The sequence below is a fragment of the Streptomyces monomycini genome, from assembly GCF_022271435.1.
Lineage (GTDB): Bacteria > Actinomycetota > Actinomycetes > Streptomycetales > Streptomycetaceae > Streptomyces > Streptomyces monomycini.
Genome location: NZ_JAFIQY010000002.1, coordinates 57,087 through 114,757, shown reverse-complemented (window position 1 = coordinate 114,757; position 57,671 = coordinate 57,087). Strand labels below are relative to the sequence as shown.

General features: G+C 70.5%; 46 protein-coding genes and 4 pseudogenes (1 of these 50 only partly in view). 37 read left to right on the top strand and 13 right to left on the bottom strand.

Translation table 11 applies throughout. The annotated features are described in order from the left end of the window. The 6 genes from JXZ78_RS03155 to JXZ78_RS03130 form a co-directional block, all read left to right on the top strand. Nucleotides 1–143, top strand: partial view of a YceD family protein gene (locus tag JXZ78_RS03155; protein ID WP_030018380.1) — the end only. It extends 487 nt beyond the left edge of the window; the window shows 143 of its 630 coding nt (coding positions 488–630); the start codon falls outside the window, past its left edge; its stop codon occupies nt 141–143. Nucleotides 144–145: 2 nt separating this feature from the next. Next, on the top strand, nt 146–319 hold the full coding sequence (gene rpmF, locus JXZ78_RS03150) for a 50S ribosomal protein L32 (RefSeq protein WP_003951102.1): 174 nt from the start codon (nt 146–148) through the stop codon (nt 317–319). A gap of 19 nt (nt 320–338) precedes the next feature. After that, entirely contained in the window at nt 339–1,166 is an 828-nt protein-coding gene (rnc, locus tag JXZ78_RS03145; RefSeq protein ID WP_033037175.1) for a ribonuclease III, read from the top strand. A gap of 149 nt (nt 1,167–1,315) precedes the next feature. Beyond that, complete coding sequence (gene mutM / locus JXZ78_RS03140; protein WP_030018382.1) at nt 1,316–2,176, top strand: bifunctional DNA-formamidopyrimidine glycosylase/DNA-(apurinic or apyrimidinic site) lyase; 861 nt, start codon at nt 1,316–1,318, stop codon at nt 2,174–2,176. A 261-nt stretch (nt 2,177–2,437) separates the two neighbouring features. Next, nucleotides 2,438–2,668 carry a hypothetical protein gene (locus JXZ78_RS03135; protein WP_030018383.1) on the top strand — a complete coding sequence of 77 codons (231 nt, stop codon included), beginning with the start codon at nt 2,438–2,440 and terminating at the stop codon, nt 2,666–2,668. A 454-nt stretch (nt 2,669–3,122) separates the two neighbouring features. Then, nucleotides 3,123–3,401: a hypothetical protein gene (locus JXZ78_RS03130; RefSeq protein WP_157851480.1), complete on the top strand. Its 279-nt coding sequence runs from the start codon at nt 3,123–3,125 to the stop codon at nt 3,399–3,401. Between the two features lie 101 nt (nt 3,402–3,502). Here the strand turns inward: JXZ78_RS03130 and JXZ78_RS03125 are convergent, their stop codons facing one another. Next, nucleotides 3,503–4,456, bottom strand: coding sequence for a CAP domain-containing protein (locus JXZ78_RS03125; protein ID WP_030018385.1), 954 nt, complete (start codon nt 4,454–4,456; stop codon nt 3,503–3,505). A 136-nt stretch (nt 4,457–4,592) separates the two neighbouring features. Between JXZ78_RS03125 and JXZ78_RS03120 the strand changes: the two genes are divergently transcribed. The 4 genes from JXZ78_RS03120 (at nt 4,593) to JXZ78_RS03105 (ending at nt 10,974) form a co-directional block, all read left to right on the top strand. Continuing rightward, on the top strand, nt 4,593–4,874 hold the full coding sequence (locus tag JXZ78_RS03120; protein WP_030018386.1) for an acylphosphatase: 282 nt from the start codon (nt 4,593–4,595) through the stop codon (nt 4,872–4,874). Between the two features lie 381 nt (nt 4,875–5,255). Then, on the top strand, nt 5,256–5,462 hold the full coding sequence (locus JXZ78_RS03115; protein ID WP_030018387.1) for a hypothetical protein: 207 nt from the start codon (nt 5,256–5,258) through the stop codon (nt 5,460–5,462). 296 nt (nt 5,463–5,758) lie between these two features. Then, nucleotides 5,759–9,310, top strand: coding sequence for a chromosome segregation protein SMC (gene smc, locus JXZ78_RS03110; protein ID WP_238782642.1), 3,552 nt, complete (start codon nt 5,759–5,761; stop codon nt 9,308–9,310). Between the two features lie 245 nt (nt 9,311–9,555). After that, a complete protein-coding gene (locus JXZ78_RS03105; RefSeq protein WP_030018388.1) occupies nt 9,556–10,974 on the top strand; it encodes a sugar porter family MFS transporter in 1,419 nt (472 codons plus the stop codon). 154 nt (nt 10,975–11,128) lie between these two features. Here the strand turns inward: JXZ78_RS03105 and JXZ78_RS03100 are convergent, their stop codons facing one another. Both JXZ78_RS03100 and JXZ78_RS03095 read right to left on the bottom strand, forming a co-directional pair. Beyond that, entirely contained in the window at nt 11,129–12,118 is a 990-nt protein-coding gene (locus JXZ78_RS03100; RefSeq protein ID WP_030018389.1) for an LLM class flavin-dependent oxidoreductase, read from the bottom strand. Nucleotides 12,119–12,210: 92 nt separating this feature from the next. Next, nucleotides 12,211–13,692 (bottom strand): purine-cytosine permease family protein, encoded by a 1,482-nt coding sequence (locus JXZ78_RS03095; RefSeq protein WP_030018390.1) that lies wholly within the window; start codon nt 13,690–13,692, stop codon nt 12,211–12,213. A 492-nt stretch (nt 13,693–14,184) separates the two neighbouring features. Between JXZ78_RS03095 and ftsY the strand changes: the two genes are divergently transcribed. Then, nucleotides 14,185–15,417: a signal recognition particle-docking protein FtsY gene (gene ftsY / locus JXZ78_RS03090; RefSeq protein WP_030018391.1), complete on the top strand. Its 1,233-nt coding sequence runs from the start codon at nt 14,185–14,187 to the stop codon at nt 15,415–15,417. A 302-nt stretch (nt 15,418–15,719) separates the two neighbouring features. Here the strand turns inward: ftsY and JXZ78_RS03085 are convergent, their stop codons facing one another. Continuing rightward, the gene (locus JXZ78_RS03085; protein WP_030018392.1) at nt 15,720–16,388 is read right to left on the bottom strand and encodes a bifunctional DNA primase/polymerase; all 669 of its coding nucleotides are present in this window, start codon (nt 16,386–16,388) and stop codon (nt 15,720–15,722) included. A gap of 1,206 nt (nt 16,389–17,594) precedes the next feature. On the opposite strand from JXZ78_RS03085, the gene nsdA reads away from it, so the two are divergent. From nsdA to ffh, 5 genes and pseudogenes are all read left to right on the top strand, one after another. Then, the gene (gene nsdA, locus JXZ78_RS03080; RefSeq protein WP_030018393.1) at nt 17,595–19,070 is read left to right on the top strand and encodes a transcriptional repressor NsdA; all 1,476 of its coding nucleotides are present in this window, start codon (nt 17,595–17,597) and stop codon (nt 19,068–19,070) included. 650 nt (nt 19,071–19,720) lie between these two features. Further along, nucleotides 19,721–21,043: pseudogene (locus JXZ78_RS03075) on the top strand (ammonium transporter); the annotation flags it as partial. Between the two features lie 245 nt (nt 21,044–21,288). Continuing rightward, a complete protein-coding gene (locus JXZ78_RS03070) occupies nt 21,289–21,627 on the top strand; it encodes a P-II family nitrogen regulator (RefSeq protein ID WP_030018395.1) in 339 nt (112 codons plus the stop codon). 332 nt (nt 21,628–21,959) lie between these two features. Next, nucleotides 21,960–24,614: a [protein-PII] uridylyltransferase gene (locus JXZ78_RS03065; protein WP_208870110.1), complete on the top strand. Its 2,655-nt coding sequence runs from the start codon at nt 21,960–21,962 to the stop codon at nt 24,612–24,614. A 327-nt stretch (nt 24,615–24,941) separates the two neighbouring features. Further along, a complete protein-coding gene (ffh, locus tag JXZ78_RS03060) occupies nt 24,942–26,498 on the top strand; it encodes a signal recognition particle protein (RefSeq protein WP_030018398.1) in 1,557 nt (518 codons plus the stop codon). Between the two features lie 110 nt (nt 26,499–26,608). On the opposite strand, the gene JXZ78_RS03055 is transcribed toward ffh, so the two are convergent. The 9 genes and pseudogenes from JXZ78_RS03055 to JXZ78_RS03015 all read right to left on the bottom strand — a co-directional run bounded on the left by JXZ78_RS03055 (nt 26,609) and on the right by JXZ78_RS03015 (nt 35,981). After that, nucleotides 26,609–27,859: a phosphopentomutase gene (locus JXZ78_RS03055; protein ID WP_030018399.1), complete on the bottom strand. Its 1,251-nt coding sequence runs from the start codon at nt 27,857–27,859 to the stop codon at nt 26,609–26,611. Next, nucleotides 27,856–29,043, bottom strand: a complete 1,188-nt coding sequence (locus JXZ78_RS03050; RefSeq protein ID WP_030018400.1) for an alanine racemase — start codon at nt 29,041–29,043, stop codon at nt 27,856–27,858. The genes JXZ78_RS03055 and JXZ78_RS03050 overlap by 4 nt, the downstream gene beginning before the upstream one ends. 5 nt (nt 29,044–29,048) lie before the next feature. Continuing rightward, on the bottom strand, nt 29,049–30,194 hold the full coding sequence (locus JXZ78_RS03045) for an aminotransferase class V-fold PLP-dependent enzyme (RefSeq protein ID WP_030018401.1): 1,146 nt from the start codon (nt 30,192–30,194) through the stop codon (nt 29,049–29,051). A 220-nt stretch (nt 30,195–30,414) separates the two neighbouring features. After that, nucleotides 30,415–31,335: pseudogene (locus JXZ78_RS03040) on the bottom strand (phosphotriesterase family protein); the annotation flags it as partial. Between the two features lie 36 nt (nt 31,336–31,371). Further along, nucleotides 31,372–32,754 carry a YhfT family protein gene (locus tag JXZ78_RS03035; RefSeq protein WP_030018403.1) on the bottom strand — a complete coding sequence of 461 codons (1,383 nt, stop codon included), beginning with the start codon at nt 32,752–32,754 and terminating at the stop codon, nt 31,372–31,374. Nucleotides 32,755–32,845: 91 nt separating this feature from the next. Then, complete coding sequence (locus tag JXZ78_RS03030; protein ID WP_030018404.1) at nt 32,846–33,202, bottom strand: DUF2620 family protein; 357 nt, start codon at nt 33,200–33,202, stop codon at nt 32,846–32,848. After that, complete coding sequence (locus tag JXZ78_RS03025; protein ID WP_030018405.1) at nt 33,199–33,570, bottom strand: PRD domain-containing protein; 372 nt, start codon at nt 33,568–33,570, stop codon at nt 33,199–33,201. Before JXZ78_RS03025 ends, JXZ78_RS03030 begins: the two co-directional genes overlap by 4 nt. 149 nt (nt 33,571–33,719) lie before the next feature. Next, complete coding sequence (gene yhfZ, locus JXZ78_RS03020; protein WP_030018406.1) at nt 33,720–34,667, bottom strand: GntR family transcriptional regulator YhfZ; 948 nt, start codon at nt 34,665–34,667, stop codon at nt 33,720–33,722. A 438-nt stretch (nt 34,668–35,105) separates the two neighbouring features. Further along, the gene (locus JXZ78_RS03015; protein ID WP_030018407.1) at nt 35,106–35,981 is read right to left on the bottom strand and encodes a methyltransferase domain-containing protein; all 876 of its coding nucleotides are present in this window, start codon (nt 35,979–35,981) and stop codon (nt 35,106–35,108) included. 219 nt (nt 35,982–36,200) lie between these two features. Here JXZ78_RS03015 and proS point away from each other — a divergent pair, with 219 nt between their 5' ends. From proS to JXZ78_RS02910, 21 genes and pseudogenes are all read left to right on the top strand, one after another. After that, nucleotides 36,201–37,616, top strand: a complete 1,416-nt coding sequence (gene proS, locus JXZ78_RS03010) for a proline--tRNA ligase (RefSeq protein ID WP_030018408.1) — start codon at nt 36,201–36,203, stop codon at nt 37,614–37,616. A gap of 248 nt (nt 37,617–37,864) precedes the next feature. Next, nucleotides 37,865–38,455, top strand: a complete 591-nt coding sequence (locus tag JXZ78_RS03005; protein WP_030018409.1) for a hypothetical protein — start codon at nt 37,865–37,867, stop codon at nt 38,453–38,455. 155 nt (nt 38,456–38,610) lie between these two features. Beyond that, complete coding sequence (gene rpsP, locus JXZ78_RS03000) at nt 38,611–39,048, top strand: 30S ribosomal protein S16 (RefSeq protein ID WP_030018410.1); 438 nt, start codon at nt 38,611–38,613, stop codon at nt 39,046–39,048. Between the two features lie 2 nt (nt 39,049–39,050). Further along, entirely contained in the window at nt 39,051–39,290 is a 240-nt protein-coding gene (locus tag JXZ78_RS02995; RefSeq protein ID WP_003980229.1) for an RNA-binding protein, read from the top strand. Between the two features lie 196 nt (nt 39,291–39,486). Continuing rightward, the gene (gene rimM / locus JXZ78_RS02990; protein ID WP_030018411.1) at nt 39,487–40,095 is read left to right on the top strand and encodes a ribosome maturation factor RimM; all 609 of its coding nucleotides are present in this window, start codon (nt 39,487–39,489) and stop codon (nt 40,093–40,095) included. After that, nucleotides 40,095–40,904, top strand: coding sequence for a tRNA (guanosine(37)-N1)-methyltransferase TrmD (gene trmD, locus JXZ78_RS02985; protein ID WP_030018412.1), 810 nt, complete (start codon nt 40,095–40,097; stop codon nt 40,902–40,904). The genes rimM and trmD overlap by 1 nt, the downstream gene beginning before the upstream one ends. 132 nt (nt 40,905–41,036) lie before the next feature. Continuing rightward, the gene (gene rplS, locus JXZ78_RS02980) at nt 41,037–41,384 is read left to right on the top strand and encodes a 50S ribosomal protein L19 (protein ID WP_030018413.1); all 348 of its coding nucleotides are present in this window, start codon (nt 41,037–41,039) and stop codon (nt 41,382–41,384) included. Between the two features lie 348 nt (nt 41,385–41,732). Continuing rightward, a complete protein-coding gene (lepB, locus tag JXZ78_RS02975; RefSeq protein ID WP_372498395.1) occupies nt 41,733–42,503 on the top strand; it encodes a signal peptidase I in 771 nt (256 codons plus the stop codon). A gap of 406 nt (nt 42,504–42,909) precedes the next feature. Then, complete coding sequence (gene lepB, locus JXZ78_RS02970; protein WP_033037179.1) at nt 42,910–43,758, top strand: signal peptidase I; 849 nt, start codon at nt 42,910–42,912, stop codon at nt 43,756–43,758. Beyond that, on the top strand, nt 43,700–44,704 hold the full coding sequence (gene lepB / locus JXZ78_RS02965; protein ID WP_078624010.1) for a signal peptidase I: 1,005 nt from the start codon (nt 43,700–43,702) through the stop codon (nt 44,702–44,704). Before lepB (JXZ78_RS02970) ends, lepB (JXZ78_RS02965) begins: the two co-directional genes overlap by 59 nt. Before the next feature lie 229 nt (nt 44,705–44,933). After that, nucleotides 44,934–45,662, top strand: coding sequence for a signal peptidase I (lepB, locus tag JXZ78_RS02960; protein ID WP_030018417.1), 729 nt, complete (start codon nt 44,934–44,936; stop codon nt 45,660–45,662). Nucleotides 45,663–45,768: 106 nt separating this feature from the next. Further along, nucleotides 45,769–46,257 carry an NUDIX hydrolase gene (locus JXZ78_RS02955; RefSeq protein ID WP_030018418.1) on the top strand — a complete coding sequence of 163 codons (489 nt, stop codon included), beginning with the start codon at nt 45,769–45,771 and terminating at the stop codon, nt 46,255–46,257. Between the two features lie 38 nt (nt 46,258–46,295). Next, complete coding sequence (locus JXZ78_RS02950; RefSeq protein ID WP_003980220.1) at nt 46,296–46,604, top strand: DUF2469 domain-containing protein; 309 nt, start codon at nt 46,296–46,298, stop codon at nt 46,602–46,604. A 544-nt stretch (nt 46,605–47,148) separates the two neighbouring features. Further along, nucleotides 47,149–47,511 carry a YraN family protein gene (locus JXZ78_RS02945; protein ID WP_050502118.1) on the top strand — a complete coding sequence of 121 codons (363 nt, stop codon included), beginning with the start codon at nt 47,149–47,151 and terminating at the stop codon, nt 47,509–47,511. A 1-nt stretch (nt 47,512) separates the two neighbouring features. Next, a complete protein-coding gene (locus JXZ78_RS02940; RefSeq protein ID WP_030018420.1) occupies nt 47,513–49,129 on the top strand; it encodes a YifB family Mg chelatase-like AAA ATPase in 1,617 nt (538 codons plus the stop codon). 1,025 nt (nt 49,130–50,154) lie between these two features. Further along, nucleotides 50,155–50,634: pseudogene (locus JXZ78_RS02935) on the top strand (DNA-processing protein DprA); the annotation flags it as partial. Nucleotides 50,635–50,943: 309 nt separating this feature from the next. Next, a complete protein-coding gene (locus JXZ78_RS02930; protein ID WP_208870103.1) occupies nt 50,944–52,149 on the top strand; it encodes a site-specific integrase in 1,206 nt (401 codons plus the stop codon). Beyond that, nucleotides 52,146–54,026, top strand: a complete 1,881-nt coding sequence (locus tag JXZ78_RS02925) for a hypothetical protein (RefSeq protein ID WP_157851462.1) — start codon at nt 52,146–52,148, stop codon at nt 54,024–54,026. Before JXZ78_RS02930 ends, JXZ78_RS02925 begins: the two co-directional genes overlap by 4 nt. Then, nucleotides 54,023–56,176 (top strand): hypothetical protein, encoded by a 2,154-nt coding sequence (locus tag JXZ78_RS02920; RefSeq protein WP_033037100.1) that lies wholly within the window; start codon nt 54,023–54,025, stop codon nt 56,174–56,176. The genes JXZ78_RS02925 and JXZ78_RS02920 overlap by 4 nt, the downstream gene beginning before the upstream one ends. Beyond that, complete coding sequence (locus tag JXZ78_RS02915; RefSeq protein ID WP_030017974.1) at nt 56,173–56,619, top strand: hypothetical protein; 447 nt, start codon at nt 56,173–56,175, stop codon at nt 56,617–56,619. Before JXZ78_RS02920 ends, JXZ78_RS02915 begins: the two co-directional genes overlap by 4 nt. 107 nt (nt 56,620–56,726) lie before the next feature. Then, nucleotides 56,727–57,440: pseudogene (locus JXZ78_RS02910) on the top strand (DNA-processing protein DprA); the annotation flags it as partial. Nucleotides 57,441–57,671 lie beyond the last annotated feature (231 nt).

Below are 57,671 nucleotides of genomic sequence, written 5' to 3'. Positions count from 1 at the left end.
GGCTCGCGGACGACCCGGACCACCACCACGACGCCGTCGACATCCGTTGGGCGGCACTGCAGGGACTCGCCACCGACCCGGCCGGCGAGAAGGACAACATGGGCGGCGCCGAAGCGGGCGTCGACGAGAAGCAGGAGAAGTAGCCGTGGCTGTTCCGAAGCGGAAGATGTCGCGCAGCAACACGCGCCACCGCCGGTCGCAGTGGAAGGCTGCGGTCCCCACCCTGGTGGCGTGCGAGCGCTGCCACGAGCCGAAGCAGCAGCACATCGCGTGCCCGAGCTGCGGCACCTACAACAAGCGACAGGTCCTCGAGGTCTGATCGGCTGGTGACAGGCTCTATGTCAGACGCCCAGACGTCTCCCCGCAAGCGCGGGGCTGAAACGGCACCGGCGGACACGGCCTCGTCCCACACGCTTCTGGAAGGGCGGCTCGGGTATCACCTTGAGTCCGCCCTTCTGGTGCGTGCGCTGACGCACCGCTCGTACGCGTACGAGAACGGCGGTCTGCCCACCAACGAGCGGCTGGAGTTCCTCGGGGACTCGGTGCTCGGCCTGGTGGTCACGGACACGCTGTACCGCACCCACCCCGACCTGCCCGAAGGCCAGCTGGCCAAGCTGCGGGCCGCGGTGGTCAACTCGCGCGCACTCGCCGAGGTGGGCCGCGGCCTCGACCTCGGCGCCTTCATCCGCCTCGGCCGGGGCGAAGAAGGCACCGGAGGCCGGAACAAGGCCTCCATCCTGGCCGACACCCTGGAAGCGGTGATCGGCGCGGTCTATCTCGACCAGGGCCTCGACGCGGCCGGCGAGCTGGTGCACCGGCTCTTCGACCCGCTCATCGAGAAGTCCGCCGGCCTCGGTGCCGGCCTGGACTGGAAGACCAGCCTCCAGGAACTGACCGCGACCGAAGGTCTCGGTGTCCCGGAGTACCTGGTCAGCGAGACCGGTCCGGACCACGAGAAGACCTTCACTGCTGCTGCCCGCGTCGGTGGTGTCTCGTACGGCACCGGCACCGGCCGCAGCAAGAAGGAAGCCGAGCAGCAGGCGGCCGAGTCCGCCTGGCGGGCGATCCGCGCGGCGGCGGACGAAGCGGCCGAACGGGCCGCGGACGCGCCGCCGGCCGGGGAGCCCGTGGTTCCCCCGGCGGGGGAGCCGCCCGTCTCCGGCTGAGCCGTTCGTCACTCCCGGCCGTCCGCCCCGCACAGGGGAGGGCGGCCGGGCAGTGCTTTTGGGGGCCGTACCGCCCGCCCCCGGGGCGGCGCACATCATCCGTACCGCGTCCCCGCGCTCGCGGCGGGCGCCGCATGACGAGGAGAGCCGTGCCCGAGCTGCCCGAGGTCGAGGTCGTACGCCGCGGACTGGAGCGGTGGGTACGGGGCCGTACCGTCGACGCCGTCGAGGTCCTGCACCCGCGGGCCGTCCGCCGGCACACCGCCGGAGCCGTCGACTTCGCGACGCGCCTGCGGGGGCAGCGCATCGGCGAGGCCCGGCGCCGCGGCAAGTACCTCTGGCTCCCGGTCACCGACGGCCTGTCCGTCCTCGCCCACCTGGGCATGAGCGGGCAGCTCCTGGTCCAGCCGCAGGACGCCCCCGACGAGAAGCACCTGCGCGTCCGCTTCACCTTCGACGACGACGCCGGCACCGAACTGCGCTTCGTCGACCAGCGCACCTTCGGCGGGCTGTCGCTGCACGACGCCGTGCCCGGCGACCTCGAAGGGCTCCCCGACGTCATCGCGCACATCGCCCGCGACCCGCTCGACCCGGCCTTCGACGACGCCGCCTTCCACGACGCGCTGCGCCGCCGCCGCACCACCGTCAAGCGCGCGCTGCTGGACCAGTCGCTGATCAGCGGTGTCGGCAACATCTACGCCGACGAGGCGCTGTGGCGCTCCCGCCTGCACTACGACCGCCCGACCGCCACCCTCACCCGCCCTCGCACCACCGAACTCCTCGGCCACATCCGCGACGTCATGAGCGCCGCGCTCGCCGTCGGAGGCACCAGCTTCGACAGCCTCTACGTCAACGTCAACGGCGAGTCCGGCTACTTCGAACGGTCGCTGGACGCGTACGGGCGCGAGGACGAGCCGTGCCGGCGCTGCGGCACGGCCATGCGCCGCCGCCCCTGGATGAACCGCTCCAGCTACTTCTGCCCGCGCTGCCAGCGGCCGCCGCGCCCGTAGGAGCCCGGACAGCGCACCGCAGTCCCGGACAGCGCACGCCACAGGTCTGCACCGCGCGCGCCACAGGCCCGTACCGCGGATGCCCCAGGTCTGCACAGCGCACGTCCGGCCCGCGCGCTCCGCTTCGCACGCCCGGGCCCCGGGCGTGCCGCCCGTACGCGGGGACCTGTACACGCCGACCCACCCGCATACGCGTGCTTTCGTACGGATGGAGATGCGACCCTGTAGCCAGGGGGCCATACCTTCGGAGGTTGGGATCCGATGGCGACGAGTATGCATCTGGTCTGGAGCTCGGCGGCGCCCGACAGCGTCGTGTACGAGACACACGCGATCGAGGTGGTCGAAGAAGGCGGCGTACACGGCGAGGTCGTCAGCGAACGGCACGAGATCCCGGTGCGCAGCCGCGCCCACGCGGAGGAGATCGCCGCCGAGCACGACTACGAGCTCTACCGCGAGGGCGAGGAGTGGGACAGCCTTCCGGAGGAGGGCTGAGTCGGCGGCGGGCGGCCCGGCTCAAGGGCCGGAATGGTGACCCGTGGCATCGCGGTCAGCGGTGCCGTAACCGATCAGTGCTGTGCTGGGTCCTGTAGAGATGTCATCTATGCCGGTCGGACTCCTGCCGACGACTCTCTTCGGGCGGTTCGGGACCGGTACGGAAACTCCTGCCCGGGGTGTGCTGTCAGTCGTGCGCTCTAAGGTGCCTCCAGCTCCCGTACCGCGAGGGAGAGGCCCTGAACACCTGGGGCAGGAGGATGGGTGACTACGGTGCTGACACCGATTCTGGGTGGCGTCGGGGTGGTACTGGCCGCAGCAGCCGGGCCGCTGGTGACCGGCATGATCCAAAATCGTCGAGATGCCCGGCTGACCGCTGACCTCGAAAGAAACCGGATACTTCTCGGCGAGCTCAGAGGTGACGCCCCCAACGCCTGGGGGCACAATCGCTCAGTTGGAAGTTCTGCTGAAGCGCCAGGTAGCGGCGGTGACCGCTCGCCAGACCAGATACGTCGAGCACCGCAGAAATTGGGCCAGCCTCGGCGCTGTGGTCCTCATCGTCGTCCTCGTCTTTCCGCTGTTGTGGCTGCTGGCGCTCCCCGGGGCGTGGTGGTCCTGGACTCTGTTCGCCGCTCTTCTGGTCATGTCGTTGATCATGTGCGGCATCGGCTTCTACCAGACGTTCAATCCGAATGAGCCTCCAGCGCCGGAGGGTGACGAGGCCGGCGGCTGAGCGCCAAGACCGTTGAGGCTGCTTCAGGAGGTGGCGAAGGCGCTGCGGTCGGGTATGCGGGCGAGGGGCGGAAGCCTCGCAAGATCGGATTTGCGGGAACCTCAGAAACCGAAATCCTGCGTCCACCAGGGCCCGCCCCGGCCGAAGTGCGCTCCGACGCCCAAGGTCTTGTACTCGCAGTTCAGTATGTTGGCGCGGTGTCCGGTGCTGTGCATCCAGGTGTTCATCGCCGCGCGGGCGTCGGCCTGGCCGCGCGCTATGTTCTCGCCGCCCAGGTTCTCTATGCCCGCCTGCTTGGCCCGGTCCCACGGGCTGCGGCCGTCGGGGTCGGTGTGGTCGAAGAAGCCGCGGCGCGCCATGTCCTCGCTGAAGTTGCGGGCCAGGGCGCCCAGTTCGCGGTCGGCGGTCACCGGTGAGCAGCCGGCCTTCGCGCGCTCCTGGTTGACCAGGTCCACCACCTGCGACTCGGCGGCGGAGGGTGAGGTGTCCGGGGCCGCGGAGGCGGTCGGGGTGCTCTTCGCGGGCGCGGGGGTGGGCGCCGTACGGTCCGGCCGCTGCGTGCGGTCCCGGTCGGGGGCGGTGTCCGCCGAGGGCGTGGACGGCTGCTGCCGGGGGACCGGGGTGGCCGACGGGGCGGCGGACGTCGTGGGGCGCGCCCGGTCCGGGAGGCCGGGCCGGGGCTCGCCGCGGCTGGCCTGTCCGGCGCCCCGGTCCGTGGGGGACACGGATGCCGTGTCGCGGGGCGTCGAGTGCGGCAGGGTGTCGGCGCGCACGCGTTCCCCGGAGCCGCCGCTGCCGCCCCAGTCGTACTGGCCGCCGCCGGGCAGCAGGCCCGAGGCGACGGCGACCGCGCCCATCGCCACGGCGGCCGAAGCGCCGAGCAGGCCGGTGCGGACCGGGGCGCCACGGCGTTCGCGGGCGGGGCGCCGGCCGCGGTGGCGGCCGGAGTGCGCGGGGCCCGCGTGCGCGTCGGGTGCGGAGGCCGGGGTTCCGGTCTGGTCCGTGGCTCCGGCGGCTTCGGGCGATGCGGGAGCGGAGCGTCGATGGCGGCCCATCCACTGCCTTCCTTCTGTCCACACGAGCGTCAACGTGCCTCACTCGTAAGGGTGAGTCTCGTTTGCCGGGCGACTGTACGCCATGACGTGTGGGGCCGATGTGCCCGACGGGCAATTGGCCGGTTAACGTGCAGACATGAACGAAGATGTCCGCCTGACCGCCTGGGTGCGCGGCCGGGTCCAAGGGGTCGGCTTCCGGTGGTTCACCCGGGCCAACGCGCTGCGGATCGGCGGCCTCGTGGGTTTCGCCCTCAATCTCGAAGACGGCCGGGTGCAGGTCGTCGCCGAGGGACCCCGCGCACGGTGCGAAGAGCTTCTGGAGTGGCTGCGCACCGGCGACACGCCCGGACGGGTCGAGGGGGTCGGTGAGATCTGGGACACGCCGCGGGGCGGCTACGACGGATTCGCGATCCGCTGACCCGGTGCGGTGGGCGGTGTCCGGGAACCGGACGCGGGGCCGGTTTCGCGTGTCCCCGTCAGATGCACAGTGCAGTCATGACCTGGTGGTTGCCAACTCGGCCGACCCGTGGAAGGCTGCCGCTGTAAGGATGATCTCCACGCCCCCGAGGCGCTTTTCTGGGGAGTCGGCCCGGCCTTGCCGTGGCCGCGGACTCCCGGGCGCCCAAGGATACGGGGCGTGATCGTGTTGACCCTCAAACCTTTTGGTGAGACTCTGGAAGCCCCGCGCACCTTAGCTGTTTGGCATTGAGTTCGCAGGACAATGGCAAGCACCGCGGGTGCGAATCCCTCACGACCCACACCGCTTCGGTCGGTCACTCAGTGTGGAGGACCATCCATCATGGCAAAGGCGCTTCTCGGTTACGTCGGCGGCTCCGACCCCCGAGTCCTCTCCGAGATGCGACGGCTTCAGCAGCGCGTCCAGGACCTCGAATCCGAACTCATCCGGATGCAGGCCGAAAACGACATGCTGTCCGCTGCCGCACGTCACGACGACTCGATGCTCGACGGCATCGACGTACCCCAGGCGGAGCCCGCGCTCACCTGACCCCGTTCCCCCGGGGCCGGCGGGCTGTTTCGCCAGCCGCTTGAGGCACCGCTAGCAAGATCTTCAAGGGACGCTTCGGCGTCCCTTCGTCGTTTTCCGTCGCTTTTCTCTTCGGCTCCCGGTCGGCCCTCACCGTCTGATGTGCCCTGCACCTTCAGCAACGAAACCGAAATCACACCGCCACGAGGAGCGCGGACGCCCGGGGGACGGCCCCGCGCCCCGCATCCGGGCGGCCGCGCCGGAGCCCCCGTGCCGGGGCGGCTTCCCGCGGGGGCCGAACGGTAGAGTCCAACGGCGTGCATCTCAAGAGCCTGACACTGCGAGGATTCAAATCCTTCGCCTCCGCCACGACACTGCGATTCGAACCCGGCATCACCTGTGTCGTGGGCCCCAACGGCTCGGGCAAGTCCAATGTCGTCGACGCCCTCTCCTGGGTCATGGGCGAGCAGGGCGCCAAATCCCTGCGCGGCGGCAAGATGGAAGACGTGATCTTCGCCGGGACGACCGGCCGGCCGCCGCTGGGCCGCGCCGAGGTCTCGCTGACCATCGACAACGCCGACGGCGCCCTGCCCATCGACTACGCCGAGGTCACCATCACGCGGACGATGTTCCGCAACGGCGGCAGCGAGTACCAGCTCAACGGGGACACCTGCCGCCTCCTGGACATTCAGGAGCTGCTCTCCGACTCCGGCATCGGCCGGGAGATGCACGTCATCGTCGGCCAGGGCCAGCTCGATTCCGTCCTGCACGCCGACCCCATGGGGCGCCGCGCCTTCATCGAGGAGGCGGCCGGCGTCCTCAAGCACCGCAAGCGCAAGGAGAAGGCGCTGCGGAAGCTGGAGGCGATGAAGGCGAACCTGGCGCGCGTCCAGGACCTCACCGACGAGCTGCGGCGGCAGCTCAAGCCGCTGGGCCGGCAGGCCGCCGTCGCCCGCCGGGCCGCCGTCATCCAGGCCGACCTGCGCGACGCCCGGCTGCGGCTGCTCGCCGACGACCTCGTGGCGCTGCGCGAGGCGCTGCGCGCGGAGATCGCGGACGAGGCGGCGCTCAAGCAGCGCAAGGAGACCGCCGAGCAGCGGCTCAAGGAGGCGACACGGCGCGAGGCCGCCCTGGAGGAAGAGGTACGGACGCTGACGCCACGCCTCCAGCGGGCCCAGCAGACGTACTACGAGTTGTCGCAGCTCGCCGAGCGGGTGCGCGGCACGATCTCGCTGGCCGACGCGCGCGTCAAGAGCGCGACGGCCGCCCCGCCGGAGGAGCGGCGCGGCCGCGACCCGGAGGACCTGGAACGGGAGGCCGCCCGGGTCCGCGAGCAGGAGGCCGAGCTGGAAGCCGCGCTGGAAGCGGCGAGCCGGGCGCTGGAGGACACCGTTGAGCACCGGTCCGCTCTGGAGCGCCAGTTGGCGGGCGAGGAGCGGCGGCTGCGGGACGCCGCGCGCGCCCTGGCCGACCGGCGGGAGGGGCTGGCCAGGCTGCACGGGCAGGTCACCGCCGCGCGCGGCCGGGCGGCTTCGGCGCAGGCCGAGATCGGTCGGCTGGCCGCGGCCAGGGACGAGGCGCGGCAGCGCGCGGCCCACGCCCAGGAGCAGTACGAGACGCTCAAGGCCGAGGTGGACGGGCTGGACGCGGACGACGCCGACCTGGCGCGGCAGCACGAGGCCGCGAAGCAGGACCTGGCCGACGCGGAGGCCGCGCTGAGCGCCGCGCGCGACGCGCTCACGGCCGTCGAGCGGCAGCGCGCTGCGGTCTCCGCCCGGCACGAGGCGCTGGCCCTCGGGCTGCGCCGCAAGGACGGGACCGGCGCTCTGCTCGGCGCGGCCGACCGGCTGACCGGCCTGCTCGGCCCGGCCGCCGAACTGCTGACCGTCGCGCCGGGCCACGAGGTGCCGGTGGCGGCGGCACTCGGCGCGGCGGCGGACGCCGTGGCGGTGGCCGGCCCTTCCACGGCTGCCGAAGCGATTCGCCTCCTGCGCAAGGAGGACGCGGGACGGGCCGCGATGGTGCTGGGCGCGGGGCCGGAGACGAGCCGGGACGTGGATTCCGGCGGCCTGCCGCTCGCGGCCGAACTGGTCAGCGGGCCGGACGACTTGCTGCGCTCCGTACGGTGGCTGCTGCGCGATGTCGTGGTCGTCGGCTCACTGGAGGACGCCGAGGAACTGGTGGCGTCCCGGCCGGAGCTGACGGCGGTGACCGCCGAAGGCGACGTGCTCGGAGCGTACTTCGCGCAGGGCGGGTCGGCCGGCGCGCCGAGCCTGCTGGAAGTACAGGCCTCCGTCGACGAAGCCGCGGCCGAGGCCACCGAACTGCGCGGACGCTGTGCGGAGCTGACCGCCGCTCACGAGGCGGCGCGGGAGCGGCGGGACGCGTGCGCGCGGCTGGCCGAGGAAGCGGGGGAGCGCCGGAGCGCCGCCGACCGCGAGAAGTCCCGTGTCGCGGGTGACCTGGGCCGTCTCGGCGGCCAGGCGCGCGGCGCCGCCGACGAGGCGGAGCGCTCGGCCGCGGCCGCCGCGAAGGCGGAAGAAGCACTCGAACGGGCGACCGAAGAGGCCGAGGAACTGGCCGCGCGGCTGGCCGTGGCCGAGGAGGAGCCCGGCGACGAGGAGCCGGACACCTCCGTACGGGACCGGCTGGCCGCGGACGGCGCCAACGCGCGGCAGACGGAGATGGAGGCCCGCCTCCAGGCCCGTACGCACGAGGAGCGGGTCAAGGCCCTCGCGGGCCGGGCCGACGGTCTGGACCGCGCGGCGCGGGCCGAACGCGAGGCGCGGACCCGTGCCGAGCAGCGGCGCGCCCGGGCCCGCCACGAGGCGGCGGTGGCGTCCGCGGTGGCCTCCGGGGCGCGGCAGCTGCTGGCCCACGTCGAGGTCTCGGTCGTACGCGCCGAGGAGGAGCGGCTGACGGCGGAGCTGGCCAAGCAGGAGCGCGAGCAGGCGCTGGTCGCCGAGCGCAACGCGAGCCGGGAGCTGAAGGGCGAGCTGGACAAGCTGACGGACTCGGTGCACCGCGGCGAGGTGCTGGGCGCCGAGAAGCGGATGCGGATCGAGCAGCTGGAGGCCAAGGCGCTGGAGGAGCTGGGCGTCGAGCCCGCCGCGCTGGCGGCCGAGTACGGCCCCGACCAGCCCGTACCGCCGTCCCCGGCCGCGCAGGGCGAGGAGCTGCCGGCCGACCCGGAGCACCCGCGCAACCGGCCGGTGGCCTACGTACGGGCCGAGCAGGAGCAGCGGCTCAAGGCCGCCGAGCGGGCGTATCAGCAGCTCGGGAAGGTGAACCCGCTGGCGCTGGAGGAGTTCGCCGCGCTGGAGGAGCGGCACCAGTTCCTCAGCGAGCAGCTTGAAGACTTGAAGAAGACCCGGACCGACCTGCTGCGGGTGGTCAAGGAGGTCGACGAGCGGGTGGAGCAGGTCTTCACCGAGGCCTTCCACGACACCGCCAGGGAGTTCGAGGGCGTCTTCGCGCGGCTCTTCCCGGGCGGCGAGGGGCGGCTGGTGCTGACCGACCCGGACCACATGCTGACCACGGGCCTGGACGTGGAGGCCCGGCCGCCGGGCAAGAAGGTCAAGCGGCTGTCGCTGCTGTCCGGAGGCGAGCGTTCACTGACCGCGGTGGCGCTGCTGGTCTCGATCTTCAAGGCGCGCCCCAGCCCGTTCTACGTGATGGACGAGGTCGAGGCGGCGCTGGACGACACCAACCTGCAGCGGCTGATCGGGATCATGGAGGAGCTGCAGGAGAGCTCCCAGCTGATCGTGATCACGCACCAGAAGCGGACGATGGAGGTCGCCGACGCGCTGTACGGGGTGTCGATGCAGGGCGACGGCGTCTCGAAGGTGATCAGCCAGCGGCTTCGGTGACCGCGCGCGGGGTACCCGGTGTGGCATACATGTGTTCTGCGACACCCGCATGGTTCATAACTTGAACGCAAAGACCGCGAAGCTCTGCCGAAACAAATTCATCACGACCTATTGACTTCGAAACTTGAAGGCATAGGGTCTGCAACGTTGCTTTTACCTTCAAGTGGTGGGTACCCCCAACCTATGCGCCACTGGAAGGGCCAGCCCCCTACGCCCGGCAGCGCAGCCGGGCACTGGAGTACACGTTGACCAGCACCGCGCCGCCGACGACTCCGGAAGGCCGCAAGGCCCAGCCGGACCACCTCGGCCACGTCATCTTCATCACCGCGGCTGCCGCGATGGGCGGCTTCCTCTTCGGCTACGACAGCTCCGTGATCAACGGCGCCGTCGAGGCGATCCGCGGCCGCTACGAAGTGGGCTCCGCGGGGCTCGCCCAGGTGATCGCCATCGCGCTGATCGGCTGCGCCATCGGCGCCGCCACGGCCGGCCGGATCGCCGACCGCATCGGCCGGATCCGCGTCATGCAGATCGCCGCGGCGCTCTTCACGGTCAGCGCGGTCGGCTCGGCGCTGCCGTTCGCCCTGTGGGACCTGGCCATGTGGCGCGTCCTGGGCGGTATCGCGATCGGTATGGCGTCGGTCATCGGCCCGGCCTACATCGCCGAGGTCGCGCCGCCCGCGTACCGGGGGCGCCTGGGCTCCTTCCAGCAGGCCGCGATCGTCATCGGCATCGCGATCTCGCAGCTGGTGAACTGGGGCATCCTCAACCTCGCCGGCGGTGACCAGCGCGGCAAGGTGGCGGGCCTGGAGGCCTGGCAGTGGATGCTCGGCGTGATGGTCGTACCGGCCGTGCTCTACGGGCTGCTCTCCTTCGCGATCCCCGAGTCGCCCCGCTTCCTGATCTCCGTCGGCAAGACCGACAAGGCCAAGGAGGTGCTGGCCGAGGTCGAGGGCCAGGGCATCGACCTGGACACCCGCGTCTCGGAGATCAAGGAGGCGATGCGCCGGGAGCACAAGTCCAGCTTCAAGGACCTGCTGGGCGGCAGGTTCGGCTTCCTGCCGATCGTGTGGATCGGCATCGGCCTGTCGGTCTTCCAGCAGCTCGTCGGCATCAACGTGGCGTTCTACTACTCCTCGACGCTGTGGCAGTCCGTCGGCATCGACCCGAGCAGCTCGTTCTTCTACAGCTTCACCACTTCGATCATCAACATCCTCGGCACCGTGATCGCGATGGTCTTCGTGGACCGGATCGGCCGCCGTCCGCTGGCGCTGATCGGCTCCGCCGGTATGGCCGTCGCCCTCGCGCTGGAGGCCTGGGCCTTCGCCTCGAAGACCGCGGACGGCACGCTGCCGACCGCCCAGGGCACGGTCGCCCTGGTCGCGGCCCACGCCTTCGTGCTCTTCTTCGCCCTGTCCTGGGGCGTCGTGGTCTGGGTCTTCCTCGGTGAGATGTTCCCGAACAAGATCCGCGCCGCTGCGCTCGGTGTCGCGGCGTGTGCGCAGTGGATCGCCAACTGGGCCATCACTGCCAGCTTCCCGAGCCTTTCCGACTGGAATCTTTCGGGTACGTACGTGATCTACATGATCTTCGCTCTGCTCTCGATCCCCTTCGTGCTGAAATTCGTGAAGGAGACCAAGGGCAAGGCGTTGGAGGAGATGGGCTAACAACCCCCCCCGCCAGCCCTTCTCCTCAGTTGTGGGCAGCTGCCCCGGTCCGTCCGTCGGACCGGGGCAGCTCCTTTATTGCGGACCCGGGCTTGCGGGCACTTCTTTTCCTCGCGAATGGTTTTCCGTTGAAGCAAGGAAGCGGGCCGGCGCCTCAGCTCCCCTTCAGGTGCGGAACCACGCGCTCCGCGAACAGGTGTACGGAACGCCAGCCTTCGTCCACCGGCATCCCGCCGCACAGCGGATGCAGGATCAGCGACCCCGCCGGCCCCGCCTCCCCGGCCAGCCGCACACACTCCTCGGGTGTCACGATCCGGTAGACCCCCTCCCGCCGCAGCGCCGCCACGTCGTCGGCGGCGGACCGCACGGCCGACTCCGCGCCGGGGGCCTGCCACGAGGCGTACGTACGCGCCTCATGCAGCAGATACCCGCCGTACTCGGCCCAGGACCGGTCCGGATCCTCGGACACGTGCAGCAGACTCGTATGGGCGTCGGGTTGCAGCACCCAGCCCTCGGTCCCGTACTCGGCGCGCCGCGCGTGGTAGTACGCCTCCAGCTCGGGCAGACGCGCGCTGGGGAAGAAGGGCAGCCCCAGCCGCGCGGCCCGGCGCGCGGCGGCCCGGGAACTCCCGCCGACGAGCAGGAGCGGATGCGGCTGGGTGTACGGGCGCGGGGTGACCCGCACGGTGCGGCCCCGGTAGCGGAACGGTTCACCCTTCCAGGCGGCGAGCAGCGTCTCCAGCACCTCGTCCTGGAGCTTGCCCCGCCAGTGCCAGTCCCGGCCGTGCGCCGCGTACTCCTCGGGCCGGTAGCCGAGGCCTGCCACGGTGACCAGCCGGCCGCCGCTCAAGAGATCCAGTACGGCGATCTCCTCGGCCAGCCGCAGCGGATCGTACAGCGGCGTGATCAGCGCGGAGACGGTGACGGTGATCCGCCGGGTGGCGCCCAGGACGCTGCCGGCGAACGCCAGCGGCGCGGGCATCCAGCCGTTGTCCGTGGCGTGGTGCTCCTCGGTCTGGACCGTGGTCAGGCCCCGGTCGTCGGCGAAGGCGGCCATCTCCACGGCCGCCCGGTAGCGCGTGCCGAGCGCGGCGGGGGTGGGGGAGGGGTCGGCGAGGTTGAGGCGCAGGACCGTTGCGGGCATGACGAACGTCCCCTTCACCGAGGCGGTGGGCCCGGATGGCGAAGGGGACGCTAGCTGACGTCACATCAGGTGAGAAGGGTGCGGGCGCCGAATCAGCCGACCGGCGCCGGCTCCTCGGCCGGGGCGGCGGCGCCCGCGGGCACCGTCTCCTTCGGCTTCGGCAGCACCGCGAAGACCACCGCGGCGATCACGATCGTGGCCGCCCAGCCCAGACCGTGCTGCCCCGGCCAGGTGTCCGCCAGCGGCCCGGTGAACCAGGTGACCTTGGTCAGGCACAGGCCCACCACCAGCGCCGCGGCCCAGGCCGTCAGCGCCTGCCAGCAGAAGCCGCCCGCGTACCAGTAGCGGCTGGTGCGGCTGACGTTCATCAGGCTGTCGCCGTCGTAGCGGACCGCCATGTTCCGGCGGCGCGCCATGTCGACGGCGTACACCCCGATCCAGGCGGAGAAGGACACCGCGAGCAGCGTCAGGAAGGTGATGAACTGGCCGATGAAGTCCTTGGCCACCAGCATCATGAACGCGCCGCCGACCAGGCTGATGATCGCGTTGATGCTCACGGCCATGGCGCGGGGCAGCTTGACGCCCATGGTCTGCGCGGTGAAACCGGCCGAGTACATCGACAGGCTGTTGATCAGCAGCATCCCGACCAGCGCGGTGATCAGGTAGGGGATCGCCAGCCAGGTCGGCAGGACCTCGCCGAGGAAGGACATCGGGTCGGTGTTCTGGTTGGCCAGGTCGGGCTTGGAGACGGCCATGATGCCGCCCATCAGCACCATCGGGACCATCACCAGGGCCGCGCCGGAGACGGTGGTGCCGACGATCTTCTTGCCGGAGGCGGAGTGCGGCAGGTAGCGCGCGAAGTCCGGACCGGTGGGCACCCAGCTGATGCCGCCCGCCGCGATGGTGCCGATACCGGCGATCATCAGCGCGGTGCTGCCCGCCGACTGGGAGAAGATCTTCCCCCACGGCATCTCGGCGATCAGATAGACCAGCACCATGACGCTGAAGACGCTGAACAGGTACGTCGAGTACTTGTTGCAGACGTTGAGGGCCTTCCGGCCCATGCCGCTGACCAGGAACGTCGTCGCGACGAAGAGCAGCAGCGTGATCACGGTGAGGACGTTGTTGGCCTCGATGCCGAACAGCAGCTTCAGGACCGTCAGCACGGCGTACGCGCCGCTGACCGCGTTGATCGTCTCCCAGCCGAAGCGGGCCACCCACAGGATCGCGCCCGGGAAGTAGTTGCCCCGCACGCCGAAGGCGGCGCGGGAGAGCATCGCGCCGGGGGCGCCGCCCCACTTGCCGGAGACCGACAGCACGCCGACCATGCCGAAGGAGATGACGGAGGCGATGGCGGCCACGATCAGGACCTGCCAGAAGTTCAGCCCGTTGGTGATCACCAGGGAGGCACCCATGGTGAGCAGCAGCACGCTGATGTTGGCGGCGACCCAGGTCGGGAAGAGTTCGCGGACGCGGCCGTGGCGTTCGTGGTCGGGGACGGGCTCGATGCCTCGTTGCTCGACGGCGCCTTCGGTTTCAGGAGCGGACTTGGTGTCCGTGGACGTGGTGCCCATGGTGCAGGTGTCTCCGTGCGGGTTCAGGCAGCGGCTGTGATGCCTGGCGAAGGGGAGGGGGTTGCCAGGACTCTACGCGCGTTGCGCAGCCGAGAGCTATCGTACTTTGATCCAACTTCGGTTCATACGCCTTGTTGTGTCCAACGACGACCACCCGTGGTCCCCGCATTCGTCGGGGCATCCCGCGCGGTCGGCTCAGGTGCAGGTCAGGCCGTGTGTTCGGCGGCCGGGGCCGGCGCTTTCGGCGGCCGTCCGGCGCGTCGGATCCGGGCGGCGCGCGTGGCGCGGGGACGCCGGTGTGAGGTAGTCCGGGGGGTGTCGGGCGGCCTGCATGAGCCGGTGGATCGCATCTCCTGCGGTGCTACGCGATGTCCGGACATTTCCTCCACCGGTCCGTGACCGGACCCACGGCGGGGTGAACCCGGACAGTCGACGTCCAGGTTCGGCGTGTGCGGGCCCGCACGGCGGGGTGTGACCGATACTGGGTGGGTTATGGACATCGTCACCCTCGTTGTAGTCATCGCTGTCATCGCCGTGGTCGTACTCGGCGCGACCAGCGGGCTCGTCATCAGCAGCCGCAGGAAGAAGCAGCTGCCGCCGGCCCCGCCGACCACTCCGTCCGTCACCGCGCCCCCTGCGGAACCGCAGGTGGGCGAGGACGCCGAGACCCCCCGCGACGAAACCCGTCGCACCATAGAAGAAGTCGTCCTGCCGCCGGCCGAGGCGCCCGTCGAGGCGCCCGTCGAAGAGCCGGCGGCCCCCGCCGCCCCCGAGGTCGAGGTCCCGGAGCCGACCGCCGGCCGGCTCGTGCGGCTGCGCGCCCGGCTCTCCCGCTCCCAGAACTCGCTGGGCAAGGGTCTGCTGACGCTGCTCTCCCGCGAACACCTCGACGAGGACACCTGGGAGGAGATCGAGGACACGCTGCTCACCGCCGACGTGGGCGTCGCGCCCACGCAGGAGCTGGTCGAGCGGCTGCGCGAGCGCGTGAAGGTGCTCGGCACCCGTACCCCCGAGGAGCTGCGCGTGCTGCTGCGCGAAGAACTGCTCAAGCTGATCGGTACGGACCAGGACCGCGCGGTCGCCACCGACAACGCCGTGGGCAAGGACGGCCAGGAGATCCCCGGTGTCGTCATGGTCGTCGGCGTCAACGGCACCGGCAAGACCACCACCACCGGCAAGCTGGCCCGTGTCCTGGTCGCCGACGGCAAGTCGGTCGTCCTCGGCGCCGCCGACACCTTCCGCGCCGCCGCCGCCGACCAGCTCCAGACCTGGGGCGAGCGGGTCGGCGCCCGTACGGTCCGCGGTCCGGAGGGCGGCGACCCGGCCTCGATCGCCTTCGACGCGGTGAAGGAAGGTATCGCCGAGGGCGCCGACGTGGTCCTCGTCGACACCGCCGGCCGGCTGCACACCAAGACCGGCCTGATGGACGAGCTGGGCAAGGTCAAGCGGGTCGTGGAGAAGCACGGCCCGGTCGGCGAGGTGCTCCTCGTCCTGGACGCCACCACCGGCCAGAACGGCCTGGTGCAGGCCCGCGTGTTCGCGGAGGTCGTGGACATCACCGGTGTCGTGCTGACCAAGCTGGACGGCACGGCCAAGGGCGGCATCATCGTCGCGGTCCAGCGTGAGCTGGGCGTGCCGGTCAAGCTCGTCGGCCTCGGCGAGGGCGCGGACGACCTGGCGCCGTTCGAGCCGGAGGCATTCGTGGACGCCCTGATCGGCGACTAGGGCGCACCTATGGCCTTATGGGCACAGCCGGTTCGAAGAGCCCCGCAGCGGATGATGCGCTGCGGGGCTTTTTGGTGGGGGGAGGTGTGTGGTGGGGGGAGGTGTGAGGGGGAGGGGAGCGAGTTGGGGTGTGGCGGGGTGGGGGCGGTGAGGTGCATTGGGGTGCGGGCGGGGGCGGGTGCGGTGAGGTGCGTCGGGGCGTGGCGGGTGCGGCGTGGTGGTGCGGTGGAGGTGTGGCGGGTCGCGTCGGGGTGCGGGTGTGGCGCGGTTCCGTTCGTGCCTACGTGCCTACGGTGCCTACGTCACGCGGCCGAGCGGTGGCACACGTACGCGAGGGTGCCCAGCAGCAGCCGGGCCTGCGGCGGCCGACCGGCCGTGTCCAGGGTGGGCGGTCGCAGCCACCGCATCGGGCCGAGTCCGCCGAGGTCGGACGGCGGGGCCGTGACATGGTCGCCGGGGCCGCGCGGACACAGGTCGAGGGCGGCGTCGTCCCAGCCCATCCGGTAGAGCAGGCCGGGCAGCCCGGCGGCGGCGCCGGGCGCCACGAAGAACAGGGCGCGGCCCGTCGGCGTGGCGGCCACCGGACCGAGCGGCAGGCCCATCCGTTCCAGCCGTACCAGCGCGCTGCGCCCCGCCCCTTCCGGCACTTCGAGGACGTCGAAGGTCCGGCCCACCGGGATCAGAACGGCCGCGCCGGGCGTCCTCGCCCAGGCGTAGGCGGCCTCCTCCAGTGTCGCGCCGGCCGCCAGTCCGTCCGCGTGGGCCAGCGGGTGCGCGCCGGGGGAGGCGCAGTCGTCCGCACCGCACGAGCAGACCGTACGTCCGTTCCCGCCGCGGACCGCGCGGGCGCCGGGCACCACGTCCCAGCCCCACAGTCCCGTGTACTCCGCCACCGCCGTGATCTCGGTCGAGCGGGCGCGACGCCGTGAGCCGGACCGGATGTCGCGGATGCCGCCGATCGTGAAGCCCATGCCTCCTCCAACGGGTGGTGCGTGCCAGTGGTTACGTGTCGGAACTCAGTTGTGACGCTCCGTCAGGAGAGGTCGGTGTCCGTGGCGCGTTGTGGTGCGGTGGGTGGTGCGGCATGCGACGCGCGCCTGCGCGCACTCCTTTCCGTCCGTCTCCTCTCGACCTGTGTCAAGTCAATCGCGAGGACCGGTCGGGGAGTTCATTCAAAGGGGTGGCGAATGGTGGCGTTTAGCGGATCGCCCTCGCCGGGGGCGTGATCGTAGGATTACTTTCAGTGCACGACCTGGGGCGGGACGCCGTAGGCGTGGGTATGCCGGAGGCAACGCACCGGCGGGTGAACCCTTCCGAATCGGGTTGGCTGGATTCCGTGGTCGGGTAGGTCCACCCCGTACCGGTCGCCGTAACAGACGGCATCCTGTGGGAGGTTCGACGACATCCTGTGGGAGGTTCGCAGGGCGCGGCCGCGACGCACAGCGGCAGGACGGCCGTGCGGAGCGGTGCGGCGGCCCGGTGCGCAAAACGCGCGGTGGCGCGGTACCGAGGCGCGACGGCGACGAAAGCAGTGACGTGGCGGACGCGGTGGACGCAGCGGATATGGCGGACGCGGCAGAGAAGCGGCAGAACGGGAAGTAACGCGAAGCGACGCGAAGTGCCGAGACCGGAACACCAGCGGAAACGGGCGTACTGGCGCAACCCGTAGGGCCGGCGATCCCGCGGGCCGACCAGGCCTCCGGGACAACCAGCCCTCCGGGACGAGCCAGAACTCCGGGACAACCAGAACTCCGGGACCGGCGGGCAACCGTAGGACGAGCGGCAGCACTGGAGCGACAGCACAACCGAACGACTGCGGTACTGGAACGACTGCGGTACCGGAACGACCGCGGTACCGAGACGCCTGCATCACCGGAACGACAGCATCACCGGAACGACAGCAACACCACGACGTGGACGCCCCGGCGGCAACCGGCCGTAGCGGCCACAGCGCGGCCGGGCACCGGCGGTGCGGCACTCTCCACGTACCGCCCGCACCGGATCACCGGCACGGCGGCCGCGGCCAGAACACCGCTCCGGCGCAATGAGGCGCCGGAGCGGTCCGGACCGTATTAGCGGACGTATGGAAAAGAAACTCGGAAGCGGCGAAGAGCGGCGATGCGAAGCGATGGCGCGGCGCAGTGAAGCAAGGCAGCAATCGGAATGGGGGCGTTCCAGTGGGCGGCAGTGGCGGCACCGGCGCTGACAAGCGCCCCAACGAACCGTTGGGCTCATGGTTCATGCGCAGCGGCTGGTCGAAAGGCGAGCTGGCACGACAGGTCAACCGGCGCGCACGCCAGATGGGCGCGCACCACATCAGCACCGACACCTCGCGGGTACGGCGCTGGCTCGACGGCGAGCAGCCGCGCGAGCCCATCCCGCGCATCCTCTCCGAACTGTTCTCAGAGCGGTTCGGGTGTGTGGTCGGCATCGAGGACCTCGGCCTGCGCTCGGCGCACCAGTCCCCGTCCGTCTCCGGCGTCGACCTGCCCTGGGCCGGCCCCCAGACCGTCTCACTGATCAGCGAGTTCTCCCGCAGCGACCTGATGCTGGCGCGCCGCGGCTTCCTGGGCACCTCCCTGGCACTGGCCGCCGGGCCCGCCCTCATCGAGCCGATGCAGCGCTGGCTGGTGCCGGTCTCGCCGGGCCAGGTGTCCGCCGCGCAACAGGCGTCCCAGGAACGTTCCCGGCGCTCCAACCGGCTGTCCAGCCCGGAACTGGACCTGCTGGAGTCGACGACCGTGATGTTCCGCCAGTGGGACGCCCAGTGCGGCGGCGGACTGCGCCGCAAGGCAGTGGTCGGCCAGCTCCACGAGGTCACCGACCTGCTGCAGGAACCGCAGAGCGAAGAGGTCTCCAAGCGGCTCTTCAAGGTCGCCGCCGAACTGGCCGAGCTGGCCGGGTGGATGAGCTACGACATCGGACTGCAACCCACCGCGCAGAAGTACTTCGTGCTCGCCCTGCACGCCTCCAAGGAGGCCGGCGACCGCCCGCTGGGCTCGTACATCCTCTCCAGCATGAGCCGCCAGATGATCCACCTGGACCGCCCGGACGACGCACTGGAACTCATCCACCTCGCGCAGTACGGCAGCCGTGAATCGGCCACACCCCGTACGCAGGCGATGTTGTATGCGATGGAGGCACGGGCGTACGCGAGCATGGGCCAGCCGAGCAAGGTCAAACGCGCCGTGCGGATGGCCGAGGACACCTTCGGCGACGCGACGCCCGGGGACTCCGAGCCGGACTGGATCCGCTTCTTCTCGGAGGCCGAGCTGAACGCGGAGAACGCCCATTCCTACCGCGACCTCGCCTACGTGGCCGGGCGCAGCCCGACCTACGCCTCCCTCGCCAACCCGGTGATGCAGCGGGCGGTCGAGCTCTTCTCGCAGGACAAGGAGCACCAGCGTTCGTATGCGCTCAACCTGATCGGGATGGCGACGGTGCATCTGCTCCAGAAGGAGCCGGAGCAGTGCGCCGTCCTGGCGCAGCAGGCCATACCGCTGGCGAAGAAGGTCCGCTCGGAGCGGGTCAACACCCGGCTGCGCAAGACCGTGGACACCGCGGCACGGAACTTCGAGAGCGTGGCCGAAGTGATCCAGCTCAGCGACGAACTGGCCCAGCAACTGCCGGAAACCGGCGCGGAGGCCGTCTGACCACACTCCTGAACCGCACCTTCCGCCCGCACTCTCCACCTGCACTGCTCAACCGCACTCTTCACCGACACTCTTCACCCGCACTCTTCACCCGCACTCTTCGCCCAGGCTTCCCGACCGCACCCTTCGACGGCACAGCCACAGACCCCGGCCGCGGCCCGTCACCCCGTACAGCTCGACTCGGCTCCCCCACGCCAGGTCAAACGGGTGACAGCCGCGGTCGGCTTTGCGGGGGCGGCGTGTAGCGGGGGCCAGGGCGTTGCGGGGCCGGGGCGTCGAGCGGACGGGGGTACGGGGGATACGGGGGACGGGGAGCACTGTGGGCGTGGTGCGGGTGTGGCGCGTGGGAACGGTGTGGGCAGCGCGTCGTGGGCATGGCGCCCAGGGGCGCTGTGAGTGGCGCCTGGGAACGCTGTGGGTACGGAGCCGTGGGCGCGGTGCGGGCGTGGTCGTTTCGGTGGGTTACGGGCGGTACCGGGCGTGGCGGGCCGATCTCGGAGTTCATGGGGGCGTAACACTGACGAGGGCTTCGTCACCGTGGGGAAACACCGACGGGTCATGGCCGAAACGGTGCTGCGACAACCTCGTGGCGAAAGTCGGCCCACCCGGAACCACGCCCGCACGGGCCGCATCGACGACAGGAGACGCCGATGCCCCCAGGCATCATGACGCTCGCGGCAGACGAGGCCACCCTGAGTCCGGCCAACACCGGTTTCATGCTGATCTGCACCGCCCTGGTGATGCTCATGACCCCCGCCCTCGCCTTCTTCTACGGGGGCATGGTCCGGGTCAAGAGCGTGCTCAACATGCTGATGATGAGCTTCATCAGCCTGGGGATCGTCACCGTCCTGTGGGTGCTGTACGGCTTCGGGATCGCCTTCGGCCAGGACAGCGGCGGCTTCCTCGGCAGGCCCGGCGACTTCGCCGGGCTCAGCGGCATCGGCCTGACCGAGCTGTGGGGCACCACCTCCATCCCGGTCTACGTCTTCGCGGCCTTCCAGCTGATGTTCGCGGTGATCACCCCCGCGCTGATCAGCGGTGCTCTCGCGGACCGGGTGAAGTTCACGGCGTGGGCGCTGTTCATCGCCCTGTGGGCCACCGTCGTCTACTTCCCCGTCGCGCACTGGGTGTGGGCCGAGGGCGGCTGGCTCTTCGACCTGGGGGTCATCGACTTCGCGGGCGGTACGGCCGTCCATATCAACGCGGGCGCCGCGGCCCTCGGCGTGATCTTCGTCGTCGGCCGCCGCATCGGCTTCAAGAAGGACCCGATGCGGCCGCACAACCTGCCGCTGGTGATGCTCGGCGCGGGACTGCTGTGGTTCGGCTGGTTCGGTTTCAACGCGGGCTCCTGGCTGAACAACGACGACGGCGTGGGTGCCGTCGCCTTCGTCAACACCCAGGTCGCCACGGCCGCCGCGATGCTCGGCTGGCTCGGGTACGAGAAGATCCGGCACGGCTCCTTCACCACCCTGGGCGCGGCCTCCGGCGCCGTGGCAGGGCTGGTCGCGATCACTCCGGCGTGCGGCGCGGTCAGCCCGCTGGGTGCGATCGGGGTGGGCGTCATCGCCGGAGTGCTGTGCGCGATGGCGGTCGGCCTGAAGTACCGGTTCGGGTACGACGACTCCCTCGACGTGGTCGGTGTCCACCTCGTCGGCGGCATCGCCGGATCCCTGCTGGTCGGCCTGTTCGCCACCGGCGGCGTACAGAGCGACGCCAAGGGCCTCTTCTACGGAGGCGGCCTCGACCAACTGGGAAAGCAGGCCGTCGGTGTCGTCTCGGTGCTCCTGTACTCCTTGGTGATCTCCTTCCTTCTCGCCAAGATCATTGACGTCCTGATGGGCTTCCGGGTCTCCGAGGACGAGGAGGTCGCGGGCGTCGACCAGGCCGCGCACGCGGAGACGGCGTACGACTTCGGCGGTACGGGCGGCGGCGTGGTGGCCCGCGCGGGAGCGGGAGCCGGCGCGGGGGCAGCCTCAGCCTCCGGACCGGCCCTCGGCGGCGGCCCGTCCCCGTCCCGGGGAAAGGGACAGGGGAAGGGCCAAGGGGAGGCCCACGGGAAGGCCCGAGGCGCGAGCCGGGCCACGGGCCGAGGCACGGATACGGGAGACAGGGCAAACAGGGCAGAAGAGGCCCAGGCCACCGACAAGGAACAGGGTGCGGGCGAGGGGAAGGGCCAGGGCCCGGCCCCGGCTTCCGGTAGCGAGAAGAGGGTGGACGCGTGAAGCTCATCACGGCAGTGATCAAGCCGTACCGGCTCGACGAGGTGAAAGAGGCTCTGCAGTCGTTCGGCGTACACGGCCTGACCGTCACCGAGGCCAGCGGATACGGCAGGCAGCGTGGACACACGGAGGTGTACCGGGGCGCGGAGTACACCGTCGACCTGGTGCCGAAGGTCCGGATCGAGGTCCTCGTGGACGACGCGGACGCCGACGAACTGATCGACATCGTGGTGAAGGCAGCCCGCACCGGCAAGATCGGCGACGGCAAGGTCTGGAGCCTCCCGGTCGAGGAGGCGGTCCGCGTCCGCACGGGCGAACGGGGACCGGACGCGTTGTAGGTGCGGGTGCGGGTGCGGGTGCGGGTGCGGGTGCGGGTGCGGGTGCGGGCGCGGGTGCGGGTGCGGGGCCGCGGGTGCGGAACGGGCCGGACCGGGACGTCCTGGCCGTCGGCTCCGGACACTGACTGTCGGCCCCACCTACCGCGCCTGCTCCGGTTCCTGCCCCTGTCCCCGTTCTCGTCCCTGTCCGTGCCTCCGCTCTCGTCCCTGTTCGTGCACCCGTTCGTGCAAAGCCGTCCTCGCCACCGGTGGAGAAGCGCGAGGGCGGAGCCCTTCGAGATCAAGTACCTGAGGGCCGACATGACCAAGGAGCGCCTGCGTTGACCGAGAGCATGCGGAAGACGGCGGAGGACGGCGACGAGCGCGACGCCGGTGCCGGTGCGGCCGGTGCGGCCGGTGCCGGCGGGGCCGGGGCGAGGGCCGCCACGAGCCGGGCAGCGGACGCGCCCACCGCCTTTACGGAAGCACCGGACGGCCCGCAGCAATCGCCCCCGGCCTCCGCTGCCGAAGAGGGCGAAGGCAGCTACGCCCCGGACCGACTGCGGCTTCTGCAGGACACGGGCCAGGAAGGATCGGCACGCAGGGCTGCCCTCGCCCGGCTCACCGACGACTGGCTGGCCGGTCTGTTCGAACGCGCGACCGGTCACACCGGCTCCGGCATCGCGCTGGTCGCCGTCGGCGGTTACGGCCGCGGTGAACTCTCCCCCCGCAGCGACCTGGACCTGCTCCTGCTCCATGACGGCAAGGCCGGCGCCCGCACGGTCGCCGAGCTCGCCGACCGGCTCTGGTACCCGGTCTGGGACCTGGGCCTCGCCCTGGACCACTCGGTACGGACACCCGCCGAGGCACGCAAAGCCGCTCGCGACGACCTCAAGGTCCAGCTCGGCCTGCTGGACGCCCGCCACCTGGCCGGCGACCCGGAACTGACCGGCGCCCTGCGCGGCACCGCACTGGCCGACTGGCGCGAGCAGGCCCCCAAACGCCTGCCGGAACTGCACGAGATCAGCCGCGAAGGTGCCGCGCGCCAGGGCGAGTTGCAGTACCTCCTGGAGCCCGATCTGAAGGAGGCCAGGGGTGGGCTGCGGGACGCCACCGCGCTGCGGGCGGTCGCCGCCTCCTGGCTGGCCGACGCACCGCGCGAGGGGCTGGAGGCAGCCCGTACCCGCCTGCTGGACGTACGCGATGCACTGCACCTGACGACCGGCCGCACCACCGACCGGCTTTCTCTGCAGGAGCAGGACCAGGTGGCCGAAGCACTTGGTGTACTGGACGCGGACGTACTGCTGCGGCAGGTCTACGAATCCGCGCGCACCATCTCGTACGCGAGCGACGTCACCTGGCGTGAAGTCGGGCGGGTGCTGCGGTCCCGTTCCGTACGCCCTGTACTTCGAGGGCTGCTGCGGGGCCGTACGGTCGGCGGTGGATCGGGGCGGGGAGAGCGGTCTCCGCTCGCCGAGGGCGTGGTCGAACTGGACGGTGAAGTCGTCTTGGCGCGGACGGCGCGGCCGGACCGCGACCCGGTGCTTCCCCTGCGTGCCGCTGCCGCCGCCACGCAGGCCGGACTGCCGCTGTCCCTGCACGCCGTGCGCCGGCTGCGGACGGGCACCGCCACTCGGCCCCTGCCCGTGCCGTGGCCGGCCGAGGCCCGGGAACAGCTGGTCACGCTGCTGGGCGCGGGCGCACAGACCGTACCCGTATGGGAGGCGCTGGAGGCGGAAGGGATCGTCACCTGGCTGCTGCCCGACTGGGAGCGGGTGCGCTGTCGTCCGCAGCGCAACGCCGTGCACCGCTGGACCGTCGACCGGCACCTGATCGAGACGGCCGTCCGCGCCGCGGCGCTCACCCGCCGTGTGCACCGCCCCGACCTGCTGCTGGTCGCGGCTCTGCTGCACGACATCGGCAAGGGCTGGCCAGGTGACCACTCCGTCGCCGGCGAGACCATCGCCCGGGACATGGCGGCCAGGATCGGTTTCGACGCCCGGGACGTGACGGTGATCGCCACGCTCGTACGGCACCATCTGCTGCTCATCGAGACGGCCACCCGCCGGGACCTGAGCGATCCGGCGACGATCGAGGCGGTCGCGGACACGGTGGGCAGTGTCGGGACGCTGGAACTGCTGCACGCCCTCACCGAGGCCGACGCCCTGGCGACCGGCCCCGCGGCCTGGAGCGCGTGGCGCGGATCGCTCGTCGCCGACCTGGTGAAACGCGTCACGGCGCGGCTGGCGGGGGAAGCCGCACCGCAAGGGCGCCCTGCGGACGAGCCGACCGCTGAGCAGGAACGCCTGGCTGCCGAGGCGTGGCGTACCGGTGGGCCAGTGCTCACCCTGCACACCCGCGCGGAGGGCCACGGCGAAACGGATCCACCTGCCGGTCCCGCCGCGGGTGTGGGCGCCCAGGCAGCTCCGGAGCCGGAACCAGAACCGGTGGGCGTCGAACTGCTGATGGCCGTACCGGAACAGCCCGGTGTGCTGCCCGCGGCGGCGGGTGTCCTCGCCATGCACCGCCTGACCGTCCGCGCCGCGGACCTGCGCAGCGTCGATCCCGTCGGCGAGGGGCAGGTGCTGCTGCTGCGCTGGCGGGTGGCCGCCGAGTACGGCTCTCTCCCGCAGGCCGTACGGCTCCGGGCAGACCTCGTACGGGCCCTGGACGGTTCGCTGGACGTGCCGGCCCGGCTGGCCGAGCGTGAGCAGGCGTACGCACGTCGCTCGCGCGGGGTGCAGGCCCCGCCGCCCCGGGTGACGGTCGCCCCCGGGACCTCGCAGCTGGCGACCGTGATCGAGGTGCGGGCCCAGGACGCCCAAGGACTGCTGCACCGGATCGGCCGCGCGCTGGAGACCGCGCAGGTCACCGTGCGCAGCGCCCATGTGAGCACGCTGGGAGCGAACGCGGTGGATGCGTTCTACGTCACGGACGAGAAGGGAGAACCCCTGGCGGACGCGGCGGCCGTCGAGGTGGCACGGGCGGTGGAGCACGCCTTGCAGTAGCCGCACCGGCCCCCTGATCAACAGCACGGAGGGCATCGCCGTCGACCAAAACCCCTCCGCAGACCGAGACGCCCCCGCCGGCCGGAACGCCTCAGCAGGCCGCACCGTCTCCGTAGACGGCACGGGCTCCCCGGATGCCGTGCCTCCGTGAGACGGTGGGGGCGGGATGCGCGAGGGGCGCCTGCGCTGGTTGCGTACCGTGCCGGGAGTCGTACGGGGCCATGCCCCGGAGCCCTTCCCCGGCGGGCAGGGACACGTTGCTTGCCTGTGCGGATACCCTAGAAGCCGACTTGACCCTGCCCCCGACCCCGAGGATCGACGACCGCCGTGTTCGATACGCTTTCCGACCGCTTGGCGAGTACTTTCAAAAACCTCCGGGGCAAAGGCCGCTTGAGCGAGGCGGACATCGACGCCACGGCGCGCGAGATCCGGATCGCCCTGCTGGAGGCCGATGTCGCGCTGCCCGTCGTCCGGGCCTTCATCAAGCAGGTCAAGGAGCGGGCGACCGGCGTCGAGGTCTCCCAGGCGCTGAACCCCGCCCAGCAGGTCATCAAGATCGTCAATGAGGAGCTCGTCGGCATCCTCGGCGGCGAGACCCGCCGGCTGCGCTTCGCCAAGAACCCGCCGACCGTCATCATGCTGGCCGGTCTCCAGGGTGCCGGTAAGACGACCCTCGCCGGAAAGCTCGGCAACTGGCTCAAGCAGCAGGGCCACGCGCCGCTGCTGGTCGCCTGTGACCTGCAGCGCCCGAACGCCGTCAACCAGCTCTCGGTCGTCGCCGAGCGCGCCGACGTCGCCATCTTCGCGCCGGAGCCGGGCAACGGTGTCGGCGACCCGGTCAAGGTCGCTCAGGACTCGATCGAGTTCGCCCGCTCCAAGCAGCACGACGTGGTCATCGTCGACACCGCCGGCCGCCTCGGCATCGACCAGGAGCTGATGCAGCAGGCCGCGGACATCCGCGACGCGGTCAAGCCGGACGAGGTCCTCTTCGTCGTCGACGCGATGATCGGCCAGGACGCGGTCAACACCGCCGAGGCGTTCCGCGACGGCGTCGGCTTCGACGGCGTGGTCCTCTCCAAGCTGGACGGCGACGCCCGCGGTGGTGCCGCGCTCTCCATCGCGCACGTCACCGGCAAGCAGATCATGTTCGCCTCCAACGGCGAGAAGCTGGACGACTTCGACGCGTTCCACCCGGACCGCATGGCGTCCCGCATCCTGGGCATGGGCGACATGCTCACGCTGATCGAGAAGGCCGAGCAGACCTTCAGCCAGCAAGAGGCCGAGAAGATGGCCTCGAAGCTGGCGAGCAGCAAGGGCAAGGACTTCACGCTCGACGACTTCCTGGCCCAGATGGAGCAGGTCCGCAAGATGGGCTCCATCTCCAAGCTCCTCGGGATGCTGCCCGGTATGGGGCAGATGAAGGAGCAGATCAACAACCTCGACGAGCGCGAGGTCGACCGTACGGCCGCGATCATCAAGTCGATGACGCCGGCCGAGCGCCAGGAGCCGACGATCATCAACGGCTCGCGCCGTGCCCGTATCGCCAAGGGTTCCGGTGTCGATGTCAGTGCGGTCAAGAACCTGGTCGAGCGGTTCTTCGACGCCCGCAAGATGATGTCGAAGATGGCCCAGGGCGGCGGTATGCCGGGCATGCCTGGCATGCCGGGGATGCCGGGCATGGGTGGCGGCGCCAAGAAGAAGAAGCAGCAGAAGCAGGCCAAGGGCAAGCGCAAGAGCGGCAACCCGATGAAGCGGAAGGCCGAGGAAGAGGCAGCTGCCGCCCGCCGCGAGGCCGCACAGTCCGGCAACCCGCTGGGTCTGCCGCAGGGCGACGACGCGAAGAACTTTGAACTTCCCGACGAGTTCAAGAAGTTCATGGGCTGACGCCCACCCCGGCCTCCGGGCGGCGCATGCCGCCTCAGAAGCCGTACGCGGCGCGTAGATGTGTGATCGAGCCCCTGGTCGGAGCCCCGGCCGGGGGCTCGTCCGTGTGGTCATGTCGGTACACCCGCCGATCCGGCCGACGCCCTCAGCAGGGGAGTGCCGCTGCCGAGGGCGGCGGCACCCAGCCCCAGCGCCACGGCTGCCGTGGCCCCCGCGTCCGCCAAGGTGCGGGCCACCGGCAGCCGGTCCGGCCGGGTGGCTTCAGGGCGGTGGATCAGCACCGGGACGTACTCCCGCGTGTGACAGGCATGGCCGATCACCGGGTCGTTGCCATGATCACCGGTGACGATCAGACGGTCGCCGGGGGAGGAGAGCAGCGGCAGCAGCGTGCTCAACCCCGCATCCGTTCGCCGAAGCACGGAGGCGTACCGCGGGGCGTCCTGCTGGTGCCCCGCCAGATCGGTCTCCTGGACATTGCTGACGATCAGCGCCGTGTCCGGGGCCCGGCGGAGGGCGTCGCGAGTGAGTGCGAAGACGTCGGTGGTGCCCACGGCAGGGTGGCGCACCGCCGCCTCGCAGGCCAGCACCTCCGCGGCCTTGCCCACGAGCGTGACGGGCACACCCGCGCCCGCCACCAGCTCCGGCAGCCGGCGGGCCCGGTCCAACGGCCCGCCGAGGTGCTGCACCGCCAGCCCGCCGTTCCGGTAGAAGCCGCTTGCCGGGGTGTCCAGCCCGACCGTGCCGAGGGCGCCTTCCCGTACGAAGGTGTGCAACGGAGCATCGGTGTGGCCGCCCACGGCGATCACCCGGGCGACGGGCGCCACCGAGCGCACCACCTGGGCGATGCGGACAACGTCCGCGAACGAGACGTCCGCCAAGCAGCCGGAGACGTTCCAGTTGACTCCCGGGTCCGCCTCCAGGTTGTCGTGGACGAGGATTCGCCCGTCCACCACCAGCAGGGGCCTCCCGCAGAGGCTGTCCGCACGGTGCCCGTCTGCCCGCAGGGCCGCAGCGACCTCGTCGAGATGCTCGGCGAGCCGGGCCACCGTCACCCGGCTGCAGTCGGTACCCATCATGGTCTGATGCCCGGCGTACGTGTCGGCCCCCGGATAACCGAGAGCCGCGCGGCCCGCGGCGACCGGCAGGGACGGCTCCCGCGGTAGATCAGGGTGCGGGTGGGCGAGGCCGAGACCGAGAGCTGCAAGTGTGGGCAGCGGAAGGCGCCGGCCGGTGGCCGCGCGGTGCCGGTCGAGGAGATGGCCGAGCGTGTCGGCGGTGGCGTCGCCGGGGCGGTGGGCGTCGGCGTCGGGCATCGCCCCGATGCCGAAGCCGTCGATGACGATGATGACGACCTTGCTCATGGCCCACCCGCGCCTTTCCCGTCCGCGTCCTCCGGAAGCGGGCGGCCGAGCGCGTCGTGGCGGCCGAGCAGCCGCGGGGAGCCGGCGGCGAGGCCGGCGACGACGGCGACCGTGCTGCGGGTGACGAAGACCTGGGTACGGAACGCGAGGACGGCGGTGTCGCCGGGCCGGGCGTCACCGGGAGCCAGCAAGCGGTAGTAGTCGATGTTCTCGGCCGGGGCCCGCTGGACGGCGAGCCGGACTCCGGTACGGGGAATCAGCGCCGTTCCGACCCCCGACCTGGCGTAGAAACCGCCGCCGTGCAGAGCGGGCCGGCCGTCCGCGAGGACATGCACGACCTCGGTGACGTAGACGTAGGCGGGCCGTTCCGGCTGGCCCCGGTCGACGGCGTGCAGTGGTGTGGTGCCGGTGAGGGCATGGCCGGGCTCGCCGTGCGTGGCACCCAGCTCGGCGAGCAGCGGCAGGGTGGCCGCGCAGGTCACGCCCGGAGCACTCAGCTTCAGGTCCGTGTGCCCGCGTGCGGCCAGCACCGCCCGGGCCTCTCGGACGCGTGCGAAGGTGGCGGTGGGACGCGGCTGCCCGGACCCGGGAACACACTCGACGCAAGGGAATCCGGTGACCCCGGCGACGCGGACCCCGGGCAACTGCTCCACCTCGGCCGCGAACTCCGCCAGCCCGCCGAGCGGTACACCGCCCTCCTGCCCCGGATGCACCAGTCCGGGCGCCCCCTCGATCCGTACGAGAATGTCCTGCGCCCGGCCCAGCCGGAAGGCCGCCTCCGAGACCGCTCGGGCGTTGGCCACATCGAAAACGGTCACCGCCTCCGGCCGCCAGGCGAGAATCTCGGGCAGCGCGCGGTGTGGAATCTGCACCAGATGGCCCACATTCCCGGGCCGCGCACCCGCCGCACGCAGAGCGCGGGCCTCCGACGCGTCGATGGCGGCGAAGCGGGGCAGGTGCCGGGCCACGGCCCGGATCAGCTCGGGGTTTCGGCCGACCTGCTTGACTACGGGCCAGAGGCCGAGGTCGCACCGTCTCGCCTCCGTCGCCAGCAGCGCGGCATTGGCCTCGACTGCGTCCAGGTCGATGACGTAGGTGTCCGGCTGGACCCTTCCGGTGCGGTGCAGCTCGACGGCGTGGTCGACCAGCTGCGGATTACGTGCGAGGACGGTGTCGAGGAACATCGTGGTCAGCCCCCTTCCCCGCGTACGGGAACGCCGGGCGCGGCGTCGGCGGCCCCCAGGTCGCGCAGCGTACGGCGGAGGATGTCGATGACCAGGTCCGCGCCTGCCCGCATCGGATTGACCCGTACCGTCCAGTCGGCGAGCTCCGGTGCGTCCTCCAGGGTTGAGGCGGACATCCGGTAGACCAGCGGAGCGATCTCGTACCGGGAGTTGGCACCGACCGGGTACGAAGCGGCACCGTAACGCGCCGCGACCGCCGGCACCGCCTGGGCCACGGGCCGGTCCAGTCTCAGCAGCACACAACGGTCCTGGACATTGGCGATCCGCACCTCCGCGACGCCGGGCACTTCCCCGGCCGCCAGCCGCTCGGCGACTTCCGTACCCGTCCTCGACTGCACCGCCCACATCACTGGAACGTGGCTGAGCGCCCGCAACGCATCGAGTGCCTGATGCCCCTGCACCTGGCCACCGCCCGAGTAGTTGTCGTCGTGCACTCGCTCCACCACGTCGCGCGCACCGACGACCGCTCCCACCCCCTCCGGGCCGTGCAGCTTGAACAACGAGAAGCAGGAGGCATCGGCACCCAGCTCCACGCCGCACGCCGGGACGCGGAAGACCGCGTAGTTGTCGTCCACGACGGTGCGCACACCGGCGGCCCGGCAGGCGGCGAGCACCGTGCCGGGGTCGTGGGAGTCCGCCACCCGCTGCCGGGTGTGCTGAACGAAAGCCCACGGGAACCGGCCGGAAGTCAGGGCCCGGTCGAGCGCGGCACGGTCCTCGAAGTCCACCTCGACGGTCCGCACCCCCAGCCCGCGGAGGGTGACACCGGTGGTGCGGTAGACCGGCGCACGGTGCACCAGCAGGCGATCACCCGCGCCGACCACGGCGCCGAGCGCGGCCCGGATGGCGCCTGTCCCCGCACCCTGCACCAGCGCAGCGGCGGGAGCCCCGAAGAAGTCCGCGAGGACGGCCTCGACCCGCGCGGTGGCGCGCGGACGGCCGAGCCCCGGCACCACCCCCGCGTCCGCCTCGAAGAGCTGACGGCCCTCGAAATGCCGGGCTACGCACTCCACCAGACGGAACTGGTTGACCACCGCGTCCTCCACCGAAACCGTCGGCAATGGAAACGTCCTGGGCAGCCGCACACTCATGTCAACACCGCCCACCCTGCCCGGCACTTCCGGTACCGGGAGCCGGTCGGGAAGCCGCCCATGGATCAGAAGCCGCTCCAGCACCAGTGGTCACCTCGGTAACGGGAGCCCCTCTGCTACCAGAAGCCGCCCCAGTGCCAGGGTCCGGGACGGCGACCGGCTGCCCGGCCGGCCGGGCAGCCGTCCCGGGCTCGGCGGCTCCGTGCCTGCCTCCGTCTCCGCCTGTCAGGAAACGCAGCGGATTGCGACGGGTCAGCAGATCGATCAACTCCTCGTCGGCCCCGGCGGCCCGCAACCGCGGCAGGAACGACCGGAACAGGTGTCCGTACCCCTGGCCGCCCGCACCGGCCAGATAGCTGTGCCGGGAGATGTCACAGCTGAGCAGCGCGCGATCGGCGTACCCGGCCTCCAGCAGCGCGAGCAGGGACCGGAGCCGGGTGGCATCGCTCTGGTAGTGCTCCTTGCCGATGGTGTCGAAGGCCACGTACGCACCCGCCGCCGCCAGCTCCCGATGGACGACGGGATCGTCGAGCAGATCCTGATGCCCGACGCTGATCCGGTACGGCGCCAGGCCGGCCGAGGTCAGCACCTCCAGCTGGGCAGGGCCTCCAACCCCCAGCTGGGCGTGGGTCGCCAACGACAGTCCGGTCGTGACGGCGGCGCGGGCGGCCGCGGTGAGCGTACGGACCTCCGGACCGCTCGGCGCACGGCCATGGCTGCCGACCTCTCCGATGACGCCGGGAAGGACGCCGTCGCCGCCCAGGCCGCCCGTGATCTCTTCGACCAGGATGTCGGCCAGTTCCTGGACGCACGCGCTTCCCACCTCAGCCGGATGGAACCGCTCGTGGTACCAGCCGGTACCCGCGACCACCGGCACCCCCGACGCCCGGGAGATGCGAGCCAGCGCCACGAGGTCCCGCCCCATGCCACGGCAGGTCAGCTCGATGACGAGCGCCAGTCCGAACCGCTCCCTGAGATCGGCCAGTTCACGAGCCACCGCTGCGGCGTGCCGGGCCCCCAGGAATGCCGCGCGGTCGGTGGGCCGGGTGAGATCGAGGGCCAGGTGCTCGTGGGGGAGCACGGGACCCTGCACGGCGCTCACGGGCAGCGGCCCGGTGACGGTCCGCACAAGTGAATTCATCACGCACTGCCTTCCTGGCGTCCCATGCACGCCTGCTCAGGTCTTGACCGGGGTGAAGAGGTGCAGCCAGTGGAGGAGATTGAGGACGATGCCGGTGACGACGACCGCCGCGGGAGCGGCGGCCATCCGGACCACCACCCGGCCCACTGCCTCGTTCAGCAGATAGAGCCCGCCGGCTATCAGAATCCCCAGCCCACCCCCCATGGCCTCGGCCGCCAGCAAGGAACCGAACAGGATGGCCAGTTGCAGGGTGTCACCGATGGCGGCACGCAGGTGCTCCGAGGAGTCGCGCACCGAAGGCAGCCCGCCCAGCACCTTTCCGATCCAGCTGAGGGCCAGCACCTCACCGGCGAAGATCAACGCCCCGCAGGCCACCGCCAGCCAGGGGTTCGGCAGCAGATACCCGACCGGGTAGGCGAGGGTGAAACCGACGATGCCGTACGCACCCGAAGCCAGCGCGGTGGTGGCGATCAGCGGAATGAATCCCAGCGCCCGGTAGAAGTCGACCTGCGCAGCTTCCGCGTACTGCCCCTTGGCGATCAAGAAACTGGTCGCCTCCCCACCACCGAACACGTGCAGCTGCGCCAGCAGGCAGACCCCGGCTCCCAGCACCATGAACAACGGCAGGTGCCGGCGCAACCGAGCCGCACTGGTCCCGAACAGCGACACCATCGGATCCACCTCGCCCGGTCTCCCACCGCCGACCGGATCACCCAAAGCCCGCTCCTGCGCGGACGGCGCCGCGCCTGCTGCGACACGCTCCGTCCGGCGCCGACGTACGTCCTTGGCCACCGCGAACCCGATGAGGAGAAGCACTCCGACCGCCATGGCCGGCGCCCCCGCGAACACCTCGGGCCACACCTTCATCGTCAACACCACGAGCGCCAGCTCCACCCCACCCGCCACCGCCCCACGCAGCCGCCCGAACTGTCTGGTGATCGCCAGCACCGGGAACAGCGTGAAGAGAAAGAGGATCGGCGTCGCCATCCGCTGCATGGCCGTCAGGAAGTCGACCGGCAACTCGTGCGCAAGAGCGTTGGCCCCGTCCAGCCCGAACACGACCACCGCGCCCCACGCGCCGCCGAGCAACGGCGCGAGCCACTTCTTCGGCGCGAGGATGCCCAGCACGTCGGTGGGCAGGAACAGCAGCCAGGGGTTGAGCACCCCGGAGGAGAGCGCCATCGGCGCCCCCAGCCCGAAGACGAACCCGACGGAGAGCCCGAAGGACACCGCTGTGGTGGCGCTCCGGGTCGTACGGCCCTGGACGAAGTCGAGCATGAACGGGCGGACACCGTCGTTGAAGACGGCCAGCGCCAGGTGCGAGATGAACGCGGTCAGCGCACACAGGGCCACGACGGTCAGTTGCTGAGCGAGCGAGAAGTCGAGACCGGTGCTCGCGGCGGAGACGGTGCTGCTCACGGGGTCACTCCTTTGTGCCCTGGCAGGTCATCGGGTCGTACGGCCCTCGCAGGCCGGGGGCACCGGGCCGCCGGAGGCAGGCCCGGCACGGTCAGGCGCGGGCGGCGATGGCTCCGGCCAGCGTGGGTGTGACCGCGTCGATCTGGTCCACGGCGAAGCCGAACACCTTCTTGCCCTGGTCCAGCAAGGCATTGATCTCGTCCACCGAGGGGACCGAGCGGCCGAAGGTGTGACAGACGGCGGAGCCCATCAGCCCGACCAGCACGCCGAGCGACGCCCCGGCACCGGTCTGGCAGGTGCCCAGGAAGTAGTCGGCCCGGCCGGCCCGCAGGCGTGCTGCCGCGTCCATGTCGTTGCTGACCACGACCTCGACGCCGGCCAGCGCCAGCCGCTCCACGGTGTCCGCGACCTCGGCCTTGCCGACTCCGCCGGTGAGGATGGTCGTCATGGTGTGTCCCTTCGCAGGAGGGCGAAATGCATCGCCAGGAAGTTGATCTCGGACTCGGGGAGCGGAGAACCGAAGGCCCTCTCGGTCCGTACGGAGACGGCGTGCGCCCGCCGGACGGCGTGGGGGTGGTCGGCCAGCTCCGCCGCCGCTATGTCGTCGGCGCGGAACTCCTCCACCGGCTCGCCGTTCCGCAGCCGGGTCAGCGCCAGCAGCAGATGGCTGGTGAGCATCCCTGCGGTCTCCTCGGTGATCACGCACCCGTCGGCGGACAGCGCGTCCAGCTCGGCCCGGACGAAATCAGCGATGTCGGACCGCACCTGACCGCTCTCCACGAAAATCCGGATCCGTTGCGCGAGCAGGGCTTCCATGCCCGTCCCCCTCCTGGTCATCAGTAGAAGATTTCGGCGTCTTGCGCATCGATCGGCAACTGCGGGGGACCACCTGCGAGCAGGCATCCCGATGGACCGTGCGGGCCGACGCAGCCGGCTCGCCGCCCCGACCGGCCGTCACGGCCGCCTCAGTAGGAAGGCATGCGCTCCCCTCGCAGCACCTCGTCCTGAAGACCGGTGACGGCTCCCAGGTCGAGTGATCCGCTCACAGCCGCCAGCGCCTCACTGCCCTCACTGCGGGCTATCAGCGCCGCGCTGGAATTGCGGAGCGACAGATCGCCGGGGATCTCGTCGCCGAACGGCAGCACCTCCACCTCGTCGCCCAGCTGCCCCTGCACCTCGTCGAGGCTCCAGACGGTGGCGTCGGCCCGGTCATGTGCGAACAGGTCGTGGAGCTGTATGAACGAGCTCTCCAGCCACGTCACGTCCTTGCGGCCGGCGAACGCCTGCTCGGCCAGCGCCCGTTGATCCTCCGACGCGGGATCCACGGCGACCCGCAGGCCGTCGGTGTCGAGCTGGACGCCGTGCCGCAGCAGCAGCCCGTGCGCTCCGACGTAGGTGGCCGGGCCCAGATCAGCGATCAGATCGACGGGATGCTGCTTCATCAACCGGTCGGCGGCGAAGCGGGACAGCACCGCCAGGTCGACCTTGCCGTCCAGCAGGGCTGAGACCCGCGAGGCGGCACCGCGCATGAAGGTGATGGCGAAGGGCGCGCCGGCTTCCTCGAAGGCGGTCCGCAGTCCGGTGGCCAGGCCTTCGTGGCGGCGGGAGTGGGGCAGCGGCATCGCGGCGAGGACGGTGCCCAGCCCGGCGAGGCGCCACAGTATGCCGCGGTCCGCGCGCACCAGGAAGGTGCCGAGGTGCCCGCGGGCCACGGTCTCTATCGCGCCCGACTCCTCCAGCAGCTGAAGTGCGGCCTGCACCGTCCCGTTGCCGACCCCGAGCTCCGCGGCGAGGTCGCGGACCCGGGGGAGCCGTGCGGCGTCACCCTCGGTGGGCCGATTGATCAGCAGAGCGGAGAGCCGACGGGCGGCGTGCCCGTTGCGGGTGAGGAACCGTTCGTCGATGCTGTTCATGGAAATGACAGTAAACAGAATTCTGGATATTGGGTATACCTCGCACGGGTGAATGCCTGGAGCCTCGGTGTTGACGGGTGCTCCCGGCGCGGGCGGGGGAGGGACGTAACCGGGCCCCGCCGAGCCGACCACGGCCACTCTTCCCGCGTGCCGGTGACGGCGGGGCAAGGTGGAAGAGCGGCCGGCTCCGGAGGTCGAGCCGCCGGAAGAGGCGGAGAGGCCAGGAGGGGTGGAAGGGGCAAGAGGGGCGAAAGGGCTGGAAGGGACTACGGAACCGGAAGGGCTGAACTGGCCGGAGGGACCGGAAAGGCCGCAGGAGCCGAAGGAGCCGGAAGAGTCAGAGAAGGCGGAAGAGACGCTAGGACGGTCAGCCGAAGCAGCGGAAGACACACGAACCGAAGCAACGGAAAGACGGAAGACAGCGCAGCGGAAGAAGCGTCACGTACGGGCGATGAGATAACGGAACACGTTCGCCATCCAGACCGTGCCGTCCGGGCGCTGGTGCGGATGCAGCGCCTCGCTCAGTTCCTTCTCCACCTGCGCCTGCTCGGTGACCTCCAGTGCCGCGTCGAACAGCCCCGTGGACAGCAGCCCGCGCACCGCGCTCGGCAGGTTGCCGTAACCGAACGGGCAGGCCACCCGCCCCGACCCGTCGGGCCGCAGCCCCGCGCGGTCGGCCAGGTCCTCCAGGTCGTCCCGGCCGCTGGGCCGCCAGCCGCCCGCCGTGCGCAGCGGGTCCGCCAGCCGCTGGGCCACCCGCAGCACGCTCGCCGTGGCACACCGCTCCACCGGCCCCCAGCCGCCCAGCACCACCGGACTGCCGCGCTCCGCGAGTCCGGCGGCCGTCACCAGCGAAGCCGTCAGCCCTTCGACGCTGCGGACACAGCCCACCGGGTGGAAGGCCGTCACCAGATTGAACGCGGAGCCGTCCGGAGCGGCCGCCTGCTCGGGACCACCGCACGCCAGCACCGTGGCGCGCGCCGTGTCGCCACGGGCCTCGCGCGAGGAGTCGGGAGTCAGCCGTTCCCGCGCCAGATCCAGCCGTTCCTCGTCCGTGTCCACGCCGCAGACCCGCGCTCCGCGGGCCGCGGCGATCAGCAGCGCGAGCCCGGAACCGCACCCCAGCCCCAGCAGCCTGGTGTGGGGACCGACGCCCACCCGGTCGTAGACGGCCTCGTACAGCGGCACCAGCATCCGTTCCTGGACCTCGGCCCAGTCACGGGTGCGTCCACAGGAGTCGGCCGGTGCGGACGGGTCGTGAGAACCGGGAGAGCCGGACTGCCGGAGGTGATGCCGTACGAGCGTGGGTGTCATCGAAAGCGCCCCAATCCGCCGAGAACCCGAAGCTGTCAGTGGTCGTTCTCCCCCGTGTCCCGCCCCTGTGTTCGCGTCGTGCGCCCCCGCATTCCAGACAACTCCCCATCCGGCTCGGAGTCCAGGGTTGCGCCGGGGTTGTCTCCCGCGCGCCCCTCGGTGCGCCGGGGTGCAATTTCGTTTGCCGACGCCAGGTGTCGCGCCCCTACCATGCGCGTCATGGCAAAGGCCCCCGTTCTCACACCCCAGGCGGACGACTTTCCCCGCTGGTACCAGGATCTGATCAGCAAGGCCGAGCTGGCCGACAACGGGCCGGTGCGCGGCACCATGGTCATCCGACCGTACGGGTACGGGCTCTGGGAACGGATGCAGCGGGAGGTGGACGCGCGCATCAAGGAGACCGGTGCCCAGAACGCCTACTTCCCGCTCCTGATCCCGCAGTCGTACCTGACCAGGGAGGCCGAGCACGTCGAGGGCTTCGCGCCGGAGCTGGCGGTGGTCACCCACGGCGGCGGCAAGGAGCTGGAGGAACCGGCCGTCGTCAGGCCCACCTCCGAGACCATCGTCAACGAGTACTTCTCCAAGTGGGTGCAGAGCTACCGCGATCTTCCCCTGCTCATCAACCAGTGGGCGAATGTCGTCCGTTGGGAGATGCGGCCGCGGGTGTTCCTCCGTACGACGGAATTCCTCTGGCAGGAGGGGCACACCGCGCACGCCACCTATGAGGAAGCCCGCGACTACGCCGCCCGTGTCCACCGGGACGTCTACGCGGACTTCATGGCCGACGTCCTCGCCATCGACGTGGTGGCCGGGCGCAAGACCGCGGCGGAACGGTTCGCCGGCGCCATCAACACCCTGACCCTCGAAGCGATGACGGGTGACGGCAAGGCCCTCCAGATGGCCACCAGCCACGAACTGGGCCAGAACTTCGCGCGCGCCTTCCACACGCAGTACCTCTCCAAGGAGGGCACGCAGGAACTGGTCTGGCAGACCTCCTGGGGCAGCACCACCCGCATGATCGGCGCGCTGGTCATGTCGCACGGTGACGACCACGGCCTGCGTGTCCCGCCCCGGCTGGCCCAGGTTCAGGCCGTGGTCCTGGCGGTCAAGGGGGACGACACCGTACTGACCGAGGTCCGGCGGATCGGCGACGCACTGAGGGCGGCGGGGGTACGCGTCCAGGTCGACGACCGTACGGACGTCCCCTTCGGGCGCCGCGCGGTGGACTGGGAACTGAAGGGCGTGCCGGTCCGGGTCGAGGTCGGTCCGCGTGACCTGGAGAACGGCACCGCGGTGCTCGTCCGCCGTATCCCCGGCGGCAAGGAGCCCGTCCGGCTCGACGCGCTCGTCTCCCTGCTCCCCGCGATCCTGGAGGAGGATCAGGCGCTGCTCCTGCGGCAGTCCCGCGAGCGCCGGCAGTCGCGCACCTCGGACGTGGCGACGGCCGAGGAGGCCGTCGAGGCCGCGGCCGCGGGCGGCTGGGCCCGCATCCCGTGGGCGGCACTCGGCCCGGAGGGAGAGGCCCGGCTCGCCGAGCAGGCGGTGACCGTACGGTGTCTGGTAGCCGAGGACGGGTCGGTGCCCGGCACGGACGACGCCCCCGGTACGATCGCGGTCGTCGCGCGCGCCTACTGAGTCCCATCGGGCTCCACCGGTGGCACGTCGCGGCCCACGGGCAACGGTTGCCCCGGCGCGCATCCATCTCTTACGCGCCGGGGCGTACGCGCGGGTACGCCCCGGCTTGCCACCCGACGCGCGCCTTCTCCGCAGTTCTGCGCACACGCCGTCCTCGAAACCCATGACCAGAAACTGACCGGTACGTGCAAATTATTTGAGATGCCCCGTAATCGGAACACTGGATGGGCCCGGCTCGTTGTCACGACGTGAGCACGACACCGCCTGTTCTCGCCGCCGAGCTGGCGCTCGCGTGGGCCGACATTCAACGGCACCACCCCGAGCTGCCGGACCTGGCCGCGCCCGAGTCCTTGATCGGAGAGTCCTCGTCCGCCTGTGGGGCCGAGCTCTCCTTCGAACGGCTGCTGCATGAGGCAGTCCACGGCATCGCCGCCGCCCGCGGCGTCCGCGACACCTCACGCGCCGGCCGCTACCACAACCGCCGATTCCTCTCCATCGCCGAGGAGTTGGGCCTCGACCACGTCGACGAGCCGCACCCGAGCAGCGGCTTCTCGCTGGTCACGCTCAACCCCGAGGCCAGAAGGCGCTACCGCCCCACCATCGAGCGGCTCGCCAGAGCCCTCAAGGCGCACTCCGTCGCGACCACGGCCGACAGTGCCCGCAGCTTCCGGGGTCCGGCCGCCCGGCACGGCTCCTCCGGTGGCGGTGTGCGCGTCAAGGCCGTCTGCGACTGCGGGCGCAATGTCCGGGTCGTCCCGTCCGTGCTGGCCCAGGCTCCCATCGTCTGCGGCGGCTGCGGCAAGCCCTTCCGGATCCCCGAGGTGGCTGCGGTCGGCTGACCTGGAGTGGTGTGGCACAATGGTCAGCTGTACTCGACAGTCGCACAGGACCCCTCTCTCCTCCGGCTGGCGCGTCCATCGGGCACCCGAGTACCGCAACCCCACGTGGCATCCCGTTGTGCCCAACCACGTCAAGACCAGGAGACACCACTCCCGTGGCAGTCAAGATCAAGCTGAAGCGTCTGGGCAAGATCCGCGCGCCTCACTACCGCATCATCATCGCCGACTCCCGCACCCGCCGTGACGGCCGGGCGATCGAGGAGATCGGTCTGTACCACCCGGTGCAGAACCCGTCGCGCATCGAGGTCGACTCCGAGCGTGTCCAGTACTGGCTGGGTGTCGGCGCGCAGCCGACCGAGCCCGTCATGGCCATCCTCAAGGTCACCGGCGACTGGCAGAAGTTCAAGGGCCTGCCCGCCCCGGCGCCGATGAAGGTCGCGGAGCCGAAGGCTGACAAGAGCGCCCTGTTCGAGGCTCTGGCCAAGGACGGCGACGAGCCGAAGGGTGAGGCGATCACCCCGAAGGCGAAGAAGGCTGACAAGAAGGCGGACGAGGCCGAGGCCGAGTCCACCTCCGAGTCGACCGAGTCCTGATCATGCTCGAGGAGGCCCTCGAGCACCTCGTAAAGGGCATCGTCGACAACCCCGACGACGTGCAGGTCGCCTCGCGCACCCTGCGTCGCGGGCGCGTTCTGGAGGTCCGGGTCCACCCCGACGACCTCGGGAAGGTGATCGGCCGCAACGGCCGCACCGCGCGTGCCCTGCGGACGGTCGTAGGCGCCATCGGCGGTCGCGGTATCCGGGTCGACCTCGTCGACGTGGACCAGGTCCGCTGAGCAGAACCGGGGTACCGGGGCACTCCCCGGACCAGGCAGTACCGGCACGGGCCGGGGAGGGCTACGGCTCACCCCGGCCCGTTGTCGTAGGCATCTGCGACGATGCACGTATGACCGTTACCACCGATTGACGAATCACGAGGCGAGGACCGCCACCGCGGCGAGCGGCGGGCGGCCGGCCGCGAAGAGGGGCACTGTGCAGCTGGTAGTCGCGCGGATCGGCCGCGCCCACGGCATCAAGGGCGAGGTCACCGTCGAGGTGCGTACCGACGAGCCGGAGCTGCGGCTCGCGCCCGGCGCCGTACTGGCCACGGACCCGGCAGCAACCGGCCCGCTGACCATCGAGACCGGCCGGGTGCACAGCGGGCGCCTGCTGCTGCGTTTCGAGGGCGTACGGGACCGTACGGGCGCCGAGGCGCTGCGGAACACGCTGCTGATCGCGGAGATCGACCCCGAAGAGGTCCCCGAGGACCCCGAGGAGTTCTACGACCACCAGCTCGTCGACCTCGACGTGGTCACCCGCGACGGCACCGAGGTCGGCCGGATCGCCGAGATCTCCCACCTGCCCTACCAGGACCTGCTGATCGTCCGCCGCCCGGACGGCAGCGAGATCATGATCCCGTTCGTCTCCGAGATCGTTCCGGAGATCGACCTGGCGGAGCAGAAGGCGGTCGTCGACCCCCCGCCCGGCCTGCTCGACGACAGCCAGGCCGAGGTGGCCTCGGCCCGCGACGCGTCCGCGGAGCCCGCGGCCCCGAAGGCGCAGGGCGCCGACTCGGCCCGTGACGCCGGCGAGGACGTGTAATGCGGCTCGACGTCGTCACGATCTTCCCCGAGTACCTGGAACCGCTGAACGTCTCCCTGGTCGGCAAGGCCCGCGCCCGCGGCCAGCTGGACGTCCGCATCCACGACCTGCGGGAATGGACCCACGACAAGCACAACACCGTCGACGACACGCCGTACGGCGGCGGTCCCGGCATGGTCATGAAACCCGAGCCGTGGGGCGAGGCGCTGGACTCGGTCATCGACTCCCAGGAGGGCGACCCGGTCATCGTCGTCCCCACGCCGAGCGGCAAGCCCTTCACCCAGCAGCTCGCCGTGGAGCTCTCCGAGAAGCCCTGGCTGGTGTTCACACCGGCCCGCTACGAGGGCATCGACCGCCGCGTCATCGAGGAGTACGGCGACCGCGTGGACGTCCGCGAGGTCTCCATCGGCGACTACGTCCTGGCCGGCGGCGAGGCCCCCGTCCTGGTGATGGTCGAAGCCATCGCCCGGCTGCTGCCCGGCGTACTGGGCAACTCGGCCTCCCACCAGGACGACTCCTTCGCCCCCGGCGCCATGGCGGACCTCCTGGAAGGCCCCGTCTACACGAAGCCTCCCGAGTGGCGCGGCCGCGGCATCCCCGAGGTGCTGCTCAGCGGCCACCACGGCAAGATCGCCCGCTGGCGCCGGGACGAAGCGTTCCGCCGTACCGACCGCAACCGCCCCGATCTCATCGAGCGCGCCGACCCGGCCGCCTTTGACAAGAAGGACCGCGAGACCCTCTCGATCCTCGGGTGGGCCGAGGGAACGAGCGGTCGATTTGGGCGTACGAGCGACGACGTGGAAGAATAGGCCGCTGCTGTGTGCGTCCGGCGCGCGCCCCTGCCACAGGGGGAACGACGCCCGCCCGACGGAACGGCAACCTCAACGCAATTCTCCAGTTCCGTTGATGACCTGTGGCATCAACGAAGAAAGCAGTGGGTCATGAACCTTCTCGACTCCGTCGACTCCGCATCGCTGCGCAGCGACGTCCCGGCCTTCCGTCCGGGTGACACCGTCAACGTCCACGTGCGCGTCATCGAGGGCAACCGCTCCCGTGTGCAGCAGTTCAAGGGCGTCGTCATCCGCCGCCAGGGCGCGGGCGTCCGCGAGACCTTCACGGTCCGCAAGGTCAGCTTCTCCGTCGGCGTCGAGCGCACCTTCCCCGTGCACACCCCGATCGTCGAGAAGATCGAGCTGGTGACCCGCGGTGACGTGCGTCGCGCCAAGCTGTACTACCTCCGTGAGCTGCGCGGCAAGGCCGCGAAGATCAAGGAGAAGCGCGACAACTGAACAGACGTCCGGCGTCCTGGACCGGCCGGATAGGCTCAGGGTCCGATGGACACCGACGCACAGTTTTCGGAGCGCGACCGCTCTCCCGCCCCTGAACCGGGGCCGGAGCAGGGGTCGCGCTCCGCGTGTTTTTCCGCGCACGCCTCCTCCGTGACGGAGAAGGCGGCCGCGCTTCCCGGGCCCGAGGAGCGGGCGGAACGGGGTGTACGGCCCGCGGGACGTACGGAGGGGGTCACGGCCCCGGATGGTCGGCCGGAGGGGGGCAGAGGCCCGCGAGGGCGCTCTGAGGGGGGCGCCGGCCCGGAAGGGCGGCCGGGGCGGGGTACGTGCGTGCAGGACCGTAGCGCGCTGCCTCAGGACGCACCGCTCCAGGATGCGCTGCCCCTGGAGGGGGCAGCGCAACGGCGGCCGTCCCGGATCCGGCGGTTCGGGTCCTGGTGGGGAGCGAGTTTGTCCGCCCTGTGGCGCCGGCCCGTCCTGCTGCTCTCGCTCTGTGTGGCTTTTGTCCTGCTGCTGAGCGCCTTCGTCGTACAGCCCTTCCTGATCCCCAGCTCCTCCATGGAGAACACCCTGCGGATCGGCGACCGGGTGCTGGTCAACAAGCTGGCGTACCGCTTCGGCGACGCACCGCGCCGGGGCGACGTGATCGTCTTCGACGGCACCGGTTCGTTCCTGCGGAGCGAACCCGACGAGAACCCGGTGACGGGACTGATCAGGGGAACGGGCGCGGCGCTGGGGCTGGCCGAGCCCGCGGCCACCGACTACATCAAGCGCGTGATCGGCGTCGGCGGGGACCGGGTGACCTGCTGCGACAAACGGGGGCGGATCAAGGTGAACGGCGAGCCGGTGGACGAGGACTACCTGTTCCCGGGGGACGAGCCGTCCTCCGACGCGTTCGACATCGTGGTGCCGGAGGGAAAGCTGTGGGTCATGGGGGACCACCGCGGCAGATCGCGTGACTCACGGGACCACCTCGGCGAACCGGGAGGCGGCACCGTCCCGGTCGGCAAGGTGATCGGCCGCGCCGACTGGATCGCCTGGCCGGTGGGCCACTGGACGGCCCTGCACCGCCCGCACGCCTTCGACGGCATACCGGGCGCGGCAGGCAGCCATGGGTAGCCGGGGGCGGCCCAGGCACGGGCATCAGGGGGCCGCGGGCGCGGATGAGACGGATGGGGAAGAGGGCTACGGGGGCAGCTCGCGTGGGGCCGCTTCGTTCGGGCCTGAGCGCGGAACTGATTACGGGGCCGAACGCGGAACCGATTACAGGTCCGACTTCGGACCCGACTTCGGGACCGGTTACAGGGCCGACTCGTACGCGGGGCGCAGTGGCAGCCCGTACGAAAGCGCAGGGCGCGGGGACGGACCGTACGGCGAAGGAGCCGAGGCCGGCGGCAGCGCGCGCGCCGGCACGCGAACGACCAGACCCGCCACTGGAGGACGGGCCGCACGACGGCGCCAGGCGCGCCGCATCAAGCGGCGCAGGCGTCGCTCCTACCTCAAAGAGATACCGATCCTCATCGGTGTGGCCCTGGCCATCGCGCTGGTGCTCAAGACCTTCCTCGTCCAGGCCTTCGTGATCCCCTCCGGCTCCATGGAAGAGACCATCCGGATCGGTGACCGGGTCCTGGTCGACAAGCTCACCCCCTGGTTCGGCTCGGAACCCGAACGGGGTGACGTGGTCGTCTTCAAGGACCCAGGAGGGTGGCTGAAGGACGAGCAGGTCACCTCCGCCGACGACCCGGTCGTGGTCAAGCAGATCAAGGAGTTCATGACCTTCATCGGTCTGCTTCCGTCGGCCGACGAACAGGATCTGATCAAGCGAGTGGTGGGTGTCGGGGGCGACACCGTCAAGTGCTGTGACAAGCAAGGGCATGTCACGGTCAACGGAACCCCCCTGAATGAGCCGTACCTGCACCCGGGCGATGCGCCCTCGCAGTTCAAATTCGAGGTCAAGGTTCCGGACGGCCGGATCTTCGTGCTGGGCGACCACCGCTCCAATTCGGCAGACTCCCGGTACCACCTGGACGAGCCGTACCGTGGGACGATCTCGGTGGACAACGTGGTCGGCCGGGCCGTGGTCATCGCCTGGCCGGTGGGCCACTGGCGCCGCCTGGAGGAGCCTGACACCTACGCGACCGTGCGCGACGCGCCGGGCGCGAGGGCGACGGCGGGGCGGGCTCCGCATAGTGTGTCCTCCGACGGTTTGTCCGAACTCCCGACCCCTGCGGAACTCCCGCTCGTTATGGGAGTGGTGGGCCTGCACCGGCTATCGGGCAGGCAGTGGCGTGGAGTAAGGAGTGGATGTGGGGGACTTGGCGGTCGGCGCGCGGTCCGGGACCGGAGAGCCCGAAGAGCCGGCGGGAAACGGTGAGTCCTCACAGCCCGCCGCGTCCGGCGTGCCGGGAGGACCGGCGGACCCGGCGCGGGCGACGGATCCGGGGCAGCCGGCCGGTCCCGGGCGGCCGACGGGCCCCGGAGTGCCGTTGGACAAGGAACAGCCGGTGGGCGAGGAGGAGAGCGGCAGCGTGAAGAAGGGCAAGAAGCCGCGTGCCTTCTGGAAAGAGCTGCCGATCCTCATCGGGATCGCGCTGATCCTCGCGCTGATCATCAAGACGTTCCTGGTGCAGGCGTTCTCCATTCCGTCCGACTCGATGCAGGACACCCTGCAGCGCGGGGACCGGGTGCTGGTGGACAAGCTCACCCCGTGGTTCGGCTCCGAACCGGAACGTGGCGAGGTTGTCGTCTTCCACGACCCGGGCGGCTGGCTGAACGAGGTGCCCACCCCCGAGCCCAACGCGATCCAGCAGGTCCTCAGCTTCATCGGCCTGATGCCGTCGGCCGAGGAGAAGGACCTGATCAAGCGGGTCATCGCCGTCGGCGGTGACACCGTGGAGTGCCAGGGCGCCGGACCGGTCAAGGTCAACGGCACGGCCCTGAAGGAGGACTCGTACCTCTACCCGGGCAACACGCCGTGCGGCGACAAGCCGTTCGGGCCGATCAAGGTGCCGAAGGACAGCATCTGGGTCATGGGTGACCACCGTCAGGACTCCCTCGACTCGCGCTACCACACGAACCTCAAGGGCAACGGCACGGTCGAGGTCAAGCAGGTCGTGGGGCGTGCCTTCACGGTCGCCTGGCCGATCAACCGCTGGTCATGGCTGTCGGTGCCGGACACCTTCGACCAGCCCGCACTGAACAAGGCCATGGCGGCGACGCCGGCGGCGCTCGGTCTCGCGGGTGCGGTGCCGATCGTGCTGTGGCGGCGGCGCAGGCGGGCCGTGCGGGTGGCGCGTCCGGTGGAGCAGGCGTCCGACTGAGCGGGTGATCTGCACCGGGCCGTGCGCGAGGGGTGCGGCCCGGGATGTGTGCCCCCTGCGTGTCCCGGTGGGGGAGAGGCCGACGCTGTCCCGGATGCTCCCTGGCGAGCGTCCGGTGCGTACGTCCCGAGGTTGTCCCGGCTCATGGTGCTGACTGGGCAACGTACCCCCGGGTAGGGTGCCGTCCCAGATCTTCGACGCGGGTCGTTCGTGGGGCGGGAGCGCTGGGATGAGCAGCAGCAAGGCACGTACGGGTGACGGCCGCGGCCGGACGACGGGCAGTGTGCTGTCCGGTCTGGTGGTGGCCGTCGGCTGTGTGCTGTTCCTGGGCGGCTTCGTATGGGGAGCACTGACCTACCGCCCCTACACGGTGCCGACCGACTCGATGGCCCCGACGATCGGGGTGGGGGACCGGGTGCTGGCCGAGCAGGTGGACGGCTCCGAGGTGCGGCGTGGAGACGTCGTGGTCTTCCGGGACGCGGTGTGGGGCGATGTGCCGATGATCAAGCGGGTCGTCGGGGTGGGAGGCGACACGGTCGCCTGCTGCAGCAAGGACGGCCGGCTGACGATCAACGGCAAGCCCGTCGACGAACCGTATCTGCACACCACGGGCCCGGCCTCACCGACCGGCTTCAGCTCAAAGGTGCCGGTGGGCCAGCTCTTCCTCCTCGGTGATCACCGCAACGATTCCCTGGACTCCCGTACGCACCTCAAGGACGCCGACCACGGCTCGGTGTCGCGCACCGCCGTGGACGCGCGGGTGGACGCCAGAGCATGGCCGGTCGGCAGCATGGGTGTGGTGGAACGGCCGGAAGGTTTCGCGGCGATGCCCGGCGGAACGTCGCAGCCTGGGCCGGTACGCATCATCGTCGTCGCGGTCGTCGTCGGAGCGGTGATGATCCTTGGAGGTGCGGCGTACGGGCCGCTGGCGCGGCGGGGGAGGCGCAGGAATGGGTGACGTGACGGGTACCGACGCGAAGGAAGCCGAAGCGGCGGGTAATGACATGGGGCCTGAGGGGCCTGAGGGGCCTGAGAGGTCTGAAGCACCTCACGCGGTCGGAGGGCTGCCGGTGGAGGTGCGCCAGGTCGCACGGGTAGTACTGCTCGCCCCGGACAACCGGGTCCTGCTGCTGCACGGCTATGAACCGAGCGATCCGACCCGTACCTGGTGGTTCACACCGGGCGGCGGCCTGGAGGGCGAGGAGTCCCGCGAGGAGGCCGCACACCGGGAGCTGGCCGAGGAGACGGGTATCGCCGACGTACAGCTGGGGCCGCTGCTGTGGAAGCGGCGCTGCTCCTTCACCTTCGACGGCAGGCGCTGGGAGCAGGACGAGTGGTACTACCTGGCTCGTACCGACCGGACTGCAACCGAGATGTCGGGGCAGACGGATCTTGAGCGGCGCAGCGTATCGGGACTGAGGTGGTGGACCTTGGAAGATCTTTCCACGTCGCATGAGACGGTGTATCCGACGGGATTCGTCGAGCTGCTGGGCAGGCTGCTCGACGAAGGGCCCCCTGACGCGCCGGTGCTGCTGGCTACCGAGAGCGTCTGACGCACAATAGGGGGACGCACGGCTGAAGGGGATCTGCCATGAGCGCCGAGGACCTCGAAAAGTACGAGACCGAGATGGAGCTGAAGCTCTACCGGGAGTACCGCGATGTCGTCGGGCTGTTCAAGTATGTGATCGAGACCGAGCGTCGCTTCTACCTCACGAACGATTACGAGATGCAGGTGCACTCCGTGCAGGGTGAGGTCTTCTTTGAGGTCTCGATGGCTGATGCGTGGGTCTGGGACATGTACCGGCCGGCTCGTTTCGTGAAACAGGTGCGCGTGTTGACGTTCAAGGACGTGAACATCGAGGAGCTGAACAAGAGCGACCTGGATCTTCCGGGGAGCTGAGGCCGCCGAGCCGGTCGGGGCGGGGTGTCGGCCCTGGCGCCTTCCCGCGGGGGTGGGAACGCCGGAGCGTCACTGGGTCGAGTGGCGAAGTTGTCCACAACCGCTCGGTAGTCCACCAAGATCCAACAGTTCGTGATGGAAGCGTCACAGTCGGTGCCGGAGGTGGTGCCGAGTGAACGCCACGAACGAGAAAAATCGCCGACCTGACCGGCGCGAGGGAAACTCACACGAGCGACCCTGCGAGGAGAACCTTCAGAGGCGCCCGAGCGAGAAGAGCCCTCCGGAGTGTCCGGGCGGGGAACATGCTCAGCCGACGGTGGATGCAGGCGGCCCGTTGCCCCAGGAGGGCACACCGCGGGGGCTGGACGGCGTACCGCGGGAGCTGTGCGGTGGTCGGCCGCGAGTCCGAGGCAGCCGGAGGGCGACAAGCCGCGGAGACGTCCCGCCCGGTGCCCGTACCGCCTCCGGGGCCGGCTCCCAACGGTCCCGCCCTCGCCGTCCCCGACATCCCATCGGGGCGGCCGCCGCCCTCCACGACCTGCCCGTGACCAGCGCCCGCCGGGCGCTCGGACGCTACGGGGAAGACCTGGCGGCACGACACCTGACCACCGTCGGCATGCGCATCCTGGACCGAAACTGGCGCTGTCAGGACGGCGAGGTCGACATCGTGGCAGCCGACGGTGACGCCCTGGTGCTCTGCGAGGTCAAGGCCCGTCGTGCGGGTGCGTACGAACATCCCATGGCAGCGGTACGGCCGGAGAAGGCCGCCCGCCTGCTGCGCCTGGCGGAACGCTGGCTGGAGGAACACGGCGGTCCACCGCCCGGCGGAGTGCGTATCGACGTGGTCGGAGTGCTGCTGCCTTCGCGTGGCGCACCGCTCCTGGAGCATGTGCGGGGAGTGACCTGACATGGGATTCGCCCGCACGTGCTCGGTCGCGCTGGTCGGTGTCGAAGGCGTGGTCGTGGAGGTCCAAGCGGACCTGGAGCCGGGGGTCGCGGCCTTCGCGCTCGTCGGACTGCCGGACAAGAGTCTGATCGAATCGCGGGACAGAGTACGGGCCGCCGTCGTGAACTCAGGCGGTGAATGGCCGCAGAAGAAGCTCACCGTCGGCCTCAGCCCGGCTTCCGTTCCCAAGGGCGGCAGCGGTTTCGACCTGGCCGTGGCCTGCGCGGTCCTCGGCGCGGCGGAACGGATCGATCCACGTGAACTGGCCGACCTCGTCATGATCGGCGAGTTGGGGCTGGACGGCCGTGTACGACCGGTGCGCGGGGTCCTTCCGGCCGTGCTGGCGGCGGCGGACGCCGGATACCGCCAGGTGGTCGTACCGGAGAGGACCGTGGCCGAGGCATCGCTCGTCCCGGGGGTCTCCGTTCTCGGCGTACGAAGCCTCAGGCAGCTGATCGCGGTGCTCACCGACGAGCCGGTGCCGGAAGAGGAGGAACACCACGCGACCGCTGAGGGGCGCCCGGATTCACTGCTGGCGGGACTGGCCGTACCCGGTACCGGACTCGGTACAGAGCGCATGAGTGGCGAACGACTGCCCGACCTGTCGGATGTCGCCGGACAGTACAGTGCGCGTAGAGCCCTGGAGGTGGCGGCAGCCGGACGTCACCACATCTTCTTCCTGGGCCCTCCGGGAGCTGGCAAGACCCTCCTGGCCGAACGCCTGCCCGGGCTGCTTCCCCGTCTCTCGCCCAAGGAGTCCTTGGAGGTGACGGCGGTGCATTCGGTGGCCGGCGCCCTGCCGCCGGGGCAGCCACTGGTGGATCACCCACCGTACTGCGCGCCTCATCACAGCGCGACGATGGCCTCGCTGGTGGGCGGCGGCAGCGGCCTGCCCCGCCCGGGAGCCGTGTCACTGGCGCATCACGGCGTCCTGTTCATCGACGAAGCAGCTGAATGCAACGCCCGTGTGCTGGACGCACTACGGCAGCCGCTGGAGTCGGGGTACGTCGTGGTCGCGCGAGCCGCCGGGATGATGCGGATGCCGGCGAAGTTCCTGCTGGCCCTGGCTGCCAATCCTTGCCCTTGTGGTCGCCACGGCACACTCGGGGGCGGCTGCGAATGCCGCCCATCCACCATCCAGCGCTACCGCGCCCGGCTGTCGGGGCCGCTGATGGACCGTATCGACCTACGGGTGGCGGTGGAACCCGTCGCACGTTCCGAATTGCTCTCGCTCACCCAGAGCGCCGAAACCACCGCTGAAGTGGCCGAACGCGTACGAGCCGCCCGCGACCGCGCCGCAGCCCGGCTCGCGGATACGCCATGGAGCACCAACAGCGAGGTCCCGGGCCACGAATTGCGTACCCGCTGGCAAGTCGCCCCGGGCGCGATGGCGCAGGCAGAACACGACCTCGAAACCGGCCTCCTGACGGCCCGCGGCATGGACCGCGTACTCCGGGTCGCCTGGACCTCGGCCGACCTCGCCGGTCATGACCGCCCGACGGCCGAAGACATCAACTGGGCTTTGGAACTGCGCACGGGCATCAGGCGGGGGGTGCCGTTGGCGGCGGGGGCGAGGTGAGTGAGGTGACGAGGGGGCTGGGCTATCGCGGAGGGGGAGGGACAGGCCTGGGGCGGAGAGGAACGGTTCGACTTAGGGGTACGGCCTGGCGTGTTCACGGGGTCTGCGAATAGGGCGAATGCCGGTGACCCAGGCCGGGGCGGAGCAAGGCGCATAGGAGGTGGTGGGCCGTGGCTTGGCTGGAGCTGCGGGCACGGGGACCAGTAGGCCGCAGCAGGACTGGGCTTGCAGCGTGCCTCCCTTGGCCGGGCTGATGGGCTGACCGACTGCCCCTGAGGTAGGCGTTCCGTGGCACCGGTGCGGCGCCGCCGATGCAACCGCACCGCTCGGCGCGGAGACGGTGCGTACGGAAGGGCTGCGCGCGACAGGGCGGGCGCGGTGGCGCGACGACAGGGCGGCCGATGAAGGGCAGCCGGGGCAGTCGGAGTAGTCGGCGGGCGGCGGGCGGCAGCGGGCGGTTGGGTTGCGGGGGCGTGGCAGCGCGGTGCATAGGCGCGATGGCCAAGGCGCGGTGACACGGGTGGTGCGGCGTCGGCGGTGCGGCAGGCGTGGCGGTGCGTTGGTGTGGGGGTGGGCGGTGGTGCATGGGCGTGAGGGGGAGGCGAGGCGATGGGGACGCTCGCAGCGGAAGCGCGACAGGTAGGAGGTACGGGGCGGGTGGGTGGGGGGAGGGGGGAGGGGAAGCAAGACGTACGAGCACAGGTCGGCCGCCTACGAACGGGTTCCGACCAAGTGCCGAACCACATCTCGGCCCCAGCCATACCTCGGGCGAGTGAGACCGCACATGACCTGAGCGTGGGGCCGAACGAATGAAGGCAGGCGGCAGGCGTCTGGCGGCGGGGCCTGGCCGCGGTCGGCGGCCAGGCAGACCGAGGCGTGGCGCCCAGTTACCACTTTCGGCTACACGGCGCTGCTCGGCTGCCGAGGAAGCACGAAACGGAGCACACGAAACGGAGCAGGAGAAAGGGAGAGAGACATGCGGGGGACTGAGGATCGTTCTACAGCAAGTGCCAGGGAGCCGGCGCATGAGTGAAGTGGGGGAGGAGGAGAGGGCGGCACGCGCGACATTGACGCGGATCGCTGAGCCCGGTGACGAAGCGGTGGGCCGGTGGCTGCGGCAGACGACGCCGGTACACCTTGTGCAGTCCCTGTTCGGCGAGCGGGACATGCCGTCAGGGGGGACGAAAGAGAAGTGCAAAGGTCTGCGACTGCGAGCGGCTCGTACGGACGCCGGCAGAGCTGCCGCAGATCTTGCTGCCATCAGCGCGCTCGGCGGTCGGTTCGTCTGCCCAGGAGACGACGAGTGGCCGCAGCAGTTGAACGATTTGGGGGATGGCAAACCCATCGGCCTGTGGGTACGCGGGTCCGCCAACTTGCGACTTTGGGCCTTACGGTCCGTCGCGGTCGTCGGCGCTCGCGCCTGTACGGAGTACGGCGCTCACTTGGCGGCCACCCTCAGCGCGGACCTGGCCGACCGCGGCTGGACAGTGGTGTCCGGAGCTGCGAAAGTTCTATAGCCACAAAGCTGTTGTAGTAGACGTGTGCTTGTTGCTGAAGAGAGCGATGTGGCCGCCAACTCCGTTGGCTGGCAGGTGTATCGGTACGACCTGGAGCGTCCCGCGCGGGACTTGCCTGAGCGCTTATCTCTGTACGCGCCGGATCTGCGGACGTGGATCGAGCGGCTCGGCGGGCGGCATGGGCAGCGGTTCCTTCTCGGTCCGGACGGGCTGCCTGATCTGAGGGTGAACGCGTTCTTCGCGTCGCCCAATATGAGGAATCTGGCGGACCTGACGAACCGGGACTACGCATACTCCTTGGCTCTGTGGCTGAACTTCCTGCTGGTGCTGGGCCGGGGCTGGTGGGAGGCGACCGAGGACGACGCGGCGGAGTTCCAGTTCTGGCGGCTGACCGATCCGGGGAACGACCAGCGGGTGCAGAAGTCGTCGTTCGCCAAGGACGTGGCGGGCTGCAAGAAGTTCTACAAGTGGGTGGGCAAGCGCTACCAGGTCGTCGACCCCTTTGACGAGTTGGAGTACGAGCGCGGTCGGCGGCAGGAGAACGTGAAGTGGCTCGACCCGGCCGCGATCCGGCGGTGGCGGGATCTGGGGCTGAGAGGACGTGGCCTGGATGGCCGTCGTGACCGTCGCTGGCGGGGCCGCAACGATCAGCGGGACGCCGCGTTCGTGGACGGGCTCTACGGCACTGGCCTGCGGCTTACCTCGTGGTCCAGCGTGCTGCTGCCCGAGCTGCCCCGCATGGCGCCGGGCCGCGGGTATTTCACTTGTGAGCTGGCTGACCAGTGCGCCAAGCGCGAGAACGGCTACACCTACTGGATGCCGCGGGCGGTGGCAGCCGGCGCTCACAGCTACCGCGAGGGGTCTCGGGCTCGGGCCGTGCGCCGGGCCCAGGAGTCGGGACTCTACGAGTCGCTCCGCGGGCTGCGGGTCGTTCAGCTGTCCCGCAAGGACAAGGGCGTCCACCTGGCGGATGGGAAGGGCGGCACGGTCGAGCATCCGTGGAACGACCTTCCGCCACAGGTCCGAAAGCTGCTGTTCACGGAGACGCCGCAGGGCCTGGAGCCGCTCTCGTTGTGGCTCAACGAGGACGGGCTGCCGCGCGACGCGCACGGCTGGCACCACACCTTCGAGGCGGCCAACACGCGGATCGAGGATCTCGGTCTGGAGAACTTCTCCTGCACCGCCCACATGCACCGCCACTCCTTCGCCCTGCGGTGGTTCTCGGTCGGCAAGCTCCTCTGGGCTCAGCGACTGGGGCACCTGACGGAGGAGGAGAGCCGGGACTTCCGGGACCAGTTCGGCGACCACTGGCACCTGGTGCAGACGATGCTCGGGCACCTGCGGGTGGAGACCACGAAGGAGGTCTACCTGGAGCCCTTCAAGAATCTGCAGGTCGAGCTGCTGTTGGCGCACGCGGAGGGCTTCCCGGTCGCCCGGTTCATGGCCGACGCGTTCGCCGGTCACCCCCGGGTCCGCACCGACCCGCTGGCGGTGTCCCGGTGAGCCCCCGGGGACGCCGGGCCAGCCTGCCCGGCCATCAAGACAGAACCGCCCGCGGCCTCCTGGACGGCCTGGTGGTGCGGTGCTTCGCCGAGGACGGCAGCGGATCACGCGACTACCCCTTCGACGTCCTGCCGGTCGCGCCGGGGCTGCGGCAGGGACTCGCGAAGGCATTCGAGCGGCGGACGGCCCCCGGAGCCGGCCTGACCTCATTGGACTCGACCAACCACCCCTACCGGGCGGCACAGGGCTTCACGCGCTACCTGGCGACGCTGGCCTGGCCGCCGACGGAGCTCGCCCATCTGTTGCCCGAGCACCTCGACGGCTTCTTCGACAGCCGCAAGGACCAGTCGACCCGCGCTGGGGAAGTGCTGGCCGACCTCAAGCTCCTGCTGAGGCACGCCGAAGGCATCAGCGAGTCGGTGGCGGCGAAGTTGCGCGAGGCGCATCCTCCGCGCCACCGGCCGCAGGAGCCGAAGCAGAGCTACAGCCGGCACGAGTTCAAGCGCATCGCCGATGCCGCCCGCGCCGACCTTCGCGCCGCCGCTGCCCGGATCCGCGCGAACCGCGTGGACCTGCACCGGTTCCGCACCGGCGAGCCGGAGCCGGACAGGGACCGACGACTGGAGCTGCTGGACTGGGTCGATCGGTTCGGGGACGTCCCGCGCCAACTCCGCCCGCGCGGGGTCCGGGCCGGTCAGGACGTCGCTCAGAACTGGATCACCCGCCACGGCTCGGTCGACGAGATCGTCACCTGGCTGCACCTGTCCGGCATGGAGTTCACCGCGGGGGCCGTCCTGCTGACCGCGATGACCGGCCAGAACAAGAGCGTGATCTTCAAGACCCCGGCGGTCCACCACCGGGCCGACGGCTACACCGGCCAGACACCGACGGCGATCTTGGAGGCCAAGAAGCCGCGACGGGGCCGACGGGCCCACATGAGCCTGGCCCTGAGCGATCTCCCGGACTGGATCAGCATCCCCTCCGACCCGGAGGAAGTCACGGCTCGCGACGAGCTACACACGCCGTTCGGTCTCTACGTGCTGCTGCACGAACTGACGTCCCGTTCGCGTGAGCTGACCGGGACGAGCCGCCTGTTGATCGGCTGGGTGGGACGCGGCGGCCGAGGGGCGGGCCGGGGACTGCGGCAGATGTCGCCGGACGGCTGGGTTCCCCGCTGGGCCGACCGGCACGGCCTGCAGGCGGAGAAACCCGACGAGAAGGGCAAGCCGGTCCCGTTACGCCTCACGCTCGAACTGGTCCGGCTGACCCAACTCGAACTCCATCAGAAACCGGTCGCTCACACCGAGCAGACCCTGGCCACGGACTATCTGGCCCGCAACCGGGGCAACCTCGCCGAGTATCAGAAGGTCGTCGCCGCAGCTCTGAAGGAGGAGGTCGCCAAGGCCCGGGTCCGTGGTGTCATGGCCGTGCTCACGCGGACCGACCTGGAGCGGGCCAGCACTGACGCGGAGGCGGTCGCGGCTGAGTACGGCATTGACGCGGTGACCCTGAAACGGATGATCGCCGGGGAGCTGGACACCGTCATGAACGCCTGCGTCGATCACCGGGGCGGCCCGCATGCCCCACCTGGCCAGCCCTGCCGGGCCTCTTTCATGCTCTGCCTGGGCTGTCCTTGCGCACGCGCGCTTCCCCGCCACCTGCCCGTCCAGGTGCTGGTCCACGACCGGCTGGCCGCCCGCCGGGCGGAGATGACACCACAGCAGTGGACCCAGCGGTTCGCGCTGGTCCACACCCAGCTCGAAGACCTGATGTCCCGCCACGACGAGGTGGACGTCGATGACGCCCGCGACAACGCCACCGATGCCGACCGAGCCGTGGTGACGCGGTTCCTGAACAGAGAACTTGATCTTCGATGAGTGTCGTCTCACCGCTGCCGCATGCCGACTGGGACACGGTCCCCGAGGGCACCGAGTGGCCGAGCCCGGACACCTTGGTGCTGCTGAACCGCCCGATGCGGCCGGGCACGGACCTGAGCCGTCTGTCCCGGTTCGCGGACGACCGCTGGGACCTCGACCCCGCGGTCTTCGAGGATCACGTCTCGGCCAGGAGCCTGAACTTCGCTCCCATCCCTGGGCCGCTGCGGCAGGATGCCAAGCACTACCACTGGCAGCTGCTGAACCACTCCAGCCCCGGGACGATGCGGCGGTCCTACGGCGACCGTCCGGCCCTCGGCACGATCCTGGTGGGATTCAGCCCCTTCAAGAAGTTCCTGAGCTGGCTCCACGGCCGGGGCATCACCGCCTTTGGGCAGGTCACGCTCGATCTGCTGGACCAGTATCTCGTCGAGCTGGACGAGGAGACTATCGGCCTGGAGCGCAAGTACCGGCGGGTCTCCGAAGTACGGCGACTGTGGTCGACCCGCGGGATCCTGCCGGGGCGGATGCGGCTGCCCGCTCTCCCGCCCTGGGGCGGGGAGGAGTCCCGCGACCTGTTCGGCAAGGTCCGCCCCCAGCGGGACAACCGCACCCCCCGCATCGGGGAACTGACCATGCAGCACCTGCTGATCTGGGCGATCCGGTTCGTCGAGGACTTCGCCGAGGACATCCTGGCTGCCCACGCCGAGCATCTCCACCTGCACAGCCAGGGCATCAACCAGCAGCATCGTCGGGGCCAGTACACGAAGCCGGCGCACGGCGAGGTCCGCGAGCGGATGACCGCCTACCTGGAACGGATGCGTGACACCGGCGGGATGCTGCCGGGCAGACGTGTGGACGACGGCACCCTCGTGATCGACTGGCAGCACGTCGGCAGGATCCTGTCCTGCGCGGACTCGATCCAGCTGAGCAGCACCGGCCGGCTCGCCACCGAATCGGGCATCCCCGTCGCCGACGACGCCTACCTCGACGCCCAGGTCGCCGGACAGATCGACGGCCGGCCCTGGCGGCCGCGGCGCATCTCCTACCAGGAGGCCCCGAAGCTCGCGCGGCTCCTGAGTACGGCCTGCTTCGTCATCGTCGCCTACCTCTCCGGCGCTCGTCCCGGGGAGGTGCTCAATCTCCGGCGCGGCTGCATCGAGCGCGACGCCGAGAACGATCTCTGGCTGATGAAGGGTCTCTACTACAAGAACGCCGTCGACGCGGACGGCAACAAGATCCCCGAAGGGGAACTCCGCCGCGACCCCTGGGTCGTCGTGGAGGTCGTCGCCCTGGCCGTCGGCGTGCTGGAACAGCTCCACCCGCACCCGCTGCTGTTCCCGAACCACATCGAGCCGCACCGCCGCCGCATGGCCACCAAGCGAGAAGGCGACGCCCGCACCGACGGCGTGATCGCCGAGGACATCACCGTCTTCGTCGACTGGGTCAACAACGAGGCCCGCCGGCAGGGCCGCACCGATCTCATCCCTCCGGACAGCCACGGGAACCTGTCGGCATCCCGCTACCGGCGGACCCTGGCCTGGTTCATCAGGCGCCGGCCCCGCGGGCTGGTGGCCGCCTCGGTTCAGTACGGCCATCTCTACACCCGGCTCCTACAGGGCTACGCGGGCTCCTACGAATCAGGTTTCCCCGACGAGTACGCCTTCGAGGACTGGCTCTACCGCATCGAGATCCTCGCCGAGGACGCGCAGGCCCTCGAAGAGGGCGAACACGTCAGCGGTCCCGCCGCCGACGCCTACCGTCAGCGTGTCACCGCGGCCAACCGGCAGTTCGCCGGCCACGTCCTCACCAGCGACCGTCAGGCCCGCGACCTCGTGGGCAACCCGCTCCTGCAAGTCCACCACGGGCAGGGCATGACCTGCGTCCTCGATCCCGCCCAGGCCGCCTGCCGCCTCCGCGGAACAGTCGACGACCCCCTGGTCACCCCCGATATCGACGACTGCCGTCCTCGATGCCGATGCCTCGCCCGCACCGACCGCGACATCGAGCATGTCGAGCGGCAGGCCGCCGAGCTTGCCCTCGCCGTCGATGACCCCTTGGCCCCGCCGATCCGCCACGAACGCGAGCTTCACGAACTTGAGCGGCTGAGGAAGATCCTCGACACCCACAAGAAGGGAGAACACGACCAGTGACCTCCACCCCTCTCGCGGACGGTGACCCGGTCCGAGCCGCGATCCTCGCCGCGATGGACCGTCTCCTCGCCGGCACCCCACTGCGGTCCAGCGGTCGACTCAGCGTCTCCCAGCTCGCGATCGAAGCGCGGATCAAGCGGTGGCAACTCACCCACCAGCACCTCGACCTCAAAGACCTCTTCCAGGCACGGGTGAAGGCCCAGGGCAACACGCCCGAGGCCTTCAGCAAGGAGCTCAGCGAGCACGAGAAGCTCAAGAAGAAGTACGCCGACCTTCGCCAGCACTGCGCTGACCTGGAAGAACGGCTGAGGGTCTATGCCGCTGCGGTCAACCTCCTCGCGCTGGAGAACGCAGCCCTCACCGGCCGCGAGCCGGGAGCCCGCGTGATCCCCCTGCCCCGGGCACAGAGGCTCCCCGGACCCTCCAACCCCAGGCCCGAGTGACCCTCCAACAGGGACCATCGAGGTGTTGCTCCACGGAGTCCCGGGTGATGTGGTCTTGGCCTGCATAGTTTTCGCCTACAGGAGGAGCGTCAACAACAGGTAAAAGAAGCGAGCTAACTTACGGAGTGGACGGTGCGGCTCATCGAGGCGCCCTGGCGGCAAAGGGAGCCTCGGTCGCGGTATTGGCCTCCGGTGTCGACTACGCCTATCCGCGGGGGCACACCGAGTTGATCCGGCGCCTTGCGGAACAGGGACTGGTCATCGCCGAGTTGCCACCGGGAGATCATCCGACGCGCAGTCGCTTCATCCTGCGGAACCGAGTCATCGCGGCCCTCACCCGGGGAACCGTTGTCGTAGAGGCCGAACTGCGCAGCGGGTCGTTGGTCACTGCCCGGCGGGCGACGGAGCTGGGCAGGTTCACCATGGGGATGCCGGGGCCGGTCACCAGTGGCTTGTCGGCGGGCGTGCACCAACTGCTGCGGGGCGAAGCCGTAGTGGTCACCGAAGCCGCCGAAGTCATCGAGCTGGTCGGCAGCATCGGCGACCTTGCTCCCGCGCAGCGTGGGCCGACCCTGGCGCACGATCTTCTTGATCCGGTGGCCGCCCGGGTGCTTGAAGCGGTTCCCGCACGGGGCGGGGCGGACTCGCGGCGGCTGGCGCGGGACTCGGGTACGGCAGAGGAAGTCGCGCAGGGCAAGCTCTTCGAGCTGCAGTCGCTGGGATTCGTTCAAAGGTGTGGAGCTGTCTGGGAGTTGGCGCGGAGTTCAGGGGCCGCTGCAGGGCCCCGGGGAGGTGGCGTTCGACCTGTGGCGAACGGGTGAAAAGATGAGAGGAATGACCGTAAGGAGATGATTTGGTGTCTTTCTGTTCGTGGAGTCCAGTCGTCGCTGGACGGTGACGAGCGCATCGGTTGCCGCCGCGGCGGTCAGTGGTGAATCCGCGTGCGGGGGAGCGTGCGCCGGGCGCCCGTAACGACACTTCCATCCCCCTGCGAGTGGAATTGGCGCCGCCCTCTGTAACCCGGGGGTGCGGGCAGCGGAACGTATCTGCGC

What these genes read in the sequence shown, in the direction of transcription:
- yhfZ (WP_030018406.1), bottom strand. Translation starts at nt 34,667, where the DNA reads ATGAACAGCATCGACGAACGGTTCCTCACCCGCAACGGGCACGCCGCC.
- JXZ78_RS02940 (WP_030018420.1), top strand. Translation starts at nt 47,513, where the DNA reads ATGGGATTCGCCCGCACGTGCTCGGTCGCGCTGGTCGGTGTCGAAGGC.
- JXZ78_RS03135 (WP_030018383.1), top strand. Translation starts at nt 2,438, where the DNA reads ATGGCGACGAGTATGCATCTGGTCTGGAGCTCGGCGGCGCCCGACAGC.
- JXZ78_RS03045 (WP_030018401.1), bottom strand. Translation starts at nt 30,194, where the DNA reads ATGAGTGTGCGGCTGCCCAGGACGTTTCCATTGCCGACGGTTTCGGTG.
- JXZ78_RS03085 (WP_030018392.1), bottom strand. Translation starts at nt 16,388, where the DNA reads ATGGGCTTCACGATCGGCGGCATCCGCGACATCCGGTCCGGCTCACGG.
- JXZ78_RS03095 (WP_030018390.1), bottom strand. Translation starts at nt 13,692, where the DNA reads ATGGGCACCACGTCCACGGACACCAAGTCCGCTCCTGAAACCGAAGGC.
- rnc (WP_033037175.1), top strand. Translation starts at nt 339, where the DNA reads ATGTCAGACGCCCAGACGTCTCCCCGCAAGCGCGGGGCTGAAACGGCA.
- proS (WP_030018408.1), top strand. Translation starts at nt 36,201, where the DNA reads ATGGCAAAGGCCCCCGTTCTCACACCCCAGGCGGACGACTTTCCCCGC.
- JXZ78_RS03015 (WP_030018407.1), bottom strand. Translation starts at nt 35,981, where the DNA reads ATGACACCCACGCTCGTACGGCATCACCTCCGGCAGTCCGGCTCTCCC.
- lepB (WP_030018417.1), top strand. Translation starts at nt 44,934, where the DNA reads ATGAGCAGCAGCAAGGCACGTACGGGTGACGGCCGCGGCCGGACGACG.
- JXZ78_RS03065 (WP_208870110.1), top strand. Translation starts at nt 21,960, where the DNA reads ATGCGGAAGACGGCGGAGGACGGCGACGAGCGCGACGCCGGTGCCGGT.
- JXZ78_RS03100 (WP_030018389.1), bottom strand. Translation starts at nt 12,118, where the DNA reads ATGCCCGCAACGGTCCTGCGCCTCAACCTCGCCGACCCCTCCCCCACC.
- JXZ78_RS03050 (WP_030018400.1), bottom strand. Translation starts at nt 29,043, where the DNA reads ATGTTCCTCGACACCGTCCTCGCACGTAATCCGCAGCTGGTCGACCAC.
- JXZ78_RS03030 (WP_030018404.1), bottom strand. Translation starts at nt 33,202, where the DNA reads ATGACGACCATCCTCACCGGCGGAGTCGGCAAGGCCGAGGTCGCGGAC.
- JXZ78_RS02995 (WP_003980229.1), top strand. Translation starts at nt 39,051, where the DNA reads ATGCTCGAGGAGGCCCTCGAGCACCTCGTAAAGGGCATCGTCGACAAC.
- rplS (WP_030018413.1), top strand. Translation starts at nt 41,037, where the DNA reads ATGAACCTTCTCGACTCCGTCGACTCCGCATCGCTGCGCAGCGACGTC.
- JXZ78_RS03125 (WP_030018385.1), bottom strand. Translation starts at nt 4,456, where the DNA reads ATGGGCCGCCATCGACGCTCCGCTCCCGCATCGCCCGAAGCCGCCGGA.
- JXZ78_RS03115 (WP_030018387.1), top strand. Translation starts at nt 5,256, where the DNA reads ATGGCAAAGGCGCTTCTCGGTTACGTCGGCGGCTCCGACCCCCGAGTC.
- JXZ78_RS02950 (WP_003980220.1), top strand. Translation starts at nt 46,296, where the DNA reads ATGAGCGCCGAGGACCTCGAAAAGTACGAGACCGAGATGGAGCTGAAG.
- ftsY (WP_030018391.1), top strand. Translation starts at nt 14,185, where the DNA reads ATGGACATCGTCACCCTCGTTGTAGTCATCGCTGTCATCGCCGTGGTC.
- JXZ78_RS02920 (WP_033037100.1), top strand. Translation starts at nt 54,023, where the DNA reads ATGAGTGTCGTCTCACCGCTGCCGCATGCCGACTGGGACACGGTCCCC.
- JXZ78_RS03025 (WP_030018405.1), bottom strand. Translation starts at nt 33,570, where the DNA reads ATGGAAGCCCTGCTCGCGCAACGGATCCGGATTTTCGTGGAGAGCGGT.
- JXZ78_RS03055 (WP_030018399.1), bottom strand. Translation starts at nt 27,859, where the DNA reads ATGAGCAAGGTCGTCATCATCGTCATCGACGGCTTCGGCATCGGGGCG.
- JXZ78_RS03120 (WP_030018386.1), top strand. Translation starts at nt 4,593, where the DNA reads ATGAACGAAGATGTCCGCCTGACCGCCTGGGTGCGCGGCCGGGTCCAA.
- trmD (WP_030018412.1), top strand. Translation starts at nt 40,095, where the DNA reads ATGCGGCTCGACGTCGTCACGATCTTCCCCGAGTACCTGGAACCGCTG.